At 38.2% G+C, this 57,671-nt stretch carries 48 protein-coding genes, 2 tRNA genes and 9 pseudogenes (1 of these 59 running past the window's edge); 31 read left to right on the top strand and 28 right to left on the bottom strand.

All coding sequences use genetic code 11. From position 1 onward, the window contains the following. The 6 genes in view from JCM17102_RS03145 to JCM17102_RS03120 are tightly spaced (at most 43 nt apart) and all read left to right on the top strand, a layout consistent with a single transcriptional unit that may run on beyond the window. Positions 1-500, top strand: the 3' portion of a protein-coding gene (locus tag JCM17102_RS03145; protein ID WP_025073949.1) for a RagB/SusD family nutrient uptake outer membrane protein. 949 nt of this gene lie to the left of the window's left edge; only the last 500 of its 1,449 coding nucleotides appear in the window; its start codon lies beyond the left edge, outside the window; the stop codon is at positions 498-500. 13 nt (positions 501-513) lie between these two features. Further along, positions 514-1,314, top strand: a complete 801-nt coding sequence (locus JCM17102_RS03140; protein WP_051572703.1) for a DUF4843 domain-containing protein — start codon at positions 514-516, stop codon at positions 1,312-1,314. 10 nt (positions 1,315-1,324) lie between these two features. Next, positions 1,325-1,948 (top strand): PKD-like family lipoprotein, encoded by a 624-nt coding sequence (locus tag JCM17102_RS03135; protein ID WP_081800185.1) that lies wholly within the window; start codon positions 1,325-1,327, stop codon positions 1,946-1,948. Continuing rightward, positions 1,945-2,865 carry a hypothetical protein gene (locus JCM17102_RS03130; RefSeq protein WP_025073946.1) on the top strand — a complete coding sequence of 307 codons (921 nt, stop codon included), beginning with the start codon at positions 1,945-1,947 and terminating at the stop codon, positions 2,863-2,865. Before JCM17102_RS03135 ends, JCM17102_RS03130 begins: the two co-directional genes overlap by 4 nt. Positions 2,866-2,908: 43 nt before the next feature. Continuing rightward, positions 2,909-5,512, top strand: a complete 2,604-nt coding sequence (locus tag JCM17102_RS03125) for a zinc-dependent metalloprotease (protein WP_025073945.1) — start codon at positions 2,909-2,911, stop codon at positions 5,510-5,512. A 35-nt stretch (positions 5,513-5,547) separates the two neighbouring features. Beyond that, on the top strand, positions 5,548-6,615 hold the full coding sequence (locus tag JCM17102_RS03120; RefSeq protein WP_025073944.1) for a BACON domain-containing protein: 1,068 nt from the start codon (positions 5,548-5,550) through the stop codon (positions 6,613-6,615). Positions 6,616-6,705: 90 nt separating this feature from the next. On the opposite strand, the gene JCM17102_RS03115 is transcribed toward JCM17102_RS03120, so the two are convergent. The 3 genes from JCM17102_RS03115 to efp all read right to left on the bottom strand — a co-directional run bounded on the left by JCM17102_RS03115 (position 6,706) and on the right by efp (position 8,445). Beyond that, positions 6,706-7,281 carry a PepSY-associated TM helix domain-containing protein gene (locus JCM17102_RS03115; protein ID WP_025073943.1) on the bottom strand — a complete coding sequence of 192 codons (576 nt, stop codon included), beginning with the start codon at positions 7,279-7,281 and terminating at the stop codon, positions 6,706-6,708. Continuing rightward, the gene (locus JCM17102_RS03110) at positions 7,265-7,792 is read right to left on the bottom strand and encodes a hypothetical protein (protein ID WP_025073942.1); all 528 of its coding nucleotides are present in this window, start codon (positions 7,790-7,792) and stop codon (positions 7,265-7,267) included. Before JCM17102_RS03110 ends, JCM17102_RS03115 begins: the two co-directional genes overlap by 17 nt. Positions 7,793-7,878: 86 nt before the next feature. Then, positions 7,879-8,445 (bottom strand): elongation factor P, encoded by a 567-nt coding sequence (gene efp / locus JCM17102_RS03105; RefSeq protein WP_025073941.1) that lies wholly within the window; start codon positions 8,443-8,445, stop codon positions 7,879-7,881. Between the two features lie 193 nt (positions 8,446-8,638). Here efp and rpmH point away from each other — a divergent pair, with 193 nt between their 5' ends. The 7 genes and pseudogenes from rpmH (at position 8,639) to JCM17102_RS03070 (ending at position 14,228) form a co-directional block, all read left to right on the top strand. Continuing rightward, on the top strand, positions 8,639-8,800 hold the full coding sequence (gene rpmH / locus JCM17102_RS03100) for a 50S ribosomal protein L34 (RefSeq protein WP_025073940.1): 162 nt from the start codon (positions 8,639-8,641) through the stop codon (positions 8,798-8,800). Between the two features lie 433 nt (positions 8,801-9,233). Next, a complete protein-coding gene (locus JCM17102_RS03095; RefSeq protein ID WP_025073939.1) occupies positions 9,234-9,878 on the top strand; it encodes a PASTA domain-containing protein in 645 nt (214 codons plus the stop codon). 25 nt (positions 9,879-9,903) lie between these two features. After that, entirely contained in the window at positions 9,904-10,977 is a 1,074-nt protein-coding gene (locus tag JCM17102_RS03090; RefSeq protein ID WP_136498256.1) for an RluA family pseudouridine synthase, read from the top strand. Next, on the top strand, positions 10,974-11,948 hold the full coding sequence (locus tag JCM17102_RS03085; protein WP_025073937.1) for a D-alanine--D-alanine ligase: 975 nt from the start codon (positions 10,974-10,976) through the stop codon (positions 11,946-11,948). Before JCM17102_RS03090 ends, JCM17102_RS03085 begins: the two co-directional genes overlap by 4 nt. 9 nt (positions 11,949-11,957) lie before the next feature. Beyond that, positions 11,958-13,106 (top strand): acyltransferase, encoded by a 1,149-nt coding sequence (locus tag JCM17102_RS03080; RefSeq protein WP_025073936.1) that lies wholly within the window; start codon positions 11,958-11,960, stop codon positions 13,104-13,106. Continuing rightward, positions 13,103-13,818, top strand: a pseudogene (locus JCM17102_RS25980) (NigD1/NigD2 family lipoprotein). Before JCM17102_RS03080 ends, JCM17102_RS25980 begins: the two are co-directional and overlap by 4 nt. A 14-nt stretch (positions 13,819-13,832) precedes the next feature. Next, positions 13,833-14,228: a rhodanese-like domain-containing protein gene (locus JCM17102_RS03070; RefSeq protein WP_025073935.1), complete on the top strand. Its 396-nt coding sequence runs from the start codon at positions 13,833-13,835 to the stop codon at positions 14,226-14,228. Between the two features lie 149 nt (positions 14,229-14,377). On the opposite strand, the gene JCM17102_RS03065 is transcribed toward JCM17102_RS03070, so the two are convergent. The 4 genes from JCM17102_RS03065 to JCM17102_RS03050 all read right to left on the bottom strand — a co-directional run bounded on the left by JCM17102_RS03065 (position 14,378) and on the right by JCM17102_RS03050 (position 18,234). Then, a complete protein-coding gene (locus JCM17102_RS03065; RefSeq protein ID WP_025073934.1) occupies positions 14,378-15,334 on the bottom strand; it encodes a Rossmann-fold NAD(P)-binding domain-containing protein in 957 nt (318 codons plus the stop codon). Positions 15,335-15,401: 67 nt separating this feature from the next. Beyond that, complete coding sequence (locus JCM17102_RS03060; RefSeq protein ID WP_025073933.1) at positions 15,402-16,655, bottom strand: glutamate-5-semialdehyde dehydrogenase; 1,254 nt, start codon at positions 16,653-16,655, stop codon at positions 15,402-15,404. A 95-nt stretch (positions 16,656-16,750) separates the two neighbouring features. Then, positions 16,751-17,665: a DUF3137 domain-containing protein gene (locus tag JCM17102_RS03055; protein ID WP_025073932.1), complete on the bottom strand. Its 915-nt coding sequence runs from the start codon at positions 17,663-17,665 to the stop codon at positions 16,751-16,753. Between the two features lie 14 nt (positions 17,666-17,679). After that, a complete protein-coding gene (locus JCM17102_RS03050; RefSeq protein WP_025073931.1) occupies positions 17,680-18,234 on the bottom strand; it encodes a LemA family protein in 555 nt (184 codons plus the stop codon). 855 nt (positions 18,235-19,089) lie between these two features. Here JCM17102_RS03050 and JCM17102_RS32650 point away from each other — a divergent pair. Continuing rightward, a pseudogene (locus JCM17102_RS32650) lies at positions 19,090-20,015 on the top strand (YitT family protein). Between the two features lie 137 nt (positions 20,016-20,152). Here the strand turns inward: JCM17102_RS32650 and proB are convergent. After that, positions 20,153-21,234 (bottom strand): annotated as a pseudogene (gene proB / locus JCM17102_RS25970) (glutamate 5-kinase). A gap of 105 nt (positions 21,235-21,339) precedes the next feature. On the opposite strand from proB, the gene JCM17102_RS03030 reads away from it, so the two are divergent. Next, on the top strand, positions 21,340-22,494 hold the full coding sequence (locus JCM17102_RS03030) for a pyridoxal phosphate-dependent aminotransferase (protein ID WP_025073930.1): 1,155 nt from the start codon (positions 21,340-21,342) through the stop codon (positions 22,492-22,494). Here the strand turns inward: JCM17102_RS03030 and JCM17102_RS03025 are convergent. The 9 genes from JCM17102_RS03025 to ribD all read right to left on the bottom strand — a co-directional run bounded on the left by JCM17102_RS03025 (position 22,460) and on the right by ribD (position 30,911). Next, complete coding sequence (locus JCM17102_RS03025; protein WP_025073929.1) at positions 22,460-22,693, bottom strand: DUF2007-related protein; 234 nt, start codon at positions 22,691-22,693, stop codon at positions 22,460-22,462. The genes JCM17102_RS03030 and JCM17102_RS03025 overlap by 35 nt on opposite strands. A gap of 74 nt (positions 22,694-22,767) precedes the next feature. After that, positions 22,768-23,610, bottom strand: coding sequence for a glutamate racemase (gene murI / locus JCM17102_RS03020; RefSeq protein ID WP_025073928.1), 843 nt, complete (start codon positions 23,608-23,610; stop codon positions 22,768-22,770). A 103-nt stretch (positions 23,611-23,713) separates the two neighbouring features. Next, positions 23,714-24,229: an OmpH/Skp family outer membrane protein gene (locus tag JCM17102_RS03015; protein ID WP_025073927.1), complete on the bottom strand. Its 516-nt coding sequence runs from the start codon at positions 24,227-24,229 to the stop codon at positions 23,714-23,716. Positions 24,230-24,285: 56 nt separating this feature from the next. Beyond that, positions 24,286-24,801, bottom strand: coding sequence for an OmpH/Skp family outer membrane protein (locus JCM17102_RS03010; RefSeq protein ID WP_025073926.1), 516 nt, complete (start codon positions 24,799-24,801; stop codon positions 24,286-24,288). Between the two features lie 24 nt (positions 24,802-24,825). Continuing rightward, the gene (locus JCM17102_RS03005; protein WP_025073925.1) at positions 24,826-27,468 is read right to left on the bottom strand and encodes a BamA/OMP85 family outer membrane protein; all 2,643 of its coding nucleotides are present in this window, start codon (positions 27,466-27,468) and stop codon (positions 24,826-24,828) included. Positions 27,469-27,498: 30 nt separating this feature from the next. Continuing rightward, on the bottom strand, positions 27,499-28,233 hold the full coding sequence (locus tag JCM17102_RS03000) for an isoprenyl transferase (protein WP_025073924.1): 735 nt from the start codon (positions 28,231-28,233) through the stop codon (positions 27,499-27,501). A 14-nt stretch (positions 28,234-28,247) separates the two neighbouring features. Then, positions 28,248-28,703 carry a DUF6242 domain-containing protein gene (locus JCM17102_RS32170; protein WP_306302453.1) on the bottom strand — a complete coding sequence of 152 codons (456 nt, stop codon included), beginning with the start codon at positions 28,701-28,703 and terminating at the stop codon, positions 28,248-28,250. Between the two features lie 38 nt (positions 28,704-28,741). Beyond that, positions 28,742-29,731 (bottom strand): BamI family beta-barrel-assembly machinery protein, encoded by a 990-nt coding sequence (gene bamI, locus JCM17102_RS25965; RefSeq protein WP_306302452.1) that lies wholly within the window; start codon positions 29,729-29,731, stop codon positions 28,742-28,744. 133 nt (positions 29,732-29,864) lie between these two features. Further along, positions 29,865-30,911 (bottom strand): bifunctional diaminohydroxyphosphoribosylaminopyrimidine deaminase/5-amino-6-(5-phosphoribosylamino)uracil reductase RibD, encoded by a 1,047-nt coding sequence (ribD, locus tag JCM17102_RS02990; protein ID WP_025073923.1) that lies wholly within the window; start codon positions 30,909-30,911, stop codon positions 29,865-29,867. Between the two features lie 50 nt (positions 30,912-30,961). On the opposite strand from ribD, the gene prmC reads away from it, so the two are divergent. From prmC to JCM17102_RS02935, 11 genes and pseudogenes are all read left to right on the top strand, one after another. After that, positions 30,962-31,798, top strand: coding sequence for a peptide chain release factor N(5)-glutamine methyltransferase (gene prmC, locus JCM17102_RS02985; RefSeq protein ID WP_025073922.1), 837 nt, complete (start codon positions 30,962-30,964; stop codon positions 31,796-31,798). Next, positions 31,795-32,277 (top strand): regulatory protein RecX, encoded by a 483-nt coding sequence (locus JCM17102_RS02980; protein ID WP_025073921.1) that lies wholly within the window; start codon positions 31,795-31,797, stop codon positions 32,275-32,277. Before prmC ends, JCM17102_RS02980 begins: the two co-directional genes overlap by 4 nt. 79 nt (positions 32,278-32,356) lie before the next feature. Next, a pseudogene (pyrE, locus tag JCM17102_RS25960) lies at positions 32,357-32,994 on the top strand (orotate phosphoribosyltransferase). Between the two features lie 100 nt (positions 32,995-33,094). Further along, a complete protein-coding gene (locus JCM17102_RS02970) occupies positions 33,095-33,505 on the top strand; it encodes a hypothetical protein (RefSeq protein WP_025073920.1) in 411 nt (136 codons plus the stop codon). Between the two features lie 23 nt (positions 33,506-33,528). After that, positions 33,529-34,867: pseudogene (gene argH / locus JCM17102_RS25955) on the top strand (argininosuccinate lyase). 92 nt (positions 34,868-34,959) lie between these two features. Further along, positions 34,960-35,032 (top strand) — tRNA-Gly (locus tag JCM17102_RS02960). Positions 35,033-35,046: 14 nt separating this feature from the next. Next, positions 35,047-35,130: transfer RNA gene (locus tag JCM17102_RS02955), tRNA-Leu, on the top strand. Between the two features lie 156 nt (positions 35,131-35,286). Beyond that, complete coding sequence (locus tag JCM17102_RS31195) at positions 35,287-35,946, top strand: phage integrase SAM-like domain and Arm DNA-binding domain-containing protein (protein WP_245798452.1); 660 nt, start codon at positions 35,287-35,289, stop codon at positions 35,944-35,946. Then, positions 35,947-36,318, top strand: a complete 372-nt coding sequence (locus JCM17102_RS31190) for a site-specific integrase (RefSeq protein ID WP_245798453.1) — start codon at positions 35,947-35,949, stop codon at positions 36,316-36,318. A gap of 425 nt (positions 36,319-36,743) precedes the next feature. After that, positions 36,744-38,294 (top strand): PCMD domain-containing protein, encoded by a 1,551-nt coding sequence (locus JCM17102_RS02945; RefSeq protein WP_025073919.1) that lies wholly within the window; start codon positions 36,744-36,746, stop codon positions 38,292-38,294. Between the two features lie 455 nt (positions 38,295-38,749). Then, entirely contained in the window at positions 38,750-40,258 is a 1,509-nt protein-coding gene (locus JCM17102_RS02935) for a PCMD domain-containing protein (protein WP_025073917.1), read from the top strand. A 390-nt stretch (positions 40,259-40,648) separates the two neighbouring features. On the opposite strand, the gene JCM17102_RS02930 is transcribed toward JCM17102_RS02935, so the two are convergent. The 11 genes and pseudogenes from JCM17102_RS02930 to argR all read right to left on the bottom strand — a co-directional run bounded on the left by JCM17102_RS02930 (position 40,649) and on the right by argR (position 51,459). Next, positions 40,649-41,437, bottom strand: a complete 789-nt coding sequence (locus JCM17102_RS02930) for a porin family protein (protein WP_025073916.1) — start codon at positions 41,435-41,437, stop codon at positions 40,649-40,651. 13 nt (positions 41,438-41,450) lie between these two features. Continuing rightward, a complete protein-coding gene (locus JCM17102_RS02925) occupies positions 41,451-42,578 on the bottom strand; it encodes a PCMD domain-containing protein (RefSeq protein WP_025073915.1) in 1,128 nt (375 codons plus the stop codon). 790 nt (positions 42,579-43,368) lie between these two features. Further along, positions 43,369-43,566 (bottom strand): DUF2007-related protein, encoded by a 198-nt coding sequence (locus JCM17102_RS02920; protein ID WP_025073914.1) that lies wholly within the window; start codon positions 43,564-43,566, stop codon positions 43,369-43,371. Between the two features lie 223 nt (positions 43,567-43,789). Further along, positions 43,790-45,444, bottom strand: a pseudogene (locus JCM17102_RS25945) (AMP-binding protein). Between the two features lie 112 nt (positions 45,445-45,556). Next, positions 45,557-46,111: a helix-turn-helix domain-containing protein gene (locus JCM17102_RS02910; protein WP_025073913.1), complete on the bottom strand. Its 555-nt coding sequence runs from the start codon at positions 46,109-46,111 to the stop codon at positions 45,557-45,559. A gap of 35 nt (positions 46,112-46,146) precedes the next feature. Then, positions 46,147-46,920: a pyrroline-5-carboxylate reductase gene (gene proC / locus JCM17102_RS02905; protein ID WP_025073912.1), complete on the bottom strand. Its 774-nt coding sequence runs from the start codon at positions 46,918-46,920 to the stop codon at positions 46,147-46,149. Between the two features lie 137 nt (positions 46,921-47,057). Continuing rightward, a pseudogene (locus tag JCM17102_RS25940) lies at positions 47,058-48,178 on the bottom strand (aspartate aminotransferase family protein). A gap of 12 nt (positions 48,179-48,190) precedes the next feature. Continuing rightward, positions 48,191-49,159 carry an N-acetyl-gamma-glutamyl-phosphate reductase gene (gene argC / locus JCM17102_RS02895; RefSeq protein WP_025073911.1) on the bottom strand — a complete coding sequence of 323 codons (969 nt, stop codon included), beginning with the start codon at positions 49,157-49,159 and terminating at the stop codon, positions 48,191-48,193. Further along, entirely contained in the window at positions 49,156-50,364 is a 1,209-nt protein-coding gene (locus JCM17102_RS02890; protein WP_025073910.1) for an argininosuccinate synthase, read from the bottom strand. The genes argC and JCM17102_RS02890 overlap by 4 nt, the downstream gene beginning before the upstream one ends. Positions 50,365-50,377: 13 nt before the next feature. Then, positions 50,378-50,956, bottom strand: a complete 579-nt coding sequence (locus JCM17102_RS02885; RefSeq protein WP_025073909.1) for a GNAT family N-acetyltransferase — start codon at positions 50,954-50,956, stop codon at positions 50,378-50,380. A 29-nt stretch (positions 50,957-50,985) separates the two neighbouring features. Continuing rightward, positions 50,986-51,459, bottom strand: coding sequence for an arginine repressor (argR, locus tag JCM17102_RS02880; protein WP_025073908.1), 474 nt, complete (start codon positions 51,457-51,459; stop codon positions 50,986-50,988). A 280-nt stretch (positions 51,460-51,739) separates the two neighbouring features. Between argR and rhaB the strand changes: the two genes are divergently transcribed. From rhaB to fucO, 5 genes and pseudogenes are all read left to right on the top strand, one after another. Beyond that, a complete protein-coding gene (gene rhaB, locus JCM17102_RS02875; protein ID WP_025073907.1) occupies positions 51,740-53,203 on the top strand; it encodes a rhamnulokinase in 1,464 nt (487 codons plus the stop codon). A 42-nt stretch (positions 53,204-53,245) separates the two neighbouring features. Next, positions 53,246-54,498, top strand: a pseudogene (locus JCM17102_RS25935) (L-rhamnose isomerase). A 3-nt stretch (positions 54,499-54,501) separates the two neighbouring features. Further along, positions 54,502-55,520 (top strand): annotated as a pseudogene (gene rhaT / locus JCM17102_RS25930) (L-rhamnose/proton symporter RhaT). A gap of 100 nt (positions 55,521-55,620) precedes the next feature. Further along, on the top strand, positions 55,621-56,430 hold the full coding sequence (rhaD, locus tag JCM17102_RS02860; protein ID WP_025073906.1) for a rhamnulose-1-phosphate aldolase: 810 nt from the start codon (positions 55,621-55,623) through the stop codon (positions 56,428-56,430). Positions 56,431-56,472: 42 nt separating this feature from the next. After that, the gene (gene fucO, locus JCM17102_RS02855) at positions 56,473-57,627 is read left to right on the top strand and encodes a lactaldehyde reductase (RefSeq protein WP_025073905.1); all 1,155 of its coding nucleotides are present in this window, start codon (positions 56,473-56,475) and stop codon (positions 57,625-57,627) included. The last annotated feature ends 44 nt before the right edge of the window (positions 57,628-57,671 follow it).

Below are 57,671 nucleotides of genomic sequence, written 5' to 3'. Positions count from 1 at the left end.
TATTCTCTAACAAATTAGAACCGAAAAATGTCTTGAAGATGACTGATGCGGGAGCTGCTCAATTATATGATGAAGAAGGTGACCTTCGTACTTGCCAGTGGCAATCGATGCGTGATATCGAAGCAAATGACGGCCGCTTTTTTGTGAAGTACGGTGAAGTAGCGGATTTAGGTTATGAATATGCCAATCTTATGCCGATAGTGAGAATCTCAGAAATGTATTTGATTGCAGCGGAGTGTGACCGGAAGGTACAACGTCTGGATGAACTTCGTGCTGCAAGAAAGATATCTCAGTTGCATTCAACTGTAGGATTGGATGCTTATATTGAAGATGAATATGTACGAGAGTTTATAGGAGAAGGGCAGTTGTTCTGGTATTACAAACGTAAGGGAATTACTACACTTCGCCGATTGTACAATCCTAGTTTGGATGATATGGAAATTAAGATATCGAATTATCAGTTTGATTTGCCAGATGAAGAGCAGAAACGCCGGCAATAAAAAATAGTAAATTATGAAAATTATATATATTACTTGTCTAGTCTTGTTAGGCATTTTGCAAACAGGATGTCGTGAGAATATTGAAGAGTATTCAGGAATTGCAGGTATTTACTTTGCTATGTCTACTAAATATGGAGGTTTGGACGATAGTGAAGAAGATTATACCAGTGTTTCCGATATTCCTTTTGCTGTAGACGAGCGTGAGGATACCGTTTTATTGGTTCGTGCCAAAATCATTGGTGAAGTAGTTGGGCACGATCGTGCAGTATCTATTAGAATCGTACCGCAGGAAAATTCGGAAACTGAAGCTAAAGAGGGGAGTGATTTTGAACCCTTACTTGATACTTATTATGTAAAAGCCAATGAAGTATATGCCAATATCCCTATTCACTTTTATAAGAAAAGTGATTTAAAAGATAAGGAACGTATACTGAAGCTGGAGTTGTTACCAAATAAAGATTTTGATACGCCAATGGCAGAATGGTTACGACCGGGAAGTTCTGATAAAAAAGGAATCGATGTGTTACATCATACGATTACTATTAGTGATAAGTGGATTAAATTGCCAGGATTTAATGAGTATTATTTCGGAACTTATTCGGAGAAAAAAAATCGGTTGATGTGCGAGTTGTTTAATCTGACTCTGAAGGATTTTGAGAAAGCGATGTCTACTGTAAAATGCAGAACATTGGCAGTTAAGTTGGATCAGTATTTGAAAGAACAAGAAGCTAAAGGCGAGACTGTATATGAGGATTATCTGGATGGAGAAGGTAAGCCTGTGAAAATGACTGTCGGGAAAGGGATAGATTATTAAAAGTACAATTATGAAAAAGATATATATAACGACTTTATTGATATGCTTGATGTTTTCTTCCTGTTTCAACGATAAAGGAAACTATAACTATTCGGTTATTAATGATATCGAAATAGGAGAAGAAGGTTTTAGTGAACCTTATACTGTTCGAACGGATGTAGATAAACTGAATATTGAACCTGTAATTATTAGTACTACAGATCCGAACCTCAACGAAAATTATACATATGAATGGGTGGCTGTCAGTACTTTGAAATCCCCTAGTACACGATATACACTAAGTACTGATCGGATATTGAATTATGATGTGAAACTTCCGGCAGATGAATATGATTTATTCTTTAAGGTTACGGATACGAATACAGGTCTTGTGTTTAGCAATGATGTATCTCTAACGGTTAATGGTTCTTATACCAGAGGTTGGATGATTGTCGGAAATGACGATGCGGGAAAACTGGTGTTAGATATGATGTCAATTAGTAGAGATACGTTGCATCTAAAAGATATATTGAAAGCGGGTATTACTCATCTCGATCCAACATTTGTATGGGTAGACAATAGTCTGATTCTTATGATGAATATGTTTATGTATGTACAAAGCATCATACCTATAGATACGATCGTGAGGGATTGAACACAGCGGAAGAATTGCAAATCTTTGATCCGGATTCCAAAGGATATAGAAATAACATTGTAACATCTGACATTCAGCGTGTAAAGGAGAAACGTACAATGTTTCTGTGTGATGGATATGCCTATGTAAATACTACTTTGAATGAAGGGGAATTTGGAAGTCCTAATAATTATTATCTGACAGATGTGGGGTATGAATATTTTTCAATAGGGGATAAGATTGCCTGCAATCGTACCGGCGAAATAACTTCGGCAGCAGCCATTGATCAATATGTTTTATATAATACGTCAGGTAAAAAATTCTGTTATTTACGACCATTGGCTAAAAATATGTATGATCTTTTGGATAAGGATTCGGAGGAACCTTATAGTTGGGATACAACTAAAGATTTTGCTCCTAACGGATTGGAATATGTAACAACTATCAATTCGTTGTTTAGTAGTGGGCAGTCAGCCACTATACTTAGAGATTTAAGTAATGGAAAATATTATATTTACACCTATGCAATTACTCGTCAGGGAGGTACTGTGACAAAAGGGGGGCGATATGAGGTTCCCACAGTTGCAACCGGATTTGGAGAGTCGACTTTATTTTCTATGACCACCCGCCAAGGATATTTAATTTATGCAGTTGATAATACTCTTTATGGATATGATTTTCGTAAAAACAATCATCCGGTAGTACTTGCCACTTTTCCAGATGAAGAAATAACGGCCATCAATAATGATATTATCTCCGAACAGCAGATGGAAGACAATTTCTATATTGCGACATATAAAAAGGGAACGGAAGAAGGACGAGGTGGTTCTGTACGGAAATATTCGGTTGTGGATACTCCTGAACAAATTAATATTACTGAAGAATTAGTGTGGAAAGGATTTCCGCGTGTAGTCAGCCTCTGCTACAAGCAATTTTAAAGAGTTTACATTTAACTAACTAAAAATAAATAGGACAAAAAGTATGAAGAACAAAACGCTAATTTTATGGGTTGCATTAGCAACCTTATGTTCAGGTGTACACGCAGAGAGTGACATCTTTAAAAAGTGGAGAAAGAAAAAAAACAAAAACAAAACGGAACAGACCGATTCAATAAAGCCGAAGGATAAATTTGATAAGGCTATTGATAAGGCTACTCCGTATGAAGGAACAATTAAAACATGGATAACTCCTAAAAATGAACTTCTGTTTGAAATTCATAAGGATAACCTAGATAAGCTTTACTTACTTGCTAATCGTGTGTCTTCTATTAGTGAGAGTTCAAACTTTACAGCCGGAGAGATGATCGGAGATCCATTTATGTTCCGTTTATCTGCTGATACTGCTAATGTGTATATGCATACAGTACAGTCATTTGAACGGGTGAGATCTGGAGATCCTATTGAATCTTCTTTTAAGAAAAACTTCTCTGATCCTATCATGAAGACGTTTAAGATAAAAGCTTCACGTAAGGATACTTTATTGATCGATATGACCTCTTTCTTTGTGTCGAATGAGAAGTGTATCACTCCTCTTCAACAAAGTGTACGTACGCGTGCCACAAAACCCGCTTCTTTTGACTCTTCGGCTTCTATGCTACTGGGAGTAAAAGGGTTTGAGAAAAATGTGGAGATTACCAGCCGATTGAATTACAATTCAGAATCTGGAGCATATACGGTGAATATGCGGCGTTCTATTGTGGAGCTGCCGAAAGAGCCAATGAAAATGCGCTTACAAGATAATCGTGTAGGATTTTTCAGTACGTTCTATTACTACTATACTTCTGACAAAGATAAGATTCCAACAAAAGAATTTGTGCATAGATGGAGAGTGGAACCTAAAGAGGAAGATCTGGAGAAATATTTTAATGGAGAATTAGTAGAACCTAAGAAACAGATTGTTTTTTATGTCGATTCTGCTTTCCCTACCAAATGGAGAAAAGCTGTTAAAGATGGTATTGAAGATTGGAATAAAGCTTTTGAGGCTGCCGGATTTAAAAATGTAGTTGTAGCAAAGGATTATCCGACCGATGATCCGACATTCGATCCGGATGATATTCGCTACAACTGTGTGCGTTATATGACAAATAATGTTGCCAATGCTGCAGGACCGAGTTATATTGATCCTCGTTCCGGAGAAATTTTGGTTGGAGAGGTAATGTGGTACCATAATGTGATTTCTTTAGTTCATAATTGGCGATTTGCACAGACTGGTGCAGTTGATCCGCGTGTTCGCAAATTGGTGTTTGATGATGATGTGATGAGTGAATCTTTGCGTTATGTGGCTTCTCATGAAATAGGGCATACTTTAGGATTGGAGCATAATATGGGAGCTAGCTATGCTTTTCCTGTAGATTCGTTACGTAGTCCTTCGTTTACACAAAAATATGGTACTACGCCTAGTATCATGGACTATGCACGTAATAACTATGTAGCACAGCCGGGTGACCTTGAAAAAGGGGTACGTATGGTTCCGCCATTGATTGGCGTATATGATAAATATGCTATTAATTGGGGATATCGTGTGTTTAAGGATACACCGACACCGGAATCAGAATATAAATATCTGAATGCGATGATCGAGGAGAAGAAGGATGATCCAATGTATCAATTTGGTGCACAACAACTTTTCTTAACTGAAGATCCGACAGATCAGACTGAAGATTTAGGTAATGATCATATTAAGGCTAGTAACTATGGCATTAAGAATTTGCAGTATATTATTGCTAATGTCGAAGAATGGTTGAAGAAAGAGAATACTACTTATAACGATATTCATGAAATGTATATGGCATGTGTAAGTCAGTATATGCGTTATTTGACTCATGTGATGCCATATCTTGGTGGAGTGGAATTTACTGATTTGGTGCAAGACGGAAGCCAGAAATATGATACCCGTTATATTACAAAAGATAAACAGAAGAAAGCGATGGTCTGGTTGGTGGATCAGGCATTAAATTGTCGTAAGTGGTTGTTACCGGAAAGTATTATGCGTATAAACGGGATGGAGTCTAGTGCATTTGATAATTTCCAATATTCTATTGTTGGTAAGATTCTTAGTCCGGCTACTATGGGAATGATTTATGAAGGTGAACGCTCTGGACAAGAGAATATTTATACATTGGATAGTTATTTCAACGATGTTTATCAGGTGATCTTTGCTAATACAATCAATGGGAAATCACTGACCCAGGAAGATATGAATTTGCAAAATGCAGCTGTAGCTGCCTTGATGAAGTATTCTAATTTAGATCCTTCTATGAATAAAGGATTAGGTGGGGGAGCACCGGGTGGATTGGCTGATCCGGAAGCAGCTTGGAAAGATATGGTAGCTAAAGTAACAGAGCAGTCCAATCAGTTTTGCAATGTGACTTCATGTAAACATGAACACTTGAATGCGGAAACTTCGTATGCGCGTCATAATATGACTCCTGCTAAGTTGTCAGCTGGTGTAGGACGTCCGGTTATTACTAATACACTGAAGAAGGTTCAGAATTTGTATAAGTCAAGACTTGGATCAGGTGATGCCCGTACACGTGCATTCTATGATTATCAAGTAACAATTATAAACATGCTGTATAAGAAATAATTGATTGAGTTTAATTAAATATTAGAAGTAGAGTTATGAAAAAAATTATGAATTATTGGATGATTGCTGCAATGGCAGTAACATTAACAATGGGAGTTAGTAGTTGTTCTAGTGATGACGATGAAGAAGAAAATGCCCCTGTTACTTATGAATTGAAGATTGTTAATCAGGCTGATGCTAAGTTGGATGTTGATCCGGAGGCTTTGTCTGAGCAGGTTATCAAGATTCAGACGAATGCTGCACAGAAAGATTTGAGCTTGGAAAAGGTAAATGAGCAATCATGGTGTACTGCCAGTGTGAAAAGTACAACCGAGATTACTGTGAAAGCAGGAGCTAATCCAAATACAACAGATCGTGAAGCTAAATTTAAGTTAGTAGCTGGTGCATCTTCTGTTACATTCTCTGTTACTCAGGCAGGAAAGAACTCTACAGGATGTACCTTATCAATAGAATCGAGTGATATTGATGAGCAATATGGTATGTATATGTATATGGGTGATAATTCTGGGAAAACTATTTCAGTGAAAATAAATACAACCGCTAGCCGTTGGAAAGCAGTGACCGCTGATATGATGGGAGAAGGTGATGGTTCAGATTGGATTCAGATCAAGAATCCACGTGGTAAGAATGGAGAAACGATGGAATTCTCTTTAGCACCTAATGTAGCTGGTGATGTTCAATCCGGAACAATTACTATTTCTGCCGGTGATGCGGAAGAAATTGTTATCAATATTAATCAGATGGGTATGGCTCCGGCAACTTCTTATAAACTTTTCATAGATGATAAGAAGACCCAGGCATTTGCTAATGGAACGGCTTTAAGTTTTGAAGCTACTTATGCTGCTGAAGCAAAAGAACGCATTAAAACACTTAATGTAGAAACGGATGGAGGTTATATTACACTTATATGTGAAACAGGTACCGATAATGAAGTTGAGGATGAAGATTCATGGTTAGGTGCAGGTGGTGACTTAGATCAGCTACTTATTAATGTGAAGAAGGATAATACTACAGGTGCAGAACGCACATTGGATGTAGTGATTCTTGATTCAGATTGGGATGCAGAACTATTCCGTATTCCTGTGACTCAAAAAGCAAAATAAACATTGTAAATTGCTTTTAAATAGAAAAACGGTTATCTTGATTCAAGATAACCGTTTTTCTATTTAGAGATGAATTTGGCGTGCTTCTATTTATATGAACAAGAAAATCATAGGTATCAATATTCCTATAATCAACTCAATGCCCCCACGTCCAATAATGCCATTTTTACCTTTGTTCATAAACAATCCGGTGAGAGCAATGATAAGTAGTGATACGGCAAAAATATCAGAGAACCAAGTCCACCAACGAGCCGGATTATAATGTAGACGGCTAAACCAGCTAAGTATTGGCCGTTTTTTTACTGATTCATAAATAGCTTTTCCAGTATTCATATCTACTACTAAAGAAGAACCACCTTTTAAGAAAACCTTTAATTGTTGTTCACCAGAGTAGTAATGTTTCATATAAGCATTTTCTTCGTTGATCATTTTAAGAAAATCAAGAGTCTGTTCCTTACTGACCTTTTCTGTTTGCGGGAAATTACCCTGAATTTGTAGCTCAGTTTTGGTAATTTTGTAGTCAGCATTGAACGTTCGTTTATGATTCAACGCAATGCCGGATACGGCATATACAATGATGATACCAGTAAATAAAAACGAAAGGTCCCGGTGGATAATCCGGAACCATTTACGTATTGTTGTAGGCAAGCTATTTTTCGATTTCATACTCAGAAGCAATAATATGGTACTGGCTATAGTAGTTCTTATTTTCTTTCTTTGTACGTTCTGCAATTTCAGCTCTGATTTGTTCAATTTGTTTCTTAAGCATAGCTACTGCTTCCGGGTTACCTTCATCAGGAGCTTTTAGACTTTCATCCAAACGTTGCTCCCAATTCGACAGGAAAGCCTCGTCTACACGTTCTTCTGCTATAGTAGCTTTCACACAAACATTATTGTTTAACACTCCTTTGTCGAATGAAACCAGCTCTGTGTTAGCTTCTACATTTACAAATCGGGTAGTATCACTACCTAACAAAGTGATATGATTACTTCCATGTCCACATACATCTACACAAAAACCCTCTAACATAAAAGTGTCTCCAATAAGAGCGTCTTGTATGGTTAATATGCTATCAACAGAGTAAATTTCTTGAGCAGCTTCCTTGGGAGAAGAAGGTTTACAGGCAATAATAGAGATCAAGCATAATAGCAAGACAGTGACATTTAAGATTTTCATAAGTTTGTTTTTTGTATTAGAAAATTAAAAGAGCAAAAAGTCCGACTTTTTAGTCAAGGCTTTTTGCTCTTTTAATAATATGTATATTAAGCCTTAACGCGGCCTACATAAGAGCCGTCACGTGTGTCGATTTCAATTGTTTCGCCTTCATTAATAAATAAAGGAACACGTACAGTTGCACCAGATTCTACAGTTGCAGGTTTCAGCGTGTTAGTTGCTGTATCTCCTTTTATGCCCGGCTCAGTATAAGTAACCTTCATCTGAACCTTAATTGGCATGTCTGCGTAAAGTACAGTCTCAGTTGAAGCATCGGAAACAACTTCCAATACTGCACCTTCAAGCAAGAAATCAACTCCATTGATCAAATCATGAGCAATAGGATGTTGGTCGTATGTTTCTTGATTCATGAAGATATAGTCTTCTCCTTCTTTATATAAGAATTGGTAAGGACGACGTTCTACACGTACGTCTTCCAGTTTTTCACCGATGTTGAAACGGCGTTCGAGGACGTATCCGCTAACTACGTCTTTCAGTTTTGTACGCATGAAAGTGTTACCTTTACCAGGTTTTACATGCAGAAATTCGATACAGAAATAGAGCTTTCCGTCCATACGGATACAAGTTCCGTTTTTGATGTCTTGAGCATTAATCATACTGCTGTTTTCTTTATTTATATTATTGTTATTTAGTTGTCGCTATCTTAATTCGAGTGCAAAAGTAATCTAAATCGGTAAAAAACACAAAAACTTTTGAGCAAAAATGAGTTATCTCTTGGTTAATTTAAAAAAAGTGTCTATTTTTGCAGCCCGATTACGTAGAATAATAACATAAAAACAAGATACAGTAATGAAGAGAACATTTCAACCCTCTAACAGAAAGAGAAAAAACAAACACGGTTTCCGTGAGAGAATGGAATCGGCTAATGGTCGTAGAGTTTTAGCTGCTCGTCGTGCGAAAGGCAGAAAGAAACTGACTGTTTCTGACGAGTACAATGGCCAGAAGAAATAATAATTGTCAGCCATTAAGGAAGCAAGAAAGGCAGAGTTGATTAAAACTCTGCCTTTCTTGCTTCTTTTTTATTAAGTCTCGTAACTCTCTCAGAAAAGCGAGTTTTAAAAAGAATGTGAATAAAAACTCAGGTTATTTCCAACTTAATTTACTATGTTAAAAAGTATTATTCTGCTTTAAATATCTTTCTTTTTACCTTCCTTTGCGGAAAAATATAGAATGTGATAAAGTGATCTAATGGCTTATTAAGACATTGGAAAACGATATAAAGAAATATAAGGTTGTTGAAATCTATAGGAGTGGGGATTATAGTTGCAACAATTGTGGCGGTGATAAATGTCCTTGCGTTTCGAGGAAGGACATTTTCATTCGCTTTCTTTTTAAAAATTCAACTTATTTGTCGTATCTTTGGCGCAGATTAACAGCAATGCTTATGACAATTAAAGAATTCTTTTCTTTTAAAACAAATAAATGCTTCTGGCTGAATATCGTTGGCATGGTTGTGGCAGTGATATTGCTATTATTTGGTGTGATGAAGTGGCTCGATACTTATACCCGCCATGGTGAGGCTGTTGTTGTTCCGGATGTGAAAGGAATGACTGTGGAGGAGGCATCAAAGATGTTCCGTAATAATGGGCTGGTATGTGTTGTCTCGGACTCTACTTATGTGAAAGACAAACCTGCTGGCATCATTCTTGAGCTAAATCCGGGAGTCGGGCAGAAAGTAAAAGAAGGACGTATAATCTATTTAACTATTAATACTCTTAATATTCCGCTGCGTGTAGTTCCTAATGTGGCAGATAATAGTTCTCTTCGCCAAGCTCAGGCTAAAGTATTAGCTTCTGGTTTTAAATTGAATGAACCGGAAATGATGAGTGGTGAAAAAGATTGGGTTTATGGCGTAAAATATAAGGGCCGTTTGTTGTCTGCAGGAGAAGAGATACCTTTAGGTGCTTCTTTGACGTTAATGGTAGGAAACGGAACGGAGGATATATTGGAAGATGACTCATTGGAGAGTGATGTAACAGAACCTGTTGCGTCAGAATCGTCATCGACTCAGGATGATAGCTGGTTTTGAATGTAAACAACAGAAATAAGCTCGCATGATAGAGGAAGAACTTCCGGATGAATTGGAAAATGACTTGGATGATATAGAGCCAGTCGGTGATGAGGCCCAACTCTATGAGCATTTTCGTGTGGTCGTAGATAAGGGACAGGCGATGGTAAGAGTAGATAAATATCTGTTCGAACGTATTGTCAATGCTTCGCGTAACCGTATTCAGAAAGCTGCCGAAAGCGGATTTGTTATGGCTAACGGTAAACCGGTAAAGAGTAGCTATAAAGTGAAGCCTCTTGATGTCATCACTGTGATGATGGATCGTCCACGTTATGAGAATGAGATTATTCCAGAAGATATTCCCCTTAATATTGTTTATGAAGATTCATATGTTATGGTGGTAAATAAGCCTGCCGGTTTGGTTGTACACCCCGGACATGGAAATTACCATGGTACTTTGGTGAATGCATTGGCATGGCATTTGAAAGATGTGCCTGATTATGACGCCAATGATCCGCATGTCGGATTAGTTCACCGAATTGACAAAGACACTTCTGGTTTACTGGTAATTGCCAAAACACCGGATGCTAAAACAAACTTGGGCCTTCAATTCTATAATAAAACGACTAAACGCAAGTATCGCGCTTTGGTATGGGGAAATGTAGAAAAAGATGAAGGAACGATCGTCGGTAATATTGCTCGTAATCCGAAAGATCGGATGCAAATGGCTGTAATGTCTGATCCGGCTGTTGGTAAACATGCGGTAACTCATTATCGTGTGTTGGAGCGGTTGGGATATGTAACTTTAGTAGAATGCGTGCTTGAGACAGGGCGTACACATCAGATTCGTGTCCATATGAAGCATATAGGACATGTTTTATTTAATGACGAACGCTATGGCGGTCACGAGATATTAAAAGGTACTCACTTTAGTAAGTACAAACAATTTGTAAATAATTGCTTTGACACTTGTCCCCGACAAGCTTTGCATGCAATGACGTTGGGGTTTGTTCATCCCGTTACAGGTAAAGAGGTGTTTTTTACTTCTGAACTTCCGGATGACATGACTCAACTTATCGATAAGTGGAGAAGCTATATAAGTAATAGAGATATAGAATGAAACGCACAATTGCTATCGTAGCTGGAGGAGATACCTCCGAATTTCATGTATCCCTGCGTAGTGCACAGGGAATCTATTCCTTTATTGATAAGGAAAAGTATACACTGTATATCGTTGAGATGCAAGGACTCCGTTGGGAAGTCCAGTTGCCGGATGGTACGAAAGTACCTGTAGACCGCAATGATTTCAGTTTTATGCTAGGGATGGAAAAGATAAAATTTGATTTTGCCTATATAACTATTCATGGAACTCCGGGAGAGGATGGTCGTCTTCAGGGATATTTTGATATGCTTCACATTCCATATTCCTGTTGTGGAGTATTGGCTGCTGCTATCACTTATGATAAGTTTACATGTGGTCAGTATCTGAAAGCATTTGGTGTACGTATCGCCGAATCATTGCTTTTACGTATGGGACAATCCATTTCCGATGAAGATGTATTGGACAAGATCGGCTTACCTTGTTTTATTAAACCGAGTTTGGGAGGATCAAGTTTCGGAGTAACGAAGGTTAAGACAAAAGAGGAAATACAACCTGCCATAGCTAAAGCTTTTGAAGAGGCTCAAGAAGTTTTAGTAGAAGCTTTTATGGACGGAACGGAATTAACATGCGGTTGTTATAAGACAAAAGACAAAACAGTAGTCTTCCCACCCACAGAGGTTGTAACTCATAATGAATTTTTTGATTATGATGCGAAATATAATGGCCAAGTGGATGAAATAACTCCAGCACGCATTTCGGATGAATTGACGAATCGGGTGCAGTTGTTGACCTCGGCTATTTATGATATATTAGGTTGTTCCGGTATTATTCGTGTGGATTATATCGTAACTGCCGGAGAGAAAATTAATCTTCTGGAGGTAAATACGACTCCGGGAATGACTGCTACCAGTTTTATTCCCCAGCAAGTACGTGCTGCCGGTCTGGAAATAAAAGATGTGATGACTGATATTATCGAAAATAAATTTTAATTCCTTGCTATGGATATAACAGAGTTTAATGAGATTCGTCCTTACTATGATGAGGAACTTCCTCAAATTCTGGAGGAACTGATTGCTGATCAAGCTTTTCAGAAAGCAGCCTGTAGCGCAATTCCGAATGTTCCTTTTGAACTTCTGGCACAAAAAATACGTACATGCAAGACCAAACTGGATTTCCAGAAAACATTTTGTTATGGTATTTTGTGGAAAATAGCTCAGGAACATACTGATAGTTTGACTTTAGATCATACGGCTTTGCCGAATAAAGAAAAAGCTTACACTTATATGTCCAATCATCGGGATATAATTCTGGATTCCGGTTTTCTTTCTATCTTGTTGGTCGATGAAGGAATGGATACGGTTGAAATAGCTATTGGAGATAATTTGCTCATTTATCCTTGGATTAAGAAGTTGGTGCGGGTTAATAAATCATTTATTGTACAACGTGCATTAACTATGCGTCAAATGTTGGAGTCCTCGGCTCGTATGTCTCGTTATATGCATTATACTATTGCTGAGAAAAACCAGTCTATTTGGATAGCTCAACGTGAAGGGCGTGCCAAAGATTCAAATGACCGTACACAAGATAGTGTGTTGAAAATGTTGGCGATGGGAGGAGAGGGTGATTTGGTAGAACGTCTGATGGAAATGAATATTGCACCTCTTGCTATTTCCTACGAATACGATCCTTGTGATTTCCTTAAAGCTCAGGAATTTCAACTGAAGAGAGATGTAGAAGGATATAAGAAAACGACACAAGATGATCTGATTAATATGGAAACAGGACTTTTCGGATATAAGGGAAGAGTACATTTCCAGATGGCTCCTTGTATTAACGACAAGTTGGAACAGTTGGATCGTTCATTGCCGAAACCGGATTTGTTTGCTAGAATTTCTACTTGTATTGATCAGCGGATTCATTCTAATTATCGGATGTATCCAGGCAATTATATAGCTTATGACTGGTTGAAGGGTAAGGCGGAGTTTGAACAAAATTATACACAGGAAGAAAAGCTGCGTTTTATTGATTATGTTGAGCAGCAATTGGGAAAAATAAAGATTCCTAATAAAGATGTGGACTTTTTGCGTGAAAAGTTGTTATTAATGTATGCTAATCCTTTAATAAACTATTTAGCTGCACGCCAATGAAAAGAAACAAACTACATACGATTGGGTTGATTGGACTGCTTTTGTTAGTAGTTGCTTGTGGAGATGACGAATATTATTATCCTTCTGTGAAGTTGGAATTTGTCACAGTGAAATCAGGATCGGATGGTAAATTGCAAACACTTCTCCCAGATAATGGGGATGAAATGCTTGTATCAAAAGATCGTACCAACTCTACTATTTCTCCTAATAATTCGAAGCGTGTATTGGCTAATTATGAGGTGCTTTCTCACAATGGAGTTGCTTCTGCCACAATATATTCTTTGCAATCTCTGATAACCATGACACCTAAGTTTAAAGGAGAAGAAGGGTATGGAGAACTTACAAAAATGGACCCGGTAGATGTCGTGAGTATTTGGATGGGACGAGACTATCTGAATATAATTCTAAGCTTGAAAGCAAAGGGGGGGTACAACATGTTTTTGATCTTTTAGGGGAAGTACAGGAAGAGTCGGAGAATGGTGAGAAAGTCGTTGTATTATCTCTATATCATGATGCGCAGGGAGATGCGCAATATTATAATCGGAGAGCTTATATTTCAGTTCCTCTAACCAAATTAGTTGGAGAACCAGATCAAATTGTTCGTATAAAGTTTAAATATTATACCTCTGATAAGGATGGTAACATTATCGAATCGGATAAATATTGTAATTCTGACTTTGAAGGATTTGAATATATTCCGAGTGTAAATTGAGTAATGAAGTATCTATGTTAAAAGCGAATCAATTACTTGTGGGAATTTTATTGTTTCTTTCTTCTCTTTTTTCTTGTCAGCAACAGAAAGAAGATTTCAAATCAATGAATGTGGATGAGTTTGATACATACATTCAGGATGAAAATGTGCAGCGTTTAGATGTTCGTACCTTGGCAGAGTACTCCGAAGGGCATATTGCTAAAACTATCAATATTAATGTTCTAGATGATTCTTTTGCAACCATGGCTGATTCGTTACTTCAAAAGGATAAGCCGGTAGCATTATATTGCCGTAGTGGCAAGCGGAGTAGAAAGGCTGCAAAGATACTTAGCAAAAAAGGATATAAAGTTTTTGATTTGTATAACGGATTCAATGCTTGGAAGGATGCGGGAAAAAATATAGAACAGTAAGAAAACAGAAGATTGTGAAATGGTGAATATTGAACTTTTATTGGTTCGATGTAAAAGGAACATGATTTGAATAGCTTATAAATAGTAAACGGTGAACAATAAAGGTTCGGAACATTCATTATCCACCGTTTGACATTTATTGATGATATTTATTTCAATCCTTCTAATAGTCTCTTTAAGACAACCGTTGCTGAAATTTCCCGATTGGCAGCTTCTGGAATAACAATAGATTGAGGGCTCTCAATCACATCATCCGTAACAATCATATTTCTGCGAACAGGAAGGCAATGCATGAAGTGAGCATTGTTGGTAACTGCCATTTGTCGGTCACTAACTGTCCATGCACGGTCTTTACTTAAAATCTGCCCATAATTATCACCTGTATATGCCGCCCAGTTTTTTGCATATACAAAGTCAGCCCCTTCGAAAGCTTTCATCTGGTCATATTCTACTTTTGCATCTCCTACAAATGCAGGATCAAGTTCATATCCTTCCGGGTGGGTAATCACAAAATCATAGTCAGTTGCGTTCATCCACTCTGCGAAAGAGTTGGGAACAGCCTGTGGCAGTGGGCGTGGATGAGGTGCCCATGTCATAACTACTTTAGGGCGTGCAGTCTTTTTGTATTCTTCGATAGTAATCAAATCAGCGAAACTCTGAAGTGGGTGGCGAGTAGCAGCTTCCATCGAGAATACCGGACGACCGGAATATTGGATGAACTGGTTGAGAATCGTTTCTTTATAATCAAAGTCACGGTCTTCGAAACGGGCGAAAGATCTTACTCCGATCAGATCACAGTAGCATCCCATTACAGGAATAGCTTCTAAAAGATGTTCAGGCTTGTCGCCATCCATGATCACGCCGCGTTCTGTTTCCAGTCTCCACGCACCCTGATTGATATCCAGCACCATAACATTCATTCCTAGATTGAATGCGGCTTTCTGTGTGCTGAGCCGGGTGCGTAAACTAGAGTTGAAGAAGATCATCATCAATGTTTTATTGCGCCCCAATTCTACATATTTGAAACGGTCTTTTTTGATTTCGAATGCTTCTGCAAGAGCGGATTTTAAATCGCCGATGTCCTGTACACAAGTAAATTTCTTCATATTTCTCTATAATTAATCGTTATTGTTCCATTGTTCTCTTATAGTATATATCCATTTATAGGGCGTTTTACCATCTGGTTTGTCCCTCCCCTTCAATGATCCATTTATAAGAGGTGATTTCTTCTAATCCCATCGGGCCGCGAGCATGTAGTTTTTGGGTACTGATGCCGATCTCTGCTCCTAATCCGAATTGTCCACCATCAGTGAAAGCCGTAGATACATTACTATATACGCAAGCAGCATCTACTATTCGGGTAAACAAGGTGGCTCGTTCTTTGTTTTCCGTCACGATGCATTCGCTATGTTTAGAGCTATATTCTTGGATATGTCCTAATGCATTTTCAAAACTATCAACAGACTTTATAGCTAATTTATAATCCAAAAATTCGGTGCCAAAGCTTTCATGGGTCGCAGCTTGCAAAAGTTCAGCCGGATAATGATTTGCCAGTGCCTGATAGGCTTGTGTGTCTGCATAGATAATTACTTGGCTGTCTTTTAACTTCTCACATAAAAGTGGCAAGTCTGCAAGTCTTTTTTTATGTATAATAAGACAGTCCAACGCATTACATACACTGACGCGGCGAGTTTTTGCATTATGGATGATAGCAGCTCCTTTGCTTGTATCTCCGAATTCATCAAAATAAGTATGGCAAATGCCTGCACCAGTTTCGATGACAGGAATACTTGCATTGGTACGGACAAAATTGATTAAGCTACTACTACCTCTGGGTATAATCAGATCCACATACCCCACTGCATGTAGCAGTTCACTTGTAGCCTCCCTGTCAGCAGGAAGCAATTCTACGATATGGGGATTGATATTAAACTTCTTCAATACTTTGTGGATGACGCTGATAATAGCCTGGTTAGAATAATCAGCATCACTTCCTCCTTTTAGTATACAAGCATTTCCACTTTTCAAACAAAGAGAGAAAACGTCGAAACTAACATTTGGACGAGCTTCATAAATAATTCCTATTACTCCGAAAGGGACGCTCACTTTAGATAGTTTCATTCCATTAGGGCGAGTTGTTTCTTTCAGTATCCTTCCTAGAGGAGAGGGAAGAGTCGCCACATTACGTATGTCGGTTGCAATGCTTTTCAAACGTTCTTCTGTTAGCTTCAGTCGATCATATTTGGGATCTTTCACGTCCATGCGTGCCAGATCCTTTTCATTTTCAGCCAGAATCAACGATGTTTCACTTATTGCTGCATCCGCTACTGCATTTAATATCTGGTTGATTGTCTCATCACTCAGTAAGGCCAATTCCCGACTAGCTGCTTGTACAGCAGCAAAGGTCTTGTTTAAATTTGTAGTCATTTGCTCCCTTTTTGCGTTAAATAGAAAGATAAATAGTGCAAATATAGTGAATCATGTGAATAAAACTTGCTGAAATTTGAAATAAATGTATTGCATTATTCTTTTGTCCAGATTCTAAGATTCAGATTCAACTCGTCTACAATCTGCACTAGTTCACTGACAGTCTGGAATTCCGATTCCAGGTTCTCGCGGGTTAATGGGCCCCATAGGCTGGTTTCGAAATGATTTTTGGAGTCTGGGATAGCGATATATACATTGGAATTCCGGAAACTGATAGTTATTCCATCCCCCAATCGCCGATTCATTGTTACTAAACGCTCCATCATTGAAGTAGACAAGATGTAACGTGCTTCAATCTCGTCAGTAGAGTAGGTGTCAAAACAATGTTCAAATTCGTTGTTCTCTAATTTTACCCGCTTCTCACTGCCAAAGCGGAACTTGAACCATGAATTCCGATAAAGTATCGTTTGTCCGGCAAAGTCTTTATGAAAGTCAGCGATAAATAAAAAGCCTTTGAAAATATCAGTCCAATACTCTTTTGTTCCATTTTTGGATGTTTGTACATGTCTTTCCTCTGCGTGTACTTCAGAAAAACATATATCTGTTTTGTCTATCCGTCCTGAGATGAAATCTTCAGCTGAATAACGATCCGGTGTGGGAAAGAGCTTACAAGAACGAAATGTTTCTTCTGAAATTCCTGTTTCCGGTTCATAGTGTGCACCGGGAAGTACACTTTCAAGAATAAGTGGAACGATCTCTTTTTTATAGTATTCGGTAAGTTCTTTTGATTGGGCATTGGCTATTACTCCTCCGATAATTAAAGCAATAACCGCGATTATCCAGAACATATTTCCCAATGAAGGGAGGAATAAAAGTCCGATGGTTAGGATAGTTCCGACTGTTATACCTCCATTTCGGATTCCTTTTGATTTTAGTATTTTGCGTTTGGTTTCAAAAGTAATGATGTGTGGTTCTAGCTGGCTATAGACTGTATTGAATGAAATTGCCATAGTTGTCGGTTAAATTAAGATTGAAATGTGTTTCCGATGGTGGGATTTGCCCGTTCTTCTGCCGGTATGGAAAAAAGAGTTCTGGGTGTGAATCCGAACATCCCGGCAATCATATTGGACGGGAAAGTCATTACTGTATTATTAAAGTCTGTTACGTTGGCATTGTAGGTTCTTCTTGCAGCCGACAGTTGTTCTTCGACTTCGTTCAGTGTACGTTGCAGATGCATAAAGTTGTCAGAAGCTTTTAACTCCGGATAGCTTTCGGCTACGGCAATGAATCGGCGGCTTACTTGTGTAAAAGTTTCGTCGAAGTTTGCTTTGTCGTCATTGCTCAGCTGTTCATATCCTTTAGAACGCAGCTCAGCTATACGTGCGAAAATAGTCTCTTCGTGTTTGGCATACTGTTTCACTGTGGCAACGATATTGGGGATTAAATCAAATCTTTTTTTTAGCATTACATCAATGCTTCCGAAGGCATTTTCAATACTATTCTGTTTTCTGACCAATGTGTTATAAACGCCAATTATAAATAGTAGACAGATGGCAACAATGATTCCTAAGATAACCATAAATAGTGTATACTTTGTGAATTCGACAATTAGATTAATTATTTGATGTAGAAGTATATTTCCTCTACTCTTCGGCAAAGATAAAGTAATTGAATGATAAAACAGATGGTTGTAAGGGATTAATCTGTTCCTTACAATAGATTAATTCTTCTTTTCCTATAACAAACTTTATTTTCTTTAATAGTTAAGTTGTTTTTTATTGATTGCAATCTATAAACAGAACTTGCGTTTGTATAAATGCAAGTTCTGTTTATATGAATGCAAGTTTCATTTATATAATCGCAACTTCCGTTTATAGTTTATTTCTAATAAAGAATAATTTCTCTATCGGAGGAAAAGAAGTTAGGTATTAAAGAACAAAAAGTTTGTTAGTAGTGAAATGTATGTTTGCTATTAAGGGGTTTAAAAATTATCTGCCAGCCATCAAACGAGGAAGATAATGGCAGGAACTGGCAAAGGTGATAGGTGATAGAGAAGGTGATAGGTCGAGAATCAACCTATCACCTCTTGAAAGTACGATGAATAGGGGGATACAGAAGATTGGTGATAGGTTGATAGAGAAAATGATGTTTTTTTGTTATGAGGTGATTCAAAATGATGCAGGAATATATAAAAAGTAGTTGAGCAAAGTATCTTTCTGATAGACTGCCTGATTTTCTAGATTACACCTCCGAAAAATAAGAGATAACTTACAAACCAATGGTAATGAAAGGACGGTTAGTAAAGTTTTTCGTATATTTGCTGCATAAAAATAGAATCTGAATGATGGATATGGAAAAACTATCTTATAAATTGAAGCAATATTGTAAGCCTGCTACTCACATTGACTGGTGGGTCTCTTGGGGAGGTGTTTTGATGGGCTGTACTATTTTGGCGGCAGGTTTTGTGTTTTTTATCAATCCTTATAACATTGTGCCGGGAGGGGTGTATGGAGCTAGTATTGTTCTTCACAATTTATTTCCCTCCATTCAGGTGGGAACATTCGGCTATATGTTCGATGTGCCGCTTTTAATTCTCTCGGTCATACTGTTGGGGGCTAAGTTGGGTTCCCGTACATTGGTTGCTGCATTGATTACCCCCTTACTGATGAATGTAATGTCTCGTTGGGCTTATCCTACACAAGAGGCACTTCAACAACTTGATCCGACGAAGCTTCTTGGTGGTGCTATGGATATGACAAGTCATCTGATGCTGACTTGTATTATCGGTGCGGCGATTATTGCGTCGGTAGTGGTCTTGTTGTACGCAACCAGGCAACCACTGGGGGAAGTGATATTATTGCGATGATATTACAGAAATATTTTCATATCCGTTTCTCAAATGCCATCCTGTTCGTTGATGCTGTAGTTGTTTGTTTCGGTCTGTTGGTTATCGGGTTTGGTGTGGGCAATGCAGATGATGCGAGCCAGCCTTCATGGTATTTATCTCTCTATTCGCTAATTTCCATTTTTGTTATCTCGAGAGTGGTGGCTTATGTCATTAATGGTGCAAAAGAGGATAAATTGTTATTTGTTATCAGCGACAAAGAAATGACTGAATTGCATCGTTTCATTCTCAAAGATCTGGATCGTACAGCTACTTGTATTAAAAGTAGTGGGCTCTATACTGGGGCAGAAAAAGAAATGCTTTTTTTGGTTGTTAGCCATAAAGAAGTAACCAGTGTGAAGCATAAAATCAAAGAAGCCGATCCGCGTGCTTTTGTTGTAGTGACTGATGCTTATGATACCTTTGGTGAAGGTTGGAAGCAACTTCCTTCAAAGGATGAGCTGCAACCGGAATAAATGTGGAAGTCTGCTGATTGGAGTGAAATGAATGAAAAGTGTGAACATAAAAAAATATGGATGCTTTTGCAATAGATAGTTCTCCGGCAACTCAATTTATTGGATATCTAGTACCTATGAATCTTGATTATGATGAATTATTCTATGTATAAGTAGTCATAATGTACTACTGCCTTTTTCCCATGTTTTCCAATAGTCTCCCGTGCCTGAGTAGAATCGCAATTTGCTTTCCCAACCCCTATTTGGTTTCCTTGATTATCAATGATACGCACAATGTCGTCTCTTTCAAATTCTCCTTCGATACGTGTGATTCCTACTGGAAGAATACTAACGGCTTTCTCCGAGTTCAGTACTTTTGTCGCACAGTCATTAATATGGATTTCTCCTTTTGCGAATCCTTCGCTATGTGCGATCCACTTTTTGACACTGGATACTGGTTCGCTGGAGGGAACAAAGCGTGTACAAAGTGTTTCGTCAGGATGTTGGAGCAGGTCTACTAGAATATTGTCACGCTTTCCATTAGCAATGATCACTGTAATTCCTTCATCAGCTACTTTCCGGGCGATGTTCGTTTTAGTTAGCATCCCCCCTCTTCCAAAACTGGATTTAGAGGTTTGGATATAGTTGGATAGATCTTTGCTATGACCTATCTCGCGGATTACCGATGATTGAGGATCTGTTGGAGAACCATTATAAATTCCGTCAATATTACTGAGGATGATAAGTGCTTGCGTATTCATCATAGAAGCAATCAGCCTGATAATTCGTCATTATCAGTGAACATGAGCTCGCTTACCGAAATGGTGTCATTTTCATTGACGATAGGAATCACACCATTTTCGAGCATCACTGTCATACAGTTTTTTTGATTCAGGTAATGGCGGCGAGTACCAAAACTTTCTTTGGTGGTCAATACCTGACCAACTGGAATGCCATGTTCCCGAAAGAGTTCGTAGTAACGGTTGATTAGCTTTGCCTGACCTACAGCTGAGAATAACTGTCGTTGATCTACACTATCGAGCTTCTTTTGAGGGTGTATTTCGCTTCGTCCTGAGGCTACTGCTCCCGAAGAAATGAGAATAATCTCTACCCCAGCTTTATGCAATTCTGCAATCTGATCGACAAGAGCCGACATACGGGTAACATCTAATGTTCCATCTCGACGTGCTAATACATTGCTACCTACTTTTACTGCAATCCGTGTAAATTCTTGTTTCATCCTAACTAACGATTTGAAAGCACAAATATAGAACTTTTTGCCGATATGTTACAAAAACAGGCTGGAAAGAATTATCTTTGTCATCCAAAAGACAAAAGAATCACAATGAAACATTTCAATCCTCAAGTAGAACAAATGAACTCCTTTATTGTAATGGATGTATTGGAGAGAGCAAATGAATTACAAAAACAGGGCATTGATATTATTCACCTTGAAGTCGGAGAACCTGATTTTGATGTTCCATCTTGTGTAGCTGAAGCTGCAAAGACTGCTTATGATAAACATCTCACTCACTACACGCATTCTTTAGGGGATCCCGTATTACGCCAGGAAATAGCAACTTTTTATCGACGGGAATATGGGGTGACAGTCGATCCTGATTGTATCGTTGTAACTTCTGGTTCTTCGCCGTCTATTCTTTTGGCGCTAATGTTACTCTGTGATACAGATAGTGAAGTCATACTTTCAAATCCGGGATACGCTTGTTATCGTAATTTTGTTTTAGCAGTTCAGGCAAACCCGGTGTTGGTCCCGTTGTCAGAAGAAAAAGGATTGCAATATGACATAGAAGCTATTCGTAAATGTGTGAATTCACGTACTGCGGCAATATTTATAAATTCTCCAATGAATCCGACAGGAATGTTGTTGGATGAAAGCTTTATGAGAGAAATTGCATCATTGGGAGTTCCTGTAATTTCTGACGAGATCTATCATGGGTTGGTATATGAAGGACGTGCGCATAGTATTCTTGAATATACTGATCAGGCTTTTGTCTTAAATGGATTTTCAAAACGATTTGCAATGACAGGTTTACGGTTAGGTTATTTGATAGCACCAAAATCCTGTATGCGTGCTTTACAGAAATTGCAGCAAAATTTATTTATATGTGCATCCAGCGTCGCTCAACAAGCTGGAATAGCAGCATTAAGACAGGCTGAACCAGATGTGGAACGAATGAAAGAGATTTATGATGAACGTCGTCGATACATGATTTCTCGTCTTCGTGAAATAGGCTTTGAAATAAAGGTTGAGCCTCAGGGCGCTTTTTATGTTTTTGCCGATGCACGTAAATTCACAACAGACTCATATCGTTTTGCTTTCGATGTTCTTGAGTCTGCACACGTCGGCATTACCCCCGGTGTTGATTTTGGTACGGGAGGCGAAGGATATGTACGTTTCTCCTATGCGAATTCATTGGAGAATATCAAAGAAGGTTTGGATCGAATTAGTCGGTACCTTGTTCGTCACGGTTCTTTATAAGCTCTGTGGCTGCTTCGTATTCGTCTTCAGTAACAAGAACTGAAACAGCAGGAGCTATATAAGGAGCCAATGTTCCCATAATACCGTCCTTAACAACGCAACGAATATCATTGCTTTCCAATAGACCTTTGATAATTTCAGCTTCCCAAGGAGAACCTGAGAATACTTCTACTGCCTTGCTGTAATCTTCTTCTTTCATAATTGTGAGTATTAAGAGTTGCTTTCTTACAAATATAACAAAAAAGATGAATGAATGGATTTATTTTTACTTATTTATTCTAATGAAATTCGTTGAACCTCAATAGGACGGTTTAGGAAGGTGGTAGCCGATTCGATAAATTTCTCTTCTGCTTCTGTTGTATAAAACCGGCAGTTACCGTTTTGGGTACATTTTGTATTCATTTCCGGGTGTCTTTTTAAATAATCCTTGAGACTTCTGGCTACATATTCTCCTTGAGGGATTACATGAATCTGTTCGGGCACATACTTCCGTATTTTGGGAAATAAAATTGGATAATGGGTACAGCCTAGAATTATAGTATCGATCTGGGAATCTTTCTGCAATAGTTGATCTATATATTTTTGGATAAAATAGTCTGCTCCTACATCTTGCGCTTCATTGTTTTCAACCAGTGGTACCCACATGGGGCAAGCCAGTCCGTTTACATGGATATCCGGAAATAGTTTGTGTATTTCTAATGGATAAGATTCGGATTTTATAGTACCTGCTGTCGCCAGTATACCGATATGTCGGCTTTGAGTAATATTGCCTATACATTCTGCTGTCGGCCGGATTACCCCAAGAACACGTCGTTCTGTATCAATGTTCGGAAGATCGTTTATTTGTATACTTCGAAGGGCTTTAGCAGAGGCTGTATTACAAGCTAATATAACCAAATGACATCCCATCTCAAATAGTTTATTAACGGCCTGTAACGTAAATTCATATACAATCTCAAAAGAACGGCTACCATAGGGAGCACGTGCATTATCTCCTAAATAAATATAATCATATTCAGGTAGAACCTCTCTTATTTTGTTAAGGATAGTAAGACCACCGTATCCGGAGTCGAATATTCCGATTGGACCTGGTGTATGAGATAGATGTTCTTTCATGACAAACTGGAATTTATATACGCAAATGTACATGAAAAAAGGGAAAGAGAAAGAAGTATATACTTCTTTTCCCTTTCCCTTTTGGTATTTTTTAGCTTATTGCTTATTTGATGCCCAATTGTGCTTTTACCTTCGGAGTAAGATTAATACTTTGTGCTTCATTAATGTAAGGTATAGCAGTTCTGGCAAGATCGAAAATGTAGATTACACCTTCGGCAGCACCAACTGCTTTAATTGCATCATCTAACTTCTTATAGATTGGAGCCATCTTGTCGCTCTGTGCTTTCTCCATATCTTGCATTGCTTTTTGACGGAATTGATCTATTTTTTGACTCATGTCTTGAAGCTCATTTTGTCTTCTTTCAGCAATGTTGGCAGGAAGAGAATCTTTAGCCATTGCTTGTTGGAATTCCTGATATTTTTTGCTGAATTCTTCGCTAGATCTTTGTAATTCGTCAGAGAGTTGTTTTTCTAATGTTTGGAGCTCAGTCTGAGCTTGAGTAAATTCAGGCATCGCAGTAATAATCTCTTGAGCATTAACATGACCGAATTTCAAATTTTGTGCAAATACACCCATTGGAAGTGCAAGCAACATTACAAGTGCAATTTTTTTTAGCATAGTTCTATTATTTATTTGAATGATTTTTTAGTTATTTCCGATACAAATGTATGAAATTAATTTGAATATCCTAATTTTCTCAATACTTCATCGCTTATATCTATTTGTGGGTTTGCAAAAATGATACCGGTGGAGGAGGCTCTGTCCATGACAAGATCATATCCATGTAACTGTGAAAGCTCTTTCACAACATCATAAATATCATCTTCAATAGGGGCAATTAACTCCTCTCTCATTTTTACAAGTTCACCTTCCGGACCGAAATAAGTACGTCTTAATTCAGCTGCTGCTTTTTCTTTCGCTACGATTTCATCTTCTTTTTTAATCTTTTGATCGGCAGAGAGAGTCGTAGCTTTTGCCTGATAATCCTGAAACATTTTTTGCGTTTCTTTGACTATGGCTTCTATCTCTGCTTGATATTTTTTCGTAGCTTCTTGTAATTGCTCATTAGCGCTTTGATAGGCCGGAATATTCTTGAGAATATATTCCGTATCAATCAGTGCAAACTTTTGTGCACTGGCTGCCATACTGATGGCAAACAGTAGCATGATAGATAGAATAGACTTTCTCATAACGTTTAGTTTTTAATGATATAATTAGAACTCTTGTCCTAAAATAAAGTGGAATTGGCTTCCACCATATTCTCTGGAACCATTAATCTTGTCGAAACCATAACCCCAATCGATACCCATCATACCGACCATTGGCAGGAAGATACGCACACCGAAACCGGCAGAACGTTTCAAGTCGAACGGATTGAACTTCTTGACATCATGCCATGCATTACCAGCTTCTAAGAACCCTAACACATAAATGTTAGTACTTGTTTCCAGCATAAGCGGATATCTTAATTCAAGACCTAAACGGGCATAGGCATAACCTTCTTCTCCCCATGGAGTCAATGAACTATTTTCATAGCCACGCAAAGCAATACTTTCTGTTGCATAGCTTGAATAACCAGTCATACCGTCACCACCTACGTCGAATGTTCCGAATGGAGATTTCTTGTATTTATTATAGTGACCTACCAAACCAAATTCAGTACGTGTCATCAATACTAGAGGTTTTTTGAATTTCTGGTAATCCATTAATGAAGTATAGGTTTTAGCTTTAAACTTCCATTTATGATATTCCACCCATTTATAGAGTTTATCTGCATTTTCCTGAGAACTTACTGAACCATTTGCATTATAATAGCTCTTATAATCTTTTCCGTCAAATAAAGAATACGGAGGTGTTAATTGAACTGATAATGAGAAATCCGAACCACTACGTGGGAAAATCGGACTATCATAAGAGCTACGGGCTAATGTTAAGTTGAGACTAAGGTCATTACATTTACCATTCTGTACGATGAAATATCTCCAATCCTTCAAAGTATAGCGTTGGTAAGCTAACTCTGCAGAAAGAGTGAAGAAGTCATCCGGCCAGTTCAAACGTTTACCCCAACCGGCAGAAAGTCCCCACATCTTAATGGATTTATCCGGGTCATAGTAATTCTCATAACTGTTGTAGTTATTATAATTGTAACCGTAACCTCCATAAGACATGTAATTGTAATAGTTATTAAAATAACTGGAATTATAATAACGGTCACTGATATCAGTCTGTATAGAGAAGAAAGCTGATAAAGAGAATGAATTCGGGCGTTTGCCACCAAACCATGGATCAAAGAACGAAACACTATAAGATTGATAGTATTTAGCATTCGTTTGTCCACTGATAGTCAATGTCTGACCGTCACCTTGAGGCAAGATACCGCGATAATTCTCTCCTGGGTGCAATAAGTTGGCAACTGAGAAGTTTGTAAACTTCAAACTCAGTTTACCGATAATACCTGTTTGTCCCCAACCGGCAGAGAATTCTACCTGGTCATTGGCTTTAGAAGTCAATGGTAAACCTATGTCTACTGTTCCGTTTACCGGATCCGGCTGAATATCCGGTTGTAGATTTTCTGGGTCAAAGTGTCCCATTTGCTGGATTTCACGCAAAGAACGCATTAAGTCTTCTTTGCTGAATAACTGTCCCGGACGGACACGAAGTTCACGACGAACTACATTCTCATATAAACGGTCGTTACCACTAATTTTTACTTTATTGATGGTTGCTTGGCGACCTTCGTAAATTCTCATTTCAAGGTCGATAGAGTCACCTACGATGTTTACCTCAACTGGGTCAAGGCTATAAAACAGGTAGCCATTATTATAATACAGATTACCGATAGCATCCTCATCGGAAGATACACGCTCGTTCAATAATTTCTGGTTGTATACATCACCTTTCTTCATGCGGAGCAATTCATTTAAAACTTCAGACGCATAAAGTGTGTTACCAACCCATGTGACATTTCGAAGGTAATATTTTTGACCTTCGTCTATTTCCATATATATATTAATGGTCTTGTTGTCAAATTGAGAAATGCTATCTTTCACAATCATAGCATCACGATATCCCAATTCGTTATATTTGTCTATGATTAACTGCTTATCAGCTTCATAGTTTTCCGGTACAAATTTCTTAGTACGGAACAGGTTGTGAAGTTTACCTTTTTCATTTGTTTTCTTCATAACCCGTTTTAGTTTGGATGTCTTAATAGCGTTGTTACCAACAATTTGAATTTCGTGTACTTTCACTTTTTCTTTCTTGTCGATATTTACGTCTACAATCACTTGATTTTCATTGGCAGGATCATCCTTTTGGTTGATAATTACCTCTGCGTTTTTAAATCCTTTGTCGTCAAAGTAACGTTTAATCAATATTTTGACACGGTCTACAGTATTCGGAGTAATCTGCATACCCTTTGCCATACCTACTCTGGCTTCCAGATCGGAACGTTCGGACTTCTTTACTCCGTTATAGCGTATGTCAGAAATACGGGGGCGTTGTGTCAAACTGATTTTTAACCAAATTTTGTTACCCTCAATTTTTTCGGCGGTGATCTGAACGTCCGAAAATAAACCATGTTTCCAATAGTTTTTGATGGCACCTGTTATTTCATCACCAGGAACAGAGATTACTTGTCCGACTGAAAGACCGGACAAACCAATTAATACATAGTCTTCATAATTCTTCACGCCTTCGACCTTAATGTCTGCTATTTCATACTTCTTAGGAGTTCCGGAGTATAAGATAACCGGCTTAGAGTCTTCTTCTGTGTTGGCATTCTGCGCAAAACCTGTTGCTGCAAAGCAGAACAGGCAGATAAACGTTACGAATATAAAGGAAATACGATAATGCATTTATTTTATAATTTGATGTTTCAATTTATGTTAGCTGATTTGTTCACTTGTCTTGCCGAAACGGCGTTCTCTTTGTTGGTACTCATAAATAGCTTTTCTGAATTCTTCATTATTAAAATCAGGCCAAAAAGTATCACAAAAATAAAGTTCCGAGTAAGCACATTGCCATAATAGGTAATTGCTCAATCGGATTTCTCCACCTGTTCGGATCAGTAGATCCGGATCAGGCATAAAACTAGTTGTCAGATAAGAACTAATATACTCATCTGTTATTTGTTCGGGAGTAATCTCGCCGCTTTTTACTTGTATTGCAATTTGCCGGACTGCCTCAGTAATTTCCCAGCGGGAAGAATAACTAAGAGCAAGAACCAGACACATTCCTGTATTTTTACTTGTGTGCTCTATGCAGGAAGATAAACTATCCTGTACCTCTGTTGGCAATTTCGCGAAGTCGCCAATGACGCGGAAACAAATGTTATTTTTCATTAGCGTTTCCTCTTCGATTGAATTCAATAATAGATTCATTAAAGCTGCGATTTCGTTTTGCGGCCGATTCCAATTTTCGGTAGAGAAAGTGTATAAAGTCAGATACTTAACTCCTAAACGAGCAGCTTCCTCAGTGATGTTCTGTACGGTTTCTGCACCTGCCTGGTGACCGAAAGTACGTTCTTTCCCCTGTTGCTTGGCCCATCGTCCGTTACCATCCATAATGATAGCTACATGTTTGGGTATCCGAGTTTTGTCTATTTGCTCTATATAGGACATGGCAAACGTCTGAATTATTGTTTAGGAGATTTGGCAAGATCGAACCAAAGTTGGTTTAAACGACCGCGCCATACTTCTGAATCATGATTGTATGGACCTCTGTCTACTAGAGTATTATTTCCTGCAACTTTTATGTTCTCGGAAAATGTTATGCCAGTTTCACTGCCGAAGAGAATGTATATATATTCATTCTTGGTGTCTTGTACAGTTGCATAATTCTTTCTACCTCTAAATTCCGGATCATTAATCGTAGGTCGGAGGACAACACCACTTGCACTCCAGTTGTAATTTGGGAATGAAAACTTAGTAGCTTTTTTCCATGCAAGTCCGGATTTAGAAACGTAAAATGACTTAAACCCATCTCCAAAAATATAGAACTGATCGTTATAGTAAATGATAGATGGATTTTCTATTTCCGGACAACAACTGGTAGTATTATAGGGAGCAAAAGATACCCAAATATCTCCCATGTATCCCCATGGAACAATTGTTTTTGTATTGCTATCTCCTACTGTGGTTGATTCTCATACTTTCCAATAAGCATAATTCCTTCACGTTTTGTTGCTGTAGAATAAGTAGTATAAGATATATTACCAATTGGGAAATCTTTAGGAACTTCTTGCAGTTGTTCTTCATCTGTAATTTTAGCTTTCTTTATTTCATCTGTTGAATTGAAGTACTTTTTACCGTTGATCGTTTCTATAAATGTTATTTTATTGCTTAACGGAGCAAGGAGCAGACTCACAGTTCTATTGCTAAAAAGTTCAGAAGCGGTCCATGTTGTTCCATTGGTGGATTCATAAACAATTCCATCATTGATACTTGAGGTAGCATATAACTTTCCATCATAGGATAATATGGACGTTGGGAGGGTGTTATTGAAAATATCACCTTCTACTAAGGCTGAAGTCCAAGAAGATTTGCTTCCGAATTGTCTCCAAAATACATTTAATTTTTTATTAAGTATTGTATAGTTGAGAATATCATCACCTAGAATAACAGCTTTTTGCTCTCCGGTGATAGTATTGTCAATCTCCCCCATGTAATTCCAACTCAAAGAGTCGGGATCATATTTATGTACCCGTACATTAATAGTATAAGTTTTAGTTTGCTGATAATTTGGAGCATAGACTTTTAAAGTAACAGGTTTCCTTAGATCCATTGAATCCATAACTTGATTACCGTCCATAATAATGATTGAATCTTGATCATCTTTGTTCTTCATCGTTATGATTCCCGATGCAGTGGTCAAAGTCTTGATAAGTATTCTATCAATAATAGTGTCAGCATGTACTGGTAGTGAGTCTTCATTATAGATTTCACCTTTTTGTTGGTCTATTGTGAATTTATAGTTGATACCATAAATAGTGTCAAGTTCAAACGCATGTATAGTCGCATCTGGGCTATATTCTATATCGTTATCGTCGCCAAAGCAAGACGTTATAACGAATGACACCATGAAAAGACTCGCAATGATTGATAAAAACTTTATTCTCATTTGAAAGATTGTGTTTATTTACAAGTTGCAAAAATAGAAACATTTTTCCCGATAAAGAACATTCTAGGCAAGTTTTATATAAAATTATAGATAATAATGCTGATTTTATCGACCTAAAACTCCTTGAATAGGACTATCTTAGCTTATTCTCGTGGATATGATGCAAAATCGTCCTGCCAAAGTGTGTTTCCACTGAATAACTAAAATTATTGCTTATTTCAGGTGCTTTAACACCGGAATGTAGCATGGTAGGACACTGTTCAATGAAAGCTTCATCCCAAAGATTGGAGTTGATAAACGTTTGCAATAGCTGTCTTCCCCCTTCAATTAGTAACGATTGTATCTTACGCTGGAACAGGATATTCATTATTTGCGGTAGGATATCCTGTGTAAAATCAATTTTGATATATGTAAGATTGTGTTGGCTTGGATGCTCCTTTTCTGTAAAAATGAGAGTTGCTATGTTCCCATCTAATATATGGAGAGAAGTGGGTAGAGACAACCTGCGGTCTAAAACGATTCGCACCGGATCTTTTCCATACCAATTGCGGACAGTTAAAGAAGGGTTATCTAATATTGCTGTTCGTCTGCCCACCATTATAGCATCATTTTCTGCTCTTTTTTTGTGTACCAGCATAGACGAAAGTGGGGAGGAAAGGACGACAGGTGTTCCGTCTGTTCGTTCTTTGTCGATAAAGTGATCGGCAGATTCAGCCCATTTGAGTGTAATATAAGGGCGATGAAGCGTATTAAGTGTAATAAAACGATGAATCAGTTGTTTACATTCTTGCTCTAGCATTCCCACTATGACTTCTCGTCCCGCTTCACGTAACTTTTTAATTCCACGTCCGGATACTTCCGAAAATGGGTCCTGGCAGCCGATAACAATACGGGGTATTTGTTTTTCGATAATCAAATCTGCACATGGGGGCGTTTTCCCATAATGTGAACAGGGTTCTAGGCTGACGTATATAGTCGACCGTTTTAATAGGGAGGTGTCTTTTACGGAGCGTATAGCATTGACTTCGGCATGGGCTTCTCCGCAACGGATATGATATCCTTCACCGATAATACGTCCATCGTACACAATGACGGCGCCTACCATTGGATTTGGTGCTACATTACACAAACCATTTTTTGCTAATTGAATGCAACGTTTTATATATTTTTCTTCTTCCATTGATGGTCTTCGATTTATTATTCTTAATTTTGCACTCCCAAAATGTAAACATGAACCATATCACTGCATACATCCGTCTGTCATTAAAGGATATTTATCCACCGGAAGAGGTAAAAGCTCTTACGATGCTAATTTGTTGTGATATATTAGGGCTCGATGCGCTTGATATTTACATGGGCAAAGATATAACTTTATCCGAATGCAAACAGCGTGAATTAGAAAACATTATATTCCGTTTGCAGAAAAATGAGCCGATACAATACATTCGTGGAATTGCTGAGTTTTATGGAAGGCAGTTTCGGGTGGCTCCAGGAGTATTAGTTCCTCGACCGGAAACCGGTGAACTTGTTGATTTGATTATAAATGAGAATCCGGAAGCTAAAAATATATTGGATATAGGAACCGGAAGTGGTTGTATCTCAATCTCTCTTTCAAAAGAGTTGCCGAATGCTATGGTTACGGCATGGGATATATCCGAAGAAGCATTAGAAATTGCGCGTTGGAATAATGAACGTTTGTCTGGACGGGTGGTATTTGAAAAGCAAGATGTGCTGTCTGATATTGTGTCAGACACACAACGGTATGATGTGATAGTAAGTAACCCTCCATATGTGACGGAAAAAGAGAAGGCTGATATGGAGCCGAATGTGCTTGAATGGGAGCCGGAATTGGCTTTGTTTGTGCCAGATGATGATCCGTTACTCTTTTATCGCCATATTGTAGTGCTGGGACAAAAGCTATTAAATCAGGGAGGAAAACTCTATTTCGAAATCAATCAGGCTTATGGAACAGAAATGGTTCGCTTACTGGAAATGAACCATTATCATAATATACATGTTATAAAGGATCTTTTTGAAAATGATAGAATAGTTACAGCCAATCGATGAGTGCACAAATAACTGAAGAGGAAGCTTTGAATAAGGTTGCTTCCTATTGTTCTTCTGCCGAACATTGTCGGGCGGAGATAAATGATAAATTACAACGATGGGGGATTGCTTATGAAGCTATCGCCCGCATCCTTAGTCAGCTAGAAACTGAAAAATATATTGATGATGAACGGTATTGTCGTGCTTTTGTCAAAGATAAATTTCGGTTTGCAAAGTGGGGTAAAGTAAAAATAGCTCAGGGACTTTATATGAAGAAGATTCCTTCAGATACAGCTTGGCGTTATTTGAATGAGATTGATGAAGAAGAATATCTTTCGATATTAAAGGGATTATTAGCATCCAAACGTAAGAGTATTCATGCACAGAATGAATACGAACTGAACCAAAAACTCATTCGCTTTGCTATAAGTCGTGGATTTGAAATAAAAGATATCAAACGTTGCATAGAAGTATCGGAAGAGGATGCATACGAAGAATGAAAAAATAAACGAATATCTTCTTTTTAATTTCATTCTATTTCCGTAATTTTGCAGCGAATAATTAATAGTTAGTTTTGTTATGAAAAACTTAGAGAGACTGTTCGCGGAGAAACTACTGAAGATTAAAGCAATTAAACTTCAACCAGCTAATCCTTTTACATGGGCTTCTGGATGGAAATCCCCCTTTTACTGCGATAACCGTAAAACTCTGTCTTATCCTTCTTTACGTAATTTTGTAAAGGTTGAAATTACGCGTTTGGTATTAGAACGGTTTGGACAAGTAGATGCGATTGCAGGTGTTGCTACAGGTGCTATTCCTCAGGGAGCCTTGGTGGCCGATGCTTGAATCTTCCGTTTGTTTATGTTCGTTCTACTCCTAAAGACCATGGATTGGAGAATCTAATTGAAGGAGAACTTCGTCCGGGTATGAAAGTTGTAGTTGTAGAAGATTTGATTTCTACCGGAGGTAGTAGTCTGAAAGCTGTAGAGGCTATTCGTCGTGACGGTTGTGAAGTAATTGGTATGATTGCTGCTTTTACTTATGGATTTCCGGTTGCGGAACAGGCATTTAAAGAAGCAAGAGTTCCCTTGGTAACATTGAGCAATTATGAAGCGGTGCTCGATGTAGCACTTCGCACAGGCTATATTGAAGAAGAAGATATTGCAACGCTGAATGAGTGGCGTAAAGATCCGGCTCATTGGGATGCAGGAAAATAAAGTATCTTTTTGATAAAAATATGTATAATGTGGGAAAGAGCCATCCGGGTAATTTTTTATTCGGATAGTTCTTTCTTTATTTTTTATAAATCGAGTATATATGACTAATTTTGAGAGTAATGTAAAGGTCATTCCTTATAGTCAGGAACGTGTGTATGAGAAACTTTCTGATCTCAGTAATTTAGAGAAGATTAAAGACCGTTTGCCGGAAGATAAGGTGAAAGATATGAGCTTCGATTCTGATACGCTTAGTTTCAGTGTGGCACCGGTAGGACAACTGGTTCTGAAGATTGTGGAGCGTCAGCCATATGACTACATTAAGTTGGAAACCACTAATTCTCCGCTTCCTTTCAGCCTTGTGATTCAGTTGATGTCTATAGGTGAAGAGGAGTGTAATATTAAAATAGCCATTAGTATGGAAATTAACCCTTTTATGAAAGCGATGGTGCAGAAACCTCTTCAGGAAGGATTGGAAAAGATGGTTGAAATGTTGTCACTTATTAATTATTGATAAAGAAACACCTTCTTATATATATGGCACAGAAACTTTGGGAAAAATCCGTTCAGGTGAATAAGGATATTGAACGGTTTACGGTAGGACGTGATCGTGAAATGGACCTCTATCTTGCTAAACATGATGTGCTGGGTTCGATGGCGCATATAACGATGCTTGAGAGCATCGGGCTACTGACAAAGGAAGAATTGACTCAGTTGCTTGCTGAACTAAAAAATATTTATGCTTCTGCTGAAAAAGGTGATTTTGTGATTGAAGAAGGAGTAGAAGATGTACATTCACAAGTTGAATTGATGTTAACGCGGCGTTTGGGAGACATTGGAAAAAAGATTCATAGTGGTCGTTCTCGCAATGACCAGGTTTTGCTTGATCTGAAACTCTTTACACGTACTCAGATTAAAGAGATTGCAGAATCTGTAGAGCAACTTTTCCATGTGTTGATTCGTCAAAGTGAACGCTATAAGAATGTACTGATGCCGGGATATACACATTTGCAGATTGCAATGCCATCTTCATTTGGATTGTGGTTTGGTGCATATGCTGAGAGTCTGGTAGATGATATGCTTTTCTTACAAGCTGCATTTAAGATGTGTAATCGCAATCCATTAGGTTCTGCTGCCGGATACGGTTCTTCGTTTCCATTGAATCGTACGATGACAACTCAATTACTTGGCTTTGATTCATTGAATTATAATGTAGTATATGCCAGATGGGGCGTGGCAAAATGGAACGTAATGTGGCATTTGCTTTAGCTCTATTGCTGGAACTATTTCCAAGCTTGCTTTTGATGCTTGTATGTTCAATAGCCAAAACTTCGGTTTTGTGAAATTGCCGGATGAATGTACGACAGGTTCTAGTATAATGCCTCATAAAAAAAATCCGGATGTATTTGAGTTGACTCGTGCCAAATGTAATAAGCTGCAGTCACTACCTCAGCAGATAATGATGATCGCCAATAATTTACCTTCCGGTTATTTTCGTGATTTGCAGATTATCAAGGAAGTTTTTTTACCTGCTTTCCAAGAACTGAAAGATTGTTTGCAAATGACGACATATATTATGGAAGAAATTAAGGTCAATGAGCATATACTGGATGATGATAAATATCTTCTGATTTTTAGCGTTGAAGAAGTGAACCGATTGGCTCGGGAAGGAGTGCCTTTTCGTGATGCATATAAAAAAGTAGGTTTAGATATTGAAGCTGGTAAGTTTACTCATAGTAAAGAGGTTCATCATACACATGAAGGTAGTATTGGTAATCTTTGCAATGATGAAATTTCTGTTTTGATGCAGCGAGTGGTCAAAGGTTTTAATTTTTCGGGTATGGAAACAGCTGAAAAAGCTCTTCTTGGTCGGTAAAATGAGAAATTGGAGGAATGTTTTTAAACTTTCCTCCGAAAAGATTTGGCAGAAAGAACAAATCTCCTTATCTTTGCACCCGTTGAAAAAACGCGGAAATAGCTCAGTTGGTAGAGCATAACCTTGCCAAGGTTAGGGTCGCGAGTTCGAGTCTCGTTTTCCGCTCTCTTTGAAAGGATGCTCGAATGGTGGAATGGTAGACACGAAGGACTTAAAATCCTTTGGCCATTGCGGCTGTGCGGGTTCAAGTCCCGCTTCGAGTACGAGTATTCCTGATTAAAAGCTCTGTAAATCATTGATTTACGGAGCTTTTTTTATATACCTGTCATGGGGCTATCTTGTCTCTAGTGCTGATTAAAGTTGGATTTATACTACTAAATTAAACTGAGAGTTAAACCAAGAGTTAAACCGAAATTGCAATGAATGCTACAGCTAATGTGTTGTGCTACAGATCTAAAACTCTTAGTAATGGTGAACATCCGATCATGTTACGTGTCTGTAAAGGTGGTAAAAAGAAGTATATCAGTCTTGGAATCTCTGTCAATCCTAAATTTTGGGACTTTGAGAAGAACAAGCCTAAACGTAACTGTCCTAATAGAGAACAGCTGATTAAGGTAATTAATGAACAAGAGCAGAAGTATGCAGAGCAGATACTTGAGTTCTCTGTAGAGAAGCGAGAGTATACACCTACTACTTTAATTGAAGCGATTGTACCAGTCCAGAAGGCTAGAACGGTCGGTGAACTGTTTAATGAGTATATAGCCCAACTTAAAGACGAAGGTAGGTTAGGGTATGCGCTTTCTGTACAGCAGGTATATAACTCTCTGTTGAAGTATAAAGGGCATTTAGATATATACTTCTCAGAGATAGATGTGAATTGGTTGAAAGCGTATGAATCATGGTTAAGATGTTGCAAATTGGAAGACAATACGATTGGCATCCGTTTTAGAACATTACGGGCGGTCTATAATTTAGCTTTGACTGAGGGGTTAGTAAAAACTGGTTTATATCCGTTTAAGAAATACAAGGTATCTAAGTTGCATAAGGAGACAGCTAAACGTGCGATAACCAAAGAGTAGGTGAAGCAGGTTATTGAATATGATGTGTCAGAAGCACGTTTATATAAGAGGTTAGCAGTTGATATGTTTATGTTCTCCTATTTAATGGGTGGGATAAATTTCACAGATATGGCGTTCTTGATTGATAAGAATTTTGAAGGTGAACGTTTGGTGTATGTTCGTCAGAAAACGAAGAAGCTTATAATTTTGCCATTGCAAGAAAAGGCTGTGGAAATGATGAATCACTATCGTTCGCCACAACGTAAATACATATTTCCGATTCTGGATAATCGAGAACGAACTCAAAGACAGATAAGGAATCGAATATATGATGTATTGGCTAATGTGAATAGGTATTTGGAAGATATAGGAAAGAGTTGGGTATTGAATTGAAGATCTCTAGTTATGTTCCTACTTTTCAAACAATTCGTAAAGTGCAGTTTATTTGTGTGTAACAGGATGATTTGAAATCTCTGTAAATCTTCAATGTTAGGACTTTGATGATAATAAAACAAGATGTAATTGTTCGAATCGAGAACTGATTATGAGAGTCATTAATGGGCAAGAGTAGAGATCTTATAAAAAGGATGAATAATTACGATTATTTGATTAGTAGAAAAATTTGTAGCAGTTGGTGTATTATGTAGTAATGAGTTGTGATTACATAGATACGATTTGTGCAAAATCTTATATTATGTAGATTATTATTAAAAAAAGAACATAAAAAGTAGAGAATAGACCTTGTTAGAAATAAGCCTGATGTATAACTTTGCAAAGTTTTTATGTGTTAAATGATTTATAATTAAAGTATGAAGATTATGAAAAGAAGTTTATTCTATTTGTTTATGCTTATTTGTTCTGTCAGTCTTTTCACGGCTTGTAGTGACGACGATGATGAAAGTAATGGTAGTGGAAATCAATTAACCTCTCAAGTAATAGGAGGTTATAAAGGTACATTAAATATTTATTTGGCAGCTGGTGATGAAGAAATGCATATTGGCGTTGATATTCCTAAAAATATTACCATTACAGAATCTAGTAAAACATCTGTAAATATGGAATTGAAAGATTTCAGTTTTATGAATATGGATTTAGGTACTATATCTTTGCAGAACTGTGAATTAACAAAGGATGGAGATAATTATAAGTTTGCTGGTAAACAAAGATTAACTGTAGAACAATACTCTTTGATTGCTGATATTGATGCCGAAGGTGTTATATCGGGTAATGCCGTTACTGTAAATTTAGACATTGCTGCAAAACTATCTGACTTAATTCAAAATGTAAGAGTTGTTTATAATGGAACTAAACTGACAGGCTCTGAGAGTAACGAGGCAAAAATTACTAGCTTTATTTTTGATAATGACGTTGTAACAGAGCAACCTGTGATTGATGAGGAAAAAGGTATAATTACTTTTTCCGTAAGAGGTAATGCGACAGTGGATCAATTAAAATTAGTTCCTGAAGTTACAGTATCCAGTAAGGCTATGCTAACACCGGCTTCTGGCATTGAACAAGATTTTAGTCAAGAAGTGAAATATACAGTGATGGCGGAAAATGGTAATACTAAAGTATATAAGGTTATTGCTAAGCATACTATTAATAAGTTTGATTTTGAAAGTTGGGAAGAACAAAAAGGAGATGATGACGTTTTATTGGGATTCTATTCTCCCGCAGGAGGCTATTGGGATACATCTAATACAGGCGTCTATTTGATTAAAGCTATGTTGGGACAAACATACCCTGAACTAGCAGATACTCCCTTTGCCGTAGAAAAAGTATCTGATGCACATTTAGGTACTGGAGCAGCTAAAGTTTCGACTATAGATTCAAAAGGAGCTTATGGTATGATTCCTAAAATTACTGCAGGAACACTATTCTTAGGTCATTTTAATACTGAATATGCATTTGCTAGTGCGTTGATGTGTACACGTTTTGGATTGGTTTGGAATGAGAAACCGTTAAAGGTTACTGGATTCTATAAATATTCACCGGGTGATGTATACTATCGTTGTGATGATCCTGAAGGAAAGAAAGATGTGGTTGTAGAAGACGACAGTATGAAAGATGCTTGTATGATTAGTGCTGTACTTTATGAGATTGAAGATGAGAGTGAAGAACAGTACTTAGATGGAACTAATATTTATACTTCTGCAGACAGAGTTGTTGCTCTTGCTCAGTTCTCTACTGACGAAAAGGTAGATGATTATGCTCCGTTTACTTTAACGTTAAATTATATTAAGGAATATAATTCTGCTAAGAAATATCGTTTTGCAATAATTGCATCTTCATCTGCTAATGGAGATAAATTCAGCGGTGCACCGGGTAGTACCCTTTATCTTGATGATATTGAGATTATAAATGAATAATTTCTTTATAAATGAAATGGAAGCAAGGTCTCCTCAAGTAGGGTAAGGGTATCCCTTACTTTTTATATACTTCTGTTTAATCGGGGAGAAATGATAGAAAGGTAACTCTTTTAAGTCATTCCCTAAAAAAGCATATTTCGGCAAAGAAACGACTTTTTCAATGAGTCCTTTGCTGAAATATGCTTTTAAAGTATAGATAGAATGCTTGTAAATAAAATATTTACTGGATGCAATTACAATAAACAAAGAACTAATTTCTAAATAATTGAAATATATCAAGGAATAAGTACGCAGCAATGATAATTACTATTAAAATAAAAATCTTTCCTTTTTTCTCTTTTTTGTTATTAACAATAGAACATAAAATATAGAAAATGGACCTTGTAATGAATGAATTTAATGTGTTACTTTGCAACGATTTTTTGTGTTAGATTTGTAACTAAAGTATGAAGATTATGAAAAAGAGTTTGTTTTGTTTGTATATGCTTATTTGTTCAGTAGGTTTTTTCACTAGTTGTAGTGATGATGAGCCGAATTATTCTGCTGCTATTGAGGGAGAGATTGCAGGAAACTATAAAGGTACATTGGAAGTTAAGCTTTTTGGTGAGTCGATCGGAAATCCTATAATCCAGAAAATAACTGTGTCGAAGGCAAGTAATACCTCTATTGACCTGTCTTTGAAAAACTTTAGTTTTATGGGTATAATAACTATTCCTGAGATTAAACTTAGTAACTGTAAGCTAACAAAAAATGGGGATACTTATAGTTTTGTAGGAACTCAGGAATTAGAAACAGGAGAGCTTTCATGTGTTATCAATGCTACAGGTACGATAAAGAAAGGTAATATTAATATTGATATGGATATTAAAGCCATTCTTGATGGTCAGAATCAAGATGTTGATGTTACTTATAAAGGAGCTCGTTTGAGTGGAACAGAAAGTAGCGAGGCCAAGATCACAAGTTTTATTATTGAAAATGATTTTGTTATTGGATCATCTGTAATTGATGATGTTAATGGTACAATAACTTTCAAGGTTAGTAATAATGCTACCGATGAGGATTTAAGCGAATTGATACCAGAGATTGTTGTTTCTAATAAAGCTACAGTGAATCCGGAAAGTGGAGTTGCTCAAGATTTCTCAGCAGGTAAGAAAGTTACATATACTGTGCTGGCAGAAGATGGAACAGCAAAGACATATGTTGCTTCAGTAGATGGTAATATTTTAAGATATTCATTTGATGAATGGAGCGATGTTGCGCAAGGGGGAACACATCCTTATTATGATCCACTTCCAACGAATGAGTTAGCTAATCCTAATAAGGGGGTTGCTCTTCTGTACTCTGTAAGTGGATATAAAGGAGATTATCCGGTATTACAAGAAGAAACGGGATTTGCGGGTAAAGCTATTAAGTTGATTACTCGTTATACTAAGAAGCAAGGAGGATTTATTAATTCTCCAACTATAACTGCAGGCTCACTGTTTACAGGAGAAATGGTAATTAGTATATCTTCAATGAGTAAGCCATTAGAAGCTACTCATTTCGGTATTCCTTATAATAAGAAACCTTTATTCTTCAAAGGATATTATAAATATACTCCTGGGGAGACATTTCTTGAAGGTGCAAAGGATGGTAGCAAAGATAATATTATAGAAGGTCAAGTTGATGAATGCTCTATTGTTGCAGTACTTTATCAGATAGAGAAAGATGATGAATATTTGGATGGCACTAATATCAATAGTTCTCCAAAGCGAGTAGCTGTTGCTTACTTGGAAGATGGATCTGCGAAGAGTGAGTTTACTCCTTTTAATCTGAAATTTAATTTCTTACCTGATAAATCATATGATCCAAATGCTAAATATAAGATTGCTATTGTTTGTTCGGCAAGTAAAGAGGGTGATAGCTTTAAAGGTGCTCCTGATAGTACTTTAATTCTTGATGAGTTGGAAATAATCGGGGAATAATTGGACTATTTACTATAATGTAGAAGAAAATCCAAGAAAATCAGAAAGAGGGTTTGTTCTGACTTTAAAGTCGGTCATATCCTCTTTTTTATGGACTTTATCTCAACGTTTCAACTTTCTAAATTGCATGGATATGTTTTTGGTTGGAAAGGGCGAGAAACTAAGAAGATAGTTGTATTATTGTTATCGGTAGATAAACAGGTGTTTCCTCGTTATTTGAGGAGATAAATGTTTGCTTACAGTTAATTAAATGGCTTTGTTGGAAGATGAGTATTTTATATAAGATAACTATAAGTTGTAGTGAACAGTTAATTTAAAGGCTACCTGAAAGTCATGTGTCTTGCAGACTTTTCAAGCAGCCTTTGAATAACCCGAATTTTCCGGTTTCACTTAGAATGCATATCCGAACCCTACATTCAGATAAATAGGATACATTGCAAATGTGATAGTGTCAAAGTCCTTTTTAAAGATATCATTCAATCCCCAGGTCAAATCAGCATAAACATTCAGATGTTTGAAAGCTTTCCATTCACCACCCAGTTGCAGGCCCCATTGGAACTTGCGCAAGTTTTCTGAAAAGTCATAAGTTGCTATACTTTCACCTGTAAAGTCTACTCTAGAACCTGTTTGGTCGGGAGTGCGAAGGTGTCCTTCGTATACATGTCCGGAGAAATCGCCTTCAATAAGGTAAGAAACATAAGGGCCCGCCGATACTTTCCAGCGATTGCTTATTCTATAATTGGCAACCACCGGAATACTCAGATATGAGTTCTTAACTTTCGTTTTTACTCCTCCAGTCCATAGTCCTTGTAGCTCTCCGCCATTAGTATTAATAATCTTCATACCGTAGTTTTTTACAGTAGCCTCAGTAGTCATATTTTTATTTTCGAGACGAATACCGGCGGTCATTCCCCATTTTTTTTCTTTGTCAAACCATTTGGTTGCATTCCCTTCGATGGAGATAGCAATACCAGGGGCATAACTGTCTATTTTGCGGATTTCATTAGGCAGGGGAAGGGGTGAAGTACCTCCTATATTGAAGCCAGCTTTGATCTCGTATTCCCATCCGTGCAGATACATCCAGACAAGACTTCTTGTTCTTTCTTCTTGTGCCTGTATTGTAAATGTACCGGCAAAAAGCAGTATAGCTATAATACTGATTAATTTATATTTTTTCATTGTACTATTTTTTTTATTCTTCGCAAATAAGTTCTACTTCATCGATATATAATGTGCTTCCAACAGCGCCTTCGAAATAGGCACCATCTACGCTGGAAGAGAATACAATACCTAATTTGTATTTTCCTTGTTTTAATTTATTGTTATCGATTGTTTTTCCATTAACAGGTTTAAATGGCAAATTAAATTCTTTCCAATTATCGGTTTCAACAGCGCTTTCTGAATCAATACGTGCCAGCAATACTAATTTATCTGAAGTAAATACGTTATCTCCATCCAGCATATCTGAATTATTGTCAGTTTCGTACATGACAGCGTAGATGTCAAATTTGTCTCTTTTTCCGGATTGGGCTTCCCCTTTTACTGTATAAATATCTCCTGCTTTGAATTTGTAAAATCCTTTAAGTGATGTTGGACGTTTATCAAATTGAAAACCGAACTTTGTGGCTTTTCTAGGATCTTTCAAGGCATTTCCTACATCGAACGAACCAATGAAAAGATTACCTGCTGCAATGTACATTTTTACTATCGCACCGAAACTACCAGTATTTCGCGTTTCTAATTTTACTCCTTTACCCTGATAGCCGTTTATTGATTGTACTGTCGGATAGTCAGCATTAGTTTTGGCCATACTTGTCAATTCGTATCCTTTGTTACCACTCGACCATTGCAATACTTTTGAAGCATTCTGTGAAGTTCCCGGTTGGAATTCATAAAAAATATCATAAGGATTGGATGAAAATAATCTTTCAAAATGGAAAGTAGTTGGTAATTCTGTGGGCACTACATTAACAGTATAGACTGCTTTCCACTGTCCATCTTCTGATGTTACAGTAAACTGACGGGAATGTGGTTCCTCTGAGAAATCGTATGTTGATTCTGTATCCCCTGTGATTGGACTATTTACTTTGATAGTTGCTCCTTCAGGTACTGTGAATTTTAATTCCTGTTTAGATATATCAATACTTTTATGCACATATACATTGATTGTCTTAGAATTGGTATCAATGTTTGCTAATTGTACATTAGTGCCTGAACAGGCATCAATAGCGGCTTCAGAGTTGAGTGCTTCATCTTGTATACAAGAGGATGCACTGCTTGCAAATAAGAAGCAATAAACTGCTAAAGTTTTAAATTTCATTTGATTTGGTCTTTTTTAGTTACTAATTCAGTCCTTTATGATAAAACTAGGATGCAAAGTTAAGTTTCTTTTTTGAAATGAAACGTTTTATTGCTTATAATAAAACATTTTATAACGACTAGCGACCTAAAATTACTTGTTCTTTCTTGTTATTTATAAGTTAGTTCTTAACCGTTCTTCCCAACAAAAAACATTATTTTCTCTATCAACCTATCACCAATCTTCTGTATTCCCTTATTCATCGTGCTTTCAAGAGGTGATAGGTTGATTTCCAACCTGTCACCTCATCTATCACCTATCACCTTTGCCAGTTCCTGCCATTATCCTCTTCGTTTTATCCTTATTAATAGTAAACATCCATTTCATTAATAACAAACTTTCTGTTTTTTAGTACCTAACTTCTTTTTCTCTGATAGAGATATTATTCTTTATTAAGAATAAACTATAAACAGAAGTTGCATTTATACAAACAGAACTTTTGTTTATATAAATGCAACTTTCATTTGTACAAATGAAAGTTTTGTTTAAAGATTGTGGTTGATGAAAAACAACTTTACTATTAAAGAAAAGAAAGTTTGTTATATGAGAAGAAGAACTAATCTATTAATACTTCTGTTCATTCCCCAATATGTCAGGAACGTACATTTTATTTTTCATCCATTACTATTTGATATAGATTGATTTAATAGGAAAGAGTAAACATGAGTATACGTTTGAATGATATATAGAAGAAAGCCGGTCACGATCTCACATCGTAACCGGCTCTTATTTTTTATCTACTTCTTAAAACTTACGAAATTCTGCTATTGATAATACGCATAGCAGCTGTATAGCATTCACATGGGACCATAATTTGAATGCGGTTCAAACCTTTATCTTTCATTGAAGCTTCAATGTAGGCTGCATTCAGAAGCCTTTTTACACTAGCTACTTCCCATGGACTGCCAGTGAAAACATTTACTTGGGAAATCTTTCTACTCGTAATCATCTCTTTTTTGTGTTTTGGTTTTTACTATCGCAAATATAAAAGAGGAAATTGACTAAAAAGAAAAATAATATTTCATATAAGAACACTTTTGAGTCAAATATGAATAATGATCAATAATTGCTATAATTGGGACAATTGTTGTATTGGTAAAAGAAGAATCCTCCTTAATCGATCTGCAAAGTCATATTAAGGAGGATTTATCGATGAATAGGCTGTTTTTTATCTACTTCTCATCATTATTACGGATTTCTACCCGGCGAATCTTACCACTGATTGTTTTCGGAAGTTCGTCTACAAACTCGATGACACGAGGATATTTATAAGGAGCAGTTGTCTTTTTTACATGGTTTTGCAGTTCTTTGATCAATTCTTCGCCTGCACGTATTTTGTAGTCTTTTGATAAGACAATAGTTGCTTTTACTACTTGTCCCCGAATCTCATCGGGTACTCCGGTGATAGCGCATTCTACTACAGCTGGATGAGTCATCAGAGCACTTTCAACTTCAAATGGGCCAATACGATAGCCTGAACTTTTAATGACATCGTCTGCACGCCCTACGAACCAAAGATAACCATCTTCATCTTTCCAAGCAACGTCTCCCGTATAATAGATGCCATCGTGCCATGCTTCGTGAGTACGTTCAGCATCCCGATAATACTCTTTGAAAAGTCCTAGAGGTTTTCCATTGTTGGTACGGATAACAATCTGTCCCTGTTCACCAGCTTCAACAGAACGGCCTTCGTGGTCGATCAAGTCTACGTCGTATTGTGGATTAGGCAATCCCATACTTCCCGGTTTCGGTTCCATCCAAGGCATGGTGCGACGGTCAATGTTGTTTCCGTTTGCCCAAAACCTTCCATAAGTTTGATACCTGTCAGTTTCTTGAAAGTATCGAATACGGCAGGATTCAGAGCTTCACCTGCAATAGTACAATATTTGAGAGAAGACAAGTCATATTTTGTCAGATCTTCGTGAATTAAAAAACGGAAAATAGTGGGAGGGGCACAAAGAGAAGTCACATGATAATCATGTATTTTCTGTAAGATATCTCCTGGGGTGAATTTCTCATGGTCGTAAACGAAGATATTAGCTCCTGCAATCCATTGTCCATAAAGTTTTCCCCATACAGCTTTTCCCCATCCTGTATCGGCAATAGTAAGATGAAGACTATTCTCATCCAAATTGTGCCAAAAGCTACCAGTAACGATGTGTCCTAACGGATAAGTAAAATCGTGTGCTACCATTTTGGGCTCACCGGTGGTACCAGATGTGAAATACATCAATGAAATATCATCATTTGTATTTGCATGTTTAGGACGAGTAAAGGGAGCGGCATTTTCTATACCTTTATGAAAGTTTTGAAATCCTTCCGGAACTTCAGGGCCGACACTAACCAACTGTTCTACACTTGGACAAGCAGGTAGAGCATCTTTAATATGTTGTAGGATGACACTTTCTCCAGCGGCTACAATCATTTTGATATCAGCGGCATTACAGCGATATACGATATCTTTTTTCGTCAGTAAATGTGTTGCCGGAATAACAGTCGCACCTAATTTGTGAAGTGCAATGATACTGAACCAGAATTCAAAGCGACGTTTCAGAATCAACATAACCATGTCTCCACGACCGATACCTAAACTTTGAAAGTAAGATGCTGTCATGTCCGTATAACGTTTCATGTCGGCAAACGAATATTGGTGGCATTCACCTTGGTCGTTTGTCCAAAGTAAAGCATTCTTGTCGGGTTGTTCGGCAGCCCAAGCATCTACTACGTCATAACCGAAGTTGAAATTTTCCGGGACGTTTATTTTCAGATTCTTGATAAAATCTTCTTGTGATGTAAAAGTGGTCTGTGATAAAAATCTTTCTACCATAACTTTTTGAATTAAGAATTATGAATTATGAATGAAGAATTTTTCCATGCGGATCGTTTATATAACGTAACATAATTCTTCATTCTTCATTCTTCATTCTTCATTTTAAATATTACATAATTACTGCGAGAAAACGTACCGTTTTGCCATCGAGCGCTTTCATGCCGTGTGGAAGTTTTGAATTAAAATAAATACTGTCACCTTGATTTAGGATGATTTCCTTGCCTTCGATGCTGATAAGCATACGTCCTTCGACTACAAGATTAAATTCTTGTCCGCTGTGGCTATTGTAATGAATAGGAGTATCATCTCCTTTGGGTTCAACTGTTACGATAAACGGATCGGCAGCACGATTCATAAAACCGGAAGCCAGTGACTGGTACTTATAGGCTTTGGTACGTTCGATACTTATTCCTTTGCCTGCACGAGTTACGAAGTAACTGCTCATTTTGGGCTCTTCACCAAACATCAGTGCATCAAGTGCAACATTGTAGGTACGAGCAATTTTTTGTAGCATACTCACGGAAATATCATAATCTCCTGTTTCTGCCAATCGGTATTCTTCGGCAGAAATGTCACAGTCGCGGGCTATGTCTTCGGACGTAAGTTCCAATACATCGCGTAATCCGCGTAGACGTTCTGCTATCTGTTTAATTTGGTCATTCATATAATTGAGTGATTAGTGATTTTATTTATGTTTGGTTATTTAGATGCCAGCATTGCTTTGATAATTGCAGAAGTGAAACCACTATGTTCCAGTTCGTTGATTCCTTTAATCGTAATTCCTCCCGGAGTGGTCACTTTATCTATTTCTATGCTTGGGTGAGTATCGTTATTTAGGATCAATGCAGCAGCACCTTTTACGGATTGGGCTACCATTTCCATTGCATCTTTAGGACGAAGTCCCATTTCAATGCCTGCTTGCATAGCGGCTTGAATGTATTTTAATACATATGCGATTCCGCAAGAAGCCAATGAAGTGGCAGCAGCCATCTTGTCTTCAGGAATAAGCATTGCCATTCCCATTTCGTTGAATAGTTGAAGAATGAACTGATTTTGTTCATCGCTTGTATTGCGTGTTGCGATCAGTGTCATACTTTCTAGTTCGCTAATGGCTGTATTCGGGACAACGCGGAACATTGGCATTTCCGGTGATACGACATAGTGGGAGAGTTCTTCAAAACTAATCCCGGCAGCAACGGAGACGAGTATTTGCTTACTTTTTACTTTTAGCTCGCGTACCACTGAATTAATAAGCCAGGGTTTTATAGCCAAAATAATAATATCTGCTCCAGTTATAGCTTCTACATTGCTATGTGTAGTGGCGATTGCCGGGAATTCTTTTTTCAATTCTTCCAGTTTGCCGGCACTAGGGTTGGAAACGATAATGTTTGAATCGTCTATTAAACTTCCCTTTGCCAGACCACGGGCGATAGAACCTCCCATGTTTCCTGCACCGATAATAGCTATTTTCATATGCACTTATGTTTTTATAATTTGTTACTGACAAAGGTAACGGTAAATAGTGAAAAAACAAAAAGCAACCTGTTAAGAAATAATTTTCTAGTTTAGGCTGCTTTTATCGTTTGCTATTTATTAATCAAATGTAAAGATCAAAGTACTTTTTTGAAGCGGACAAGAAATTTGTCTGCTTCCTCCATGCTAAGACAAAGAGGGGGAAGTAAGCGAAGTACATTTGTTCCACTAGCTCCGGTAAATACGTGCTCATCATAGATGAGCCGGCTGCGTAACTCTTTGATCGGTTCATCAAACTCAAGTCCGATCATCAATCCGCGTCCACGTACTTCTTTGATTTGAGGAAATTTTTTCAGTTCTTCCAGCAAATAGTTGCCGACTTTAGCTGCATTATCTATCAGGTTTTCTTTTTCTACAATGTCCATTACGGCCAAGGCAGCAGCACATGCTAGGTGGTTACCACCGAATGTAGTTCCTAGTTGTCCGTAGATAGGTGTAAACATTGGGCTGATTAATACTCCTGCCATTGGGAACCCGTTTCCTATCCCTTTGGCTACTGTGATAATGTCTGGCTGAATACCTGTGTATTGGTGCGCAAAGAATTTTCCACTTCGTCCGTAGCCGCTTTGGATCTCATCCAAAATCAAAATAGTACCAGTTTCAGTACAAGTTTTGCGGAGTTCCTGCATAAACTCGGTAGTCGGTATTTTGATTCCCCCGACTCCCTGTATCCCTTCAATAATAACGGCACATACATCTCCTTTTGCTAACTCTTGTCTCATCGCCTCGATGTCATTCAACGGGAGATATGTTACGTGGCCATTGTTGTTGATTGGAGCAATGATAGAAGGATTGTTTGTTGCTTCTACTGCCAATGAAGTGCGTCCATGAAATGCTTTGCTAAAAGAAACGATCTTAGTACGTCTGTTGTGGAAAGAGGCAAGTTTCAGAGCATTCTCGTTTGCTTCGGCACCACTGTTGATCAGGAAGAGACTATAATCTTCGTAACCGGAAAGCCTGCCAAGTCGGTCGGCTACCTGTTGCTGAAGCTTATTGATCACTGAGTTTGAGTAGAAACCAAGTGTTGCAACTTGGTTACTTATCATCTCTACATAGTGTGGATGAGCGTGTCCGACAGAGATTACGGCATGGCTCCGTAGAGATCTAGATATTCTACTCCGTTTTCATCCCAGACTTTACAGCCTTTTCCTTTAACAATATTGATATTGTATAAAGGATATACATCGAATAGTTTCATATTTCTTTTGTTTTAAAAAGCGGACGGCTTCAAACGTAATCCTACGGTTTCTTCCAGATTAAACATCAGGTTCATATTATGCACAGCCTGACCGCTTGCACCTTTTAATAAATTGTCGATACATGAGATAACTAACAGTTTATCACCGTGTTTTTCTAGATGTATCAGACACTTGTTTGTATTTACCACTTGTTTCAGGTCAATGTTTTTATCGACAATGTGTACAAATGAATCTTTCTCGTAGTACTCTTGGTACATTCGAACGATCTCTTCGAGAGATACTTTCGTTTTAACTACAAGTGTCGCAAATATACCACGTGGAAAGTCACCCCGGTAAGGGATAAAATCAATTTCCGAATCAAAGCTGGTTTGCAATTGTTTCAAAGATTGCTTGATCTCCGGTACGTGTTGGTGGTCGAAAGCTTTGTAAACACTGATATTGTTGTTTCTCCAACTGAAATGACTGGTGGCCCCCGGTTTTACGCCGGCACCTGTACTTCCAGTAATGGCGTTTACCATTATATCGTCTGTCAGCATCAGGTTTTTGGCAAGTGGAAGAAGTCCTAACTGAATGCAAGTCGCAAAGCAACCCGGATTAGCTACATGCTTTGCAGTGCAAGTCGCACGCCGATTCAGTTCCGGCAGACCGTAAATAAAATCATGATCGTCGCTCTTGATACGGTAGTCCATAGAGAGGTCGATGATTTTCAAATCTTCCGGTATATTATGACTTTCTATAAATTTCTTTGTATCTCCGTGAGCTGTACAGAAGAATAGAACGTCAATTTCGTCTAATGGTAACTGGTCAGTAAACCTCAAGTCTGTTTCTCCGTAAAGTCCTTCGTGTACATCAGTAATTCTGTTGCCGCCATTACTGCTGCTGTTAACAAATACGATTTCGGTTTCCGGATGGTTGAGTAGCAGACGAATTAATTCGCCTGCTGTATATCCTGCACCTCCAATGATTCCTGCTCTAATCATATTTCTTCGTCTTTATGGTTATTGTAGTAAACACGTAAAGGTGTAGACGTAACCTTAATAAAGCCTTTGGCATCTTCTGCAGTCCAACCTTTTTGCATTTCACCATATTCTCCGAATTTCGTTTTCACAAGGTCGTCTTTCGATTCTACACCTACAGTAGAGAAAGATAATGGACGAAGTTCGAGAATAGCTGTTCCGTTCACGTTACGTTGGCTTTCCTGCAACATCGCTTCAATATCACGCATCACTGGTTCCAAATATTGACTTTCGTGTAGAAACATTCCGTACCAGTTGGCTACCTGATCTTTCCAATATTGTTGCCATTTGCTTAATGTATATTTTTCAAGGAAACGGTGTGCGCCGATAATCAGCATCGGAGCGGCTGCTTCGAAACCTACACGACCTTTGATACCAATAATTGTGTCACCTACGTGCATGTCACGTCCGATACCGTAAGCAGCACCGATTTCTTCTACTTTTTGGATGGCTTTGATCGGATCATCGAATTTCTCGTCATTGACCGCTTTCAGTTCACCCTTTTCAAAAGTAAGGCGAAGTTGTTCGCTACCTTCTTTTTCTACATGTTTTAGATAAGCACTTTCCGGCAATCCCTGTGCTGAATCGAGAATTTCACCTCCACAGATGGAAGTTCCCCATAAACCTACATTATAAGAGTACTTCAGTTTGGTGAAGTCAGCACTGAAACCGTTTTTGTTTAGGTAATCTATTTCTTCCTGACGGCTCAATGCCATGTCACGGGTTAATGTGATGATCTCTACATTAGGAGCCAATACAAGAAAAGTCATGTCAAAACGAATCTGGTCATTACCTGCTCCGGTAGAACCATGTGCTATGGCATCCGCACCAATTTCGTTGGCATAGCGGGCAATAGCAAGACCTTGGAAGATACGTTCCGAGCTGACAGAGATCGGATAAGTACCGTTACGCAGCACATTTCCGAAAACCATATATTTCAGACTTTTTTCGTAGTATTCCTGAGTAACGTCCAATGTGACGTATTTTACTGCTCCCAGTTTATAGGCGTTCTCTTCGTTAGTTTTCAGTTGTTCTTCACTGAAACCGCCTGTGTTGGCACAAGCAGCGTAAACTTCGTAACCTTTTTCTTTAGCGAGGTACATAACGGTGAACGATGTGTCCAGACCGCCGCTGAAGGCCACCACTACTTTTTTCTTTTTCTCTTCCATAGTGCTGTATCTTTTAAATGTTGTTTCTTTCTTGTTCTTTTTTTACGTTTTTCGGATCTTTAGGATCGTACAACATGGCTGTGCAAATACAAAATTTCCGATTTTTGGCTACCAATATATCATGATTGATACATCCTTCGCAACCTTTCCAGAAGGAGTCGTCATCTGTTAATTCATTGAAGGTGACAGGAACGTATCCTAATTCTGTATTCATCTTCATCACTGCTGCTCCGGAGGTCAGACTAAAGATTTTAGCCTTCGGCCATCGGAGACGTGCCAATTGAAATGAAGCTTGTTTGATGCGTTTGGCCAATCCTAGTCCACGGAAATCAGGATGGACAATCAGACCGGACGTGGCTACATATTGTTTGTTGCCCCATGACTCAATGTAGGTGAAGCCTGCGAATGTATCGCCACATAATGCGATAATTGCTTTACCCTCCTTCATTTTTGTTGCGACATATTCGTGTGTGCGTTCTGCGATACCGGTTCCACGAACTGCTGCAGCTTTTCTGATTGTATCCAAAATAGTGTCAACGTATACCTCATGTGAGGCGTCGGCTACCATAACATCTATTTGTTGAGTATCCATTTCTTTATTTAATATATAAATATGTATAGTTATTCGATATTCGGAATGATAAGTGACAAAAGTTGGCGCACTTTACTTGCTGAAACTCCTTCGCGCAATACCAACATAATGGTGTCATCTCCGGCAATGGTTCCCATAATTTCGTTGAATTCATGGTTGTCAATGTCATAAGCCATGCTGCTTGCATAACCGGGGCGGGTACGTATCACGGCTATGTTGCCGGAAAAATCCAGAGAGATAAATCCGTTGTTACGTAACATTTCACCAGCGCTTTGGTCAGTGGATCGCTTATACATGATGTTGTTCGGCAATACATAAACATATTTGCCGTTCATGCTGGCTGCTTTTGCTACTTTCAGCTGTTTTAAGTCACGAGAGAGGGTGGCCTGAGTCAGCTCGAAGCCCTCACGGTTCAGCTCTTGCAACAGTTCTTCCTGAGAACCCAGCTCTTTGCTTGAGATAATCATTTTGATGGCGTCTAACCGATTTGCTTTCTTCTTCATTGTATAATTATTCTAAGAATGGCGCAAAAGTATGCAATAATTTGGAGAAAAGATGCATAAAACTAAAGTTTTTTGCATAAAAGTGGAGAAAAAGTGAATAAATGATCATATTCCTTTGTCTTAAGGAGAGTTTTATCTCGATAACTACCTGGTTTTATTTGTGTACTCGTGTCAAAAAGTGTACGCTTTCAATCAAAAAATATAAGGGGTAAAAGCGGGACATCGTTTATCTTTGTAACATCAGAAAAAACGAGTACCTTATATATTGAGACAAAATACCATGAAACAAAACTTTTTTGCAGTCGATTTGGGGGCGACAAGTGGTCGTACCATCTTAGGAACTTTTACAGAGAGCGGATTAGAATTGAAAGAAATCAATCGTTTCTCCAACCATTTGATTGAAGTGGGTGGACATTTCTATTGGGATATTTATGCATTATATCGCCACATTATCGAGGGTTTGAAGCTGGTAGCACATAGTGGAGAATCTATTACTTCTGTCGGGATAGATACATGGGGGGTAGATTTTGTTTGTGTCGGAAAGGATGGAAACCTACTTCGGCAGCCTTATGCTTATCGTGATCCACATACGGTAGGTGCACCGGAAGTTTTGTTCGCTCGTATCTCTCGTAGTGAAGTGTATGCAAAAACTGGTATACAAATAATGAATTTTAATTCAATTTTCCAATTGGATACGTTAAGACGTAATCAGGATAGTGCATTAGAAGCTACGGATAAAATTCTCTTTATGCCGGATGCGTTGAGTTATATGCTAACAGGGGAGATGGTGACGGAATATACTATTGCTTCAACCGCACAATTGGTGAATGCGTATACCCGTCGTCTGGAACCGGATCTACTGGAAGCTGTAGGATTGAAGGAAAAGAACTTCGGGCGTTTTGTTTTTCCGGGTGAGAAAGTAGGTGTATTGACGGAGAAAGTACAAAAGATAACTGGATTGGGCGCAATTCCTGTAATTGCAGTAGCCGGACATGATACAGGCTCTGCGGTAGCTGCTGTTCCGGCACTCGATCGTAACTTTGCTTATCTAAGTAGTGGCACTTGGTCGTTGATGGGAGTTGAAACGGATGCTCCTGTGATTAATGCTGAAACAGAGTCTTTAAACTTTACGAATGAAGGAGGAGTGGAAGGAACGATCCGTCTGCTTAAAAATATTTGTGGAATGTGGCTGCTTGAGCGTTCTCGCTTGAATTGGGGAGAAACAAGTTATTCTGAATTGATTAGTGAGGCAGAAACTAGCGAACCATTTCGTAGCCTGATCAATCCGGATGATGATTGCTTTGCAAATCCTGTCAATATGGAACAGGCTATTATGGAATATTGCCGTACTACCGGGCAACCCGTCCCTGAGCGACGTGGACAAATTGTACGTTGTATTTTTGAAAGTCTCGCTTTGCGCTATAGACAGGTGCTGGAAAACTTGTGTGCATTATCTCCACATCCGATTGAAACATTGCACGTGATTGGAGGGGGAAGTCGAAATGATTTGCTAAATCAGTTTACGGCAAATGCGATTGATATACCGGTCGTAGCCGGTCCGTCCGAAGCTACCGCCATTGGTAATGTGATGATTCAGGCAATGGCTGCAGGAGAAGCAACGGATGTGGCGGGAATGCGTCAATTGATCCATCGTTCTATTCCGTTGAATACTTATCAACCAAGAGATACAGAAGCATGGGATGCGGCATATATTCAATTTAAAAATTGTATTCGCCCCAATTAAATAAACGACAGAATATATTAACTATTAAAGAATAAGAATATCATGAAAAAAGAAGAACTGATTCAGAAAGCGTATGAAATTGCTGTAGAGCGTTATGCAGCTATAGGTGTAGATGTAAATAAAGCGTTGGAAGATTTGCAGAAGATTTCATTGTCATTGCACTGCTGGCAAGCTGACGATGTAACCGGATTTGAATCAGCCGGAGAATTGACCGGAGGTATTCAGGCAACCGGTAATTATCCGGGAAAAGCTCGCAATATTGAAGAACTCAGACAAGATGTTTTAAAAGCTGCTTCTTATATTCCGGGTACTCATCGACTGAATTTGCATGAGATTTATGGAGACTTCGGCGGACAGTTTGTGATCGTGATCAGGTGACACCGGAGCATTTTGAGAGCTGGATGCAGTGGGCGGCGGAACATAATATGAAGTTGGATTTCAACTCTACTTCTTTCTCTCATCCGAAGTCTGGTAATTTGTCTTTGTCAAATCCCGACAAGAGTATTCGTGACTTTTGGATTGAACATACAAAACGTTGTCGTGCTATCGCTGAGGAAATGGGTAAGCGTCAAGGAGATCCTTGTATCATGAATTTGTGGATACATGATGGTAGCAAAGATATTACGGTAAATCGTATGAAATATCGTGCATTGTTGAAGGATTCTCTGGATCAGATTTTTGCTACAGAATATAAGAATATGAGAGACTGCATCGAATCTAAAGTGTTTGGCATCGGTTTGGAAAGTTATACAGTAGGTTCGAATGACTTCTACATTGGTTATGGTGCAACTCGCAATAAGATTGTGACACTGGATACTGGTCACTTCCATCCGACGGAAAGTGTAGCGGATAAGATTTCTTCTTTGCTGTTGTTTATTCCGGAAATTATGTTGCACGTGAGTCGCCCGGTTCGTTGGGATAGCGACCATGTAACTATCATGAATGATGATACTTTAGATTTGTGCAAGGAAATCGTACGTTGCGATGCTCTTAATAAAGTGCATATTGGTCTTGATTATTTCGATGCAAGCATTAACCGTATTGGCGCTTATGTTATTGGTAGTCGTGCAACTCAAAAATGCCTGATGCAAGCATTGCTTGAACCATTGGCAAAACTGCGCGAATACGAAGCAAATGATCAATTGTTCGAACGTTTGGCTCTGCTCGAAGAATCTAAATCGTTGCCTTGGAATGCTGTATGGGATATGTTCTGCTTGAAGAATAGTGTCCCGGTGGGTGAGGATTTCATTGTTGAGATTCAAAAATATGAAGCTGACGTAACTTCTAAACGATAAGTGATGGATATTTTAATTGGTTTGATCATTATAGCTATCGGCAGCTTTTGTCAGTCCAGTTCCTATGTACCTATTAAAAAGGTAAAGGGGTGGAACTGGGAAGTTTCTGGTTGGTTCAAGGTGTGTTTGCTTGGTTAGTATTTCCGTTTCTCGGATCATTGATGGGTATTCCGCAGGGAAGTAGTTTACTTGATTTGTGGAGCGCAGGGGGGGCTGGAATGAGTATTGTCTATGGTATATTGTGGGGAGTTGGGGGATTGACTTTTGGACTTTCTATGAGATATCTGGGTGTTGCGTTAGGACAAAGTATCGCTTTGGGTACTTGTGCCGGATTTGGAACGCTTTTTCCTGCTATTTTTGCCGGAACGAATTTATTCGAGGGTAATGGACTGATATTGCTTTTGGGAGTTTGTATTACGTTGGCAGGTATCGCTATTATTGGTTATGCAGGTGGTCTGCGTTCACAGAATATGAGTGAAGAAGAAAAACGTGCTGCAGTTAAGGACTTTGCTTTGACAAAAGGATTGTTGGTAGCATTGTTGGCCGGTGTAATGAGTGCATGTTTTGCTTTAGGATTAGATGCAGGAATACCTATTAAGGAAGCTGCTTTAGTAGGTGGAGTAGATGGGCTTTACGCAGGACTTCCTGTTATCTTCTTAGTCACTTTTGGGGGATTTTTGACGAATGCAGCTTACTGTTTACAGCAAAATATTTCCAATAAATCCATGGGGGATTATGCTAAAGGAAAGGTATGGGGAAATAATTTGGTGTTCTGTGCTTTGGCGGGAGTTTTGTGGTATATGCAGTTTTTCGGATTGGAAATGGGTAAGAGTTTCCTGACAGGAAGTCCTGTGTTATTAGCATTTTCATGGTGTATTCTGATGGCATTGAACGTAACTTTTAGCAACGTTTGGGGAATGATCTTGAAAGAGTGGAAGGGAGTGTCTACTAAGACAATTGTAGTTTTGGTTTGCGGATTAGTAGTGCTGATCTTCTCACTGATCTTTCCGAATTTGTTTTAAAATTTTAGGTAAGGATTGCACAAATGATACAGATGTTTCAAATAGTAATTGAATCTGTGGGAGTTAGTGTAATCCGCACCTAATTAAAAATAAATATATAATGAAGTCAATTTTAGAGAATCGCCCGGCATTAGCTAAAGAAGTAAATAAGGTAGCTGAGGTGGCCGGATACTTGTGGCAAAAAGGATGGGCTGAACGTAATGGTGGTAATATCACTGTTAATATCACTGAGTTTGTAGATGATGAAATTCGTGAGATGAAACCGATTAGTGAAGTGAAAGCTATCGGAGTGACATTGCCTTATCTCAAAGGATGTTATTTCTATTGTAAGGGAACGAATAAACGTATGCGTGACTTGGCTCGTTGGCCGATGGAGAACGGTTCGGTGATCCGAATTCTGGATGACTGTGCCAGTTATGTTATCATTGCGGACGAACCGGTTGCCCCCACTTCGGAATTACCTTCTCATTTGAGTGTGCACAATGATTTATTGAGTAAAAACTCTCCTTATAAAGCGTCGGTACATACTCATCCAATTGAGTTGATTGCAATGACGCATTGTCAGAAATTTCTGGAGAAAGATGTAGCTACTAATTTATTGTGGAGTATGATTCCCGAAACGAAGGCATTCTGTCCTCGTGGTTTGGGTATTATTCCTTATAAATTACCAAGTTCGGTAGAATTGGCGGAAGCTACGATTAAAGAATTGCAGGATTATGATGTGGTGATGTGGGAAAAACATGGTGTGTTTGCTGTGGATTGCGATGTAATGCAAGCTTTTGACCAGATTGATGTGTTAAATAAATCAGCGTTGATTTATATTGCTGCCAAAAATATAGGCTTCGAACCGGATGGAATGAGTCAGGAGCAGATGAAGGAGATGAGTGTTGCCTTCAAATTGCCTAAATAATAGTTCTAAAGAATAGACGCTCTTTTAAAAATACAACAAACTATGAATCGGATTATTTTAAATGAAACTTCTTATTTCGGTGCGGGATGTAGAAGTGTGATTGCTGTTGAAGCTGCTCGACGTGGCTTTAAAAAAGCATTTTTTGTAACTGATAAAGACCTAATTAAGTTTGGTGTTGCTGCTGAAATTATAAGGGTTTTTGATGATAATCATATTCCTTATGAACTCTATAGTGATGTAAAAGCTAATCCTACTATTGCCAATGTTCAGAATGGAGTGAAAGCTTACAAGGCTTCTGGTGCTGACTTTATCGTTGCGTTGGGAGGAGGTTCTTCCATAGATACAGCAAAAGGTATTGGTATTGTAGTTAATAATCCGGATTTTGCAGACGTAAAGTCGCTGGAAGGGGTAGCTGATACTAAAAATAAAGCGGTACCTACTTTCGCATTACCAACAACGGCGGGAACTGCTGCCGAAGTGACTATCAATTATGTGATTATTGATGAAGATGCTCGTAAAAAGATGGTTTGTGTGGATCCGAACGATATTCCTGCTGTGGCTATTGTAGATCCCGAATTGATGTATTCTATGCCAAAAGGTTTGACGGCTGCGACAGGAATGGATGCTTTGACTCATGCCATTGAGAGTTATATCACTCCGGGTGCTTGGGCAATGAGTGATATGTTTGAACTGAAAGCTATTGAAATGATTGCTCAGAATCTGAAAGCAGCTGTAGATAATGGTAAAGATGTGGCTGCCCGTGAAGCAATGTCTCAGGCTCAATATATTGCCGGTATGGGATTTTCTAATGTAGGCTTGGGAATCGTGCACTCAATGGCTCATCCGTTGGGTGCTTTTTATGATACTCCGCATGGTGTGGCTAACGCTTTGCTTTTGCCTTATGTGATGGAGTATAATGCTGAGTCTCCGGCTGCTCCGAAGTATATTAATATTGCTAAGGCAATGGGAGTAAATACGGAGGGGATGACAGAAATTGAAGGGGTGAAAGCTGCTGTGGATGCAGTGAAAGCATTATCTCTTAGTATTGGTATTCCGCAGAAATTGCATGAGATTAATGTGAAAGAAGAAGATATTCCGGCATTGGCGGTTGCTGCTTTCAATGATGTTTGTACAGGTGGTAATCCGCGTCCTACATCTGTGGAAGAGATCGAAGTGCTGTATCGGAAGGCTTTTTGATATTAAACGAATTTATTGGTAAGTTCAGCGTGCTTACTTTTTTA

The organism is Bacteroides faecichinchillae JCM 17102 (genome assembly GCF_000614145.1).
In the GTDB taxonomy this organism is placed as follows: domain Bacteria; phylum Bacteroidota; class Bacteroidia; order Bacteroidales; family Bacteroidaceae; genus Bacteroides; species Bacteroides faecichinchillae.
This window is presented reverse-complemented; position numbering and strand designations above follow the sequence as displayed.

What these genes read in the sequence shown, in the direction of transcription:
- JCM17102_RS03140 (WP_051572703.1), top strand. Translation starts at nt 514, where the DNA reads ATGAAAATTATATATATTACTTGTCTAGTCTTGTTAGGCATTTTGCAA.
- JCM17102_RS03135 (WP_081800185.1), top strand. Translation starts at nt 1,325, where the DNA reads ATGAAAAAGATATATATAACGACTTTATTGATATGCTTGATGTTTTCT.
- JCM17102_RS03125 (WP_025073945.1), top strand. Translation starts at nt 2,909, where the DNA reads ATGAAGAACAAAACGCTAATTTTATGGGTTGCATTAGCAACCTTATGT.
- JCM17102_RS03120 (WP_025073944.1), top strand. Translation starts at nt 5,548, where the DNA reads ATGAAAAAAATTATGAATTATTGGATGATTGCTGCAATGGCAGTAACA.
- JCM17102_RS03115 (WP_025073943.1), bottom strand. Translation starts at nt 7,281, where the DNA reads ATGAAATCGAAAAATAGCTTGCCTACAACAATACGTAAATGGTTCCGG.
- JCM17102_RS03110 (WP_025073942.1), bottom strand. Translation starts at nt 7,792, where the DNA reads ATGAAAATCTTAAATGTCACTGTCTTGCTATTATGCTTGATCTCTATT.
- efp (WP_025073941.1), bottom strand. Translation starts at nt 8,445, where the DNA reads ATGATTAATGCTCAAGACATCAAAAACGGAACTTGTATCCGTATGGAC.
- rpmH (WP_025073940.1), top strand. Translation starts at nt 8,639, where the DNA reads ATGAAGAGAACATTTCAACCCTCTAACAGAAAGAGAAAAAACAAACAC.
- JCM17102_RS03095 (WP_025073939.1), top strand. Translation starts at nt 9,234, where the DNA reads ATGACAATTAAAGAATTCTTTTCTTTTAAAACAAATAAATGCTTCTGG.
- JCM17102_RS03090 (WP_136498256.1), top strand. Translation starts at nt 9,904, where the DNA reads ATGATAGAGGAAGAACTTCCGGATGAATTGGAAAATGACTTGGATGAT.
- JCM17102_RS03085 (WP_025073937.1), top strand. Translation starts at nt 10,974, where the DNA reads ATGAAACGCACAATTGCTATCGTAGCTGGAGGAGATACCTCCGAATTT.
- JCM17102_RS03080 (WP_025073936.1), top strand. Translation starts at nt 11,958, where the DNA reads ATGGATATAACAGAGTTTAATGAGATTCGTCCTTACTATGATGAGGAA.
- JCM17102_RS03070 (WP_025073935.1), top strand. Translation starts at nt 13,833, where the DNA reads ATGTTAAAAGCGAATCAATTACTTGTGGGAATTTTATTGTTTCTTTCT.
- JCM17102_RS03065 (WP_025073934.1), bottom strand. Translation starts at nt 15,334, where the DNA reads ATGAAGAAATTTACTTGTGTACAGGACATCGGCGATTTAAAATCCGCT.
- JCM17102_RS03060 (WP_025073933.1), bottom strand. Translation starts at nt 16,655, where the DNA reads ATGACTACAAATTTAAACAAGACCTTTGCTGCTGTACAAGCAGCTAGT.
- JCM17102_RS03055 (WP_025073932.1), bottom strand. Translation starts at nt 17,665, where the DNA reads ATGGCAATTTCATTCAATACAGTCTATAGCCAGCTAGAACCACACATC.
- JCM17102_RS03050 (WP_025073931.1), bottom strand. Translation starts at nt 18,234, where the DNA reads ATGGTTATCTTAGGAATCATTGTTGCCATCTGTCTACTATTTATAATT.
- JCM17102_RS03030 (WP_025073930.1), top strand. Translation starts at nt 21,340, where the DNA reads ATGAAACATTTCAATCCTCAAGTAGAACAAATGAACTCCTTTATTGTA.
- JCM17102_RS03025 (WP_025073929.1), bottom strand. Translation starts at nt 22,693, where the DNA reads ATGAAAGAAGAAGATTACAGCAAGGCAGTAGAAGTATTCTCAGGTTCT.
- murI (WP_025073928.1), bottom strand. Translation starts at nt 23,610, where the DNA reads ATGAAAGAACATCTATCTCATACACCAGGTCCAATCGGAATATTCGAC.
- JCM17102_RS03015 (WP_025073927.1), bottom strand. Translation starts at nt 24,229, where the DNA reads ATGCTAAAAAAAATTGCACTTGTAATGTTGCTTGCACTTCCAATGGGT.
- JCM17102_RS03010 (WP_025073926.1), bottom strand. Translation starts at nt 24,801, where the DNA reads ATGAGAAAGTCTATTCTATCTATCATGCTACTGTTTGCCATCAGTATG.
- JCM17102_RS03005 (WP_025073925.1), bottom strand. Translation starts at nt 27,468, where the DNA reads ATGCATTATCGTATTTCCTTTATATTCGTAACGTTTATCTGCCTGTTC.
- JCM17102_RS03000 (WP_025073924.1), bottom strand. Translation starts at nt 28,233, where the DNA reads ATGTCCTATATAGAGCAAATAGACAAAACTCGGATACCCAAACATGTA.
- JCM17102_RS32170 (WP_306302453.1), bottom strand. Translation starts at nt 28,703, where the DNA reads ATGGGAGATATTTGGGTATCTTTTGCTCCCTATAATACTACCAGTTGT.
- bamI (WP_306302452.1), bottom strand. Translation starts at nt 29,731, where the DNA reads ATGAGAATAAAGTTTTTATCAATCATTGCGAGTCTTTTCATGGTGTCA.
- ribD (WP_025073923.1), bottom strand. Translation starts at nt 30,911, where the DNA reads ATGGAAGAAGAAAAATATATAAAACGTTGCATTCAATTAGCAAAAAAT.
- prmC (WP_025073922.1), top strand. Translation starts at nt 30,962, where the DNA reads ATGAACCATATCACTGCATACATCCGTCTGTCATTAAAGGATATTTAT.
- JCM17102_RS02980 (WP_025073921.1), top strand. Translation starts at nt 31,795, where the DNA reads ATGAGTGCACAAATAACTGAAGAGGAAGCTTTGAATAAGGTTGCTTCC.
- JCM17102_RS02970 (WP_025073920.1), top strand. Translation starts at nt 33,095, where the DNA reads ATGACTAATTTTGAGAGTAATGTAAAGGTCATTCCTTATAGTCAGGAA.
- JCM17102_RS31195 (WP_245798452.1), top strand. Translation starts at nt 35,287, where the DNA reads ATGAATGCTACAGCTAATGTGTTGTGCTACAGATCTAAAACTCTTAGT.
- JCM17102_RS02945 (WP_025073919.1), top strand. Translation starts at nt 36,744, where the DNA reads ATGAAAAGAAGTTTATTCTATTTGTTTATGCTTATTTGTTCTGTCAGT.
- JCM17102_RS02935 (WP_025073917.1), top strand. Translation starts at nt 38,750, where the DNA reads ATGAAAAAGAGTTTGTTTTGTTTGTATATGCTTATTTGTTCAGTAGGT.
- JCM17102_RS02930 (WP_025073916.1), bottom strand. Translation starts at nt 41,437, where the DNA reads ATGAAAAAATATAAATTAATCAGTATTATAGCTATACTGCTTTTTGCC.
- JCM17102_RS02925 (WP_025073915.1), bottom strand. Translation starts at nt 42,578, where the DNA reads ATGAAATTTAAAACTTTAGCAGTTTATTGCTTCTTATTTGCAAGCAGT.
- JCM17102_RS02920 (WP_025073914.1), bottom strand. Translation starts at nt 43,566, where the DNA reads ATGATTACGAGTAGAAAGATTTCCCAAGTAAATGTTTTCACTGGCAGT.
- JCM17102_RS02910 (WP_025073913.1), bottom strand. Translation starts at nt 46,111, where the DNA reads ATGAATGACCAAATTAAACAGATAGCAGAACGTCTACGCGGATTACGC.
- proC (WP_025073912.1), bottom strand. Translation starts at nt 46,920, where the DNA reads ATGAAAATAGCTATTATCGGTGCAGGAAACATGGGAGGTTCTATCGCC.
- argC (WP_025073911.1), bottom strand. Translation starts at nt 49,159, where the DNA reads ATGATTAGAGCAGGAATCATTGGAGGTGCAGGATATACAGCAGGCGAA.
- JCM17102_RS02890 (WP_025073910.1), bottom strand. Translation starts at nt 50,364, where the DNA reads ATGGAAGAGAAAAAGAAAAAAGTAGTGGTGGCCTTCAGCGGCGGTCTG.
- JCM17102_RS02885 (WP_025073909.1), bottom strand. Translation starts at nt 50,956, where the DNA reads ATGGATACTCAACAAATAGATGTTATGGTAGCCGACGCCTCACATGAG.
- argR (WP_025073908.1), bottom strand. Translation starts at nt 51,459, where the DNA reads ATGAAGAAGAAAGCAAATCGGTTAGACGCCATCAAAATGATTATCTCA.
- rhaB (WP_025073907.1), top strand. Translation starts at nt 51,740, where the DNA reads ATGAAACAAAACTTTTTTGCAGTCGATTTGGGGGCGACAAGTGGTCGT.
- rhaD (WP_025073906.1), top strand. Translation starts at nt 55,621, where the DNA reads ATGAAGTCAATTTTAGAGAATCGCCCGGCATTAGCTAAAGAAGTAAAT.
- fucO (WP_025073905.1), top strand. Translation starts at nt 56,473, where the DNA reads ATGAATCGGATTATTTTAAATGAAACTTCTTATTTCGGTGCGGGATGT.